Below are 55107 nucleotides of genomic sequence, written 5' to 3'. Positions count from 1 at the left end.
CCAGCCGGTCAGCCGGGCTTCTCACTCGGCTTGCTCGTGCGCCCCGCTCTCCTCCGGAGGAAGGCCCACTATCCCATCAAAATCCCCGCGGGCAGCTCGAACCACGTCAACTGATCCGTCACCGCCTGCACCCCAGGCACGTTCTCAGCCACGACCTTGGCGGCCTGTCGCTCGCGCTCATCGAGGATGGCGCCGGTCAGGCTCACCACGCCATTCTCGACATGCACCCGGATGAACCTGCCGCCCCAGCTCTGCTTGTCGAGTTCCGCCAGCACGGCCTTCCGGATCTCATCATCGGCAATGGTGGCGGGGGAGGCCGTCGGCAGGGTCCGCGCGAGCGCCCGCAACACGTCGGAGCGGGCCACGATCCCGACCACCTTGCCGTTCTCGAGCACCGGCAGCCGCTTGATCTGGTGGCGGCTCATCGCCGTGACGACCTCTTCGAGCAGCGCATCCCGGCGTGTCGTCACGGGATCCGTCGACATCACCTGCTCGACCCTGCGGCCATGGGTCCGCACGTATTCATCGGCCAGCTTGCCCGGACCGACGAGGAATTCGAGCCATGAGGACCGCCTGCGTTCGGTGCCGAGCTCCCCTCTGCGCAAAAGATCGCCTTCGCTGATCATCCCGGCCAGCATGCCGTCTCGCGTCGTGACGGGAAGGCCGCTGATCCGCTCCGCCAGCATGAGCTTTGCGGCTTCGGCGATGGTGGTGGACGGCTCGACGCTGATCACCGGTGTGGTCATGACAGCTTCAACAATCATGGGTTCCTCCTGATGATCGGGTCGCATTTCTCGGAAGGCGGGAACTCGCCGCGTTCTTGATGGGGAGCTCGACGTCGTGGCGCTTACGCCTGCGAGAGCCTTCCCTCCGATCGGGCCAGTCTACTCCCGCTCAGCCGATCCCGCAGCTTTCCCGTCGGATGTCAAAGCCACAGAACGGCAGGAGCAGCGGCGTGGACTGTCTGCTTCTTGGATGGCCCATCCAAGGACATCACTCCACCCACGCTGATCAAGATATTCGACCAAGCGGAGCACGGCGTTGGCCAAGCCGATACCAGCGCGACCGCGTCCTGGCCCATCCCTGATCCTCGGCTAGGACCCAGAGATCAGAGGTGACGATAGGACGGCCAGCGCCCGGCAGCAGCGGATGGTCGGACACAAGCCCGATGAGGCGCAAGGCAGGTGCGCTCGCGCACGTCCAGTGATCGAGAATAGGAGCACTGCTGAGGTCGGCGGCAGTAGGGCCGTGCCCATCCCGAAGAGCGCCAAGATCGGCTGCAAGCCGGTGAAGACGCTCGATCTCCTCGGTGACCTTCGCGCGATTCAGCTCGCGCTTGTTGGATATTACGAACATCGAAAACCCTTTGATTGGAGACATGCCAAGCCCACCGCCATGGTTAAGGATTAAGGGGAATTAAGGGGAATGGGGCGCGACGGGCTCGTCTCGTTGTGAAAGGTTGAATGCTCCAAAGAGCGTTTTGCCCAGAAGCTTGGGCTCAGTATGGGAACACTGATTGCTCGAAGATGGCCCGAGCCAGCTCTCGGGCTGCACTCCGCTCGGCCGGAGCCATGGCGAAGCGGCTACCTCCGCCTATCTGGTTCAGACATAGTATCTCTGGAGCAAGCGCAGGAATCCCAGGACGAATGAGAGGGAGCGGCTTCGTCAGCAACGGAACGAGCTCACGGAACACTAGCATGGCTGTGAACTCCCAATCGTCACTGAAGCATGGTGGCCACCCAATCGGCAGGACTGATATCTTAAACCTCCAGTCCAAGAAGGGGGGGCCCTTGCGGTTCATGGAGGCTTGGCCCCAGGTGTTCACAGCTTTTCTGTAATCCTTGGCGGCTGCACGCGCTCTCTTCGAGCTCGATTGCATTGGCAGCAGGACATGCGCATCCATCCAAGCAAGCATCGCCACCGTGTCACGGACTGGCTGGGCAGGCATGTCAACAATGATCGGTTGGCCGCTCGGCCGCGATTCGACATGGCGCCGGATGTGTGCGGCGACCGTTGTGGGATCTGCGCCGGGAATCGTTGCCGTATCAAAAGGGACGCCATCGACGCCATGAAGCACTGGTGGGTGCTTGGATGAAAGCACCTGAAGATGCAGCGGGCGCCGTCCCAGTTCGCACGCTCCGGCCGCGAACTGGATGCTGCATGTGGTCCGCCCTGCCCCTTGCGCCTGGCCTGCAAAGACGAATAAATCCATGACTTCCTCCTGGGTAGCAAGGAATCCGGGAGCACCGGATCCTGCGTTCGAGTCACGGCCCCGCTTCTACGGCTTGCTCAGGCGGCCGTCCGGGCGGTTGGTAGTGGTTTCCCCGGGTTCATCTTCCCATACCGCCGTTAGGATTCCCGCAGCGCTGTTGGTATTCCCGGACCTGGAATCAATAGGATCGAATCCATCCGTTCGTGCGCTGTGGAACTCTTTCAAGGGTATGCGCGACTGACTTTCGATCGTCGTCGCGTCTGAGCCATGGTGAGCAGACTTTGCTATCCGGCTGGCGCCGGTAGCTATGGCGTCGTACGTCTTGTAATATGTACCCTGCCTCCAATTCCTGCCTACATCGAAAGCCACGCCTCATGATGGCCAAGTAGGGAACGGAGAGCGACATCGCATTGATGAAATGTTGGCTCACGCGCGCATCAGAGAAGACCAAACGCTGCTGATTAGACAGCCTGGGGTGAAGTTTCGAATGAGGCCGATGGAAGGGTACGCAAGGTACAACCGGCCGAGCCAGGTAAAACCTAGATGCCGTCAATCGGTAATCCCGGGAGCCGGGTCCTACGTGTCGGTGTTCCGTCTCAGAACTACTCAGTGCAGCGGCAAGGAAACCTGGGAAGTAGTTGATCCCCCGGGCTTGTCTTCCTTCAAGCAAGGATCGGATCCCCGGGCAGTTGAGCAAGCACACAGGCTCCGAGATAGGATTCCATCGCTCTTGCAAGCGTGACCGGCAAACACGCTTTATATGGGGTTAACGGTCAGAGGCTTGGCAGGACTCACACCCTCACTGGAGAGAAGCTAAGGATGCAAAATTGATCGGCTGGGTTGACTGCTATAGGTGCAGCCCAACGGGCACGCGAACACCTCCGCCACATCGCGTGGAGACAACCTGGATACCCTTTTGCCTCAGATCACGCGGTAGAGCCCACTTCAACCAGTTTCTTGGCCTCGCCTGCTCGCCAGGAAACAGGACTCCCTAAGGTCAGGACCCATAATTGATCGAAAGCGTCAGATGGCTGCACCCTATACCGCCGTAGATGTTAAAGTGTCAGTCAAACCGGTAGCCGCCCGTGTCATGTGGCACGGGCGGCTTGGTCCTAGCGCGTTTCTATCTTTCGAGCGGAGACTAGAAGCATCATCGGCCGTTCGAGCTCTTCGGCCAGTTCAGGCAACTGCTCGATCTGTTCGCGCGTCGGTGCGAATTCCTCGACCCGGCGCAGCTCGAAGCCCGCATCGATCAGCGTGTTGAGCGTCGTGCCGAGGGTCCGGTGATACTTCAACACGCCCTTGGTGAACCAGTCCGTGCGGCGCTCGCCCTCAAGTGAATAGCCGTTGACCGGCCAGGTCTTGCGGCCGTCTTCGTCGATGATCCAATGCGGATGCGCCGCAGCCATGAAAATCGGATGCTCGGCCGTAAAGACCAGATCTCCGCCGGGAACCAGCGCCTTATTGATCATGCGCATGAGGCGCCGGAAGTCCTCGACATAGTGGAACGTCAGGGCGCTGTAGACGAGATCGAAAGCCGCCTCGGGCAGTTCCAGCGTCTCGAGATCCGCGATCCGATATTCAATGGCGGGGTCCGAGGTATCGGCCTTAGCGCGGGCAATCATATTCTGCGACAGATCAAGGCCAAGCACCGAGACTGCGCCTTGCGCGCGCATCCAGCGCGAGGCCCAGCCGAAGCCGCACCCTAAATCGACCACGCGCTTGCCAGCAAGCGCGGGCAGCATGGCCCGGATCGCTGGCCATTCGGGCGCACCGTCCAGCCCATACACCTGTCGCGGCAATTGGCTGTAGCCAGCGAAGAAATTGGGATTGTCGTAGATATTCTGTGCCATTGTTAACTCCATAGTGAAGGGAGGACGAGGCACGTTTCAAAGCCGAAGGACCTCGTCCGCGAGGGGCGAGGCCAGGGTTGGCGATCCGCGTGTTCAGTTTGCGTGGTCGACATCCCGGCACCCCGCCTTGGGGATGCCGGCCAACCGGGCGACAATATGGGTGTCCTTCTCGACCATGGCCGACATCTTGGCGAGACCTCGGGCAGTGTCAAGCCTGCGGCACGGCATGGTTGCTGCTTTGGCCATACAGCCCGCCCTTGGCGGGGCAGGGTTCCATCTTCCTTCGCACCGTGATTCAAGTGCGGCAGGAGGACCTGCCGATGTCTGACAAATTCTGGCTCACGGAGGCTCAGCTCACGCGCCTCAAGCCCTATTTCCCGCGCTCGCGTGGCGTCCCCCGTGTGGACGACCGCCGTGTGATTAGTGGGATCATTCATGTGATCCGGAACGGATTGCGATGGCGTGATGCTCCCGAGGTCTATGGTGCCCACAAGACACTGTATAACAGGCTCGTCCGCTGGTCGCGGATGGGCATTTTCGAACGCATCTTCGCGAGCTTGGCCGCTGAAGCCGGGCGGCCAGACCGGCTCATGATTGACTGCACCCATCTCAAGGCTCACCGCACTGCTGCAAGCCTGCTCAAAGGGGGGATTTACCTCGCCGCATCGGCCGCACGAAAGGCGGGTTGAACTCCAAGCTCCATGCGGTCTGCGATGAGACGGGTCGCCCCATCATCCTGCTGCTGTCCGAGGGTCAGATGAGCGACCATAAGGGTGCTCGGCTCATGTTGGAAGCATTGCCTTCTGGCTCGGCGCTGATTGCCGAGAGGCTACGACAGCAACTGGTTCCGGAAGGCTCTTGTCGAGAAGAACATTACGGCCTGCATTCCACCGACCAAGAACCGGAAAGTGCCGATTGCCTACGACAAGGCGCTGTATCGCCAGCGTCATAAGGTTGAGAACATGTTCGCCAAACTCAAGGACTGGCGCCGGATCGCGACCCGCTATGACCGCTGCGCCCCACCTTCTTCTCGGCCATCTGCATCGCAGCGGCCGTCGCCTTCTACCTCGATTAACGAGTCCTGAGCCTAGACAGAGCTTGTTTTCCCGGAAACATTTGGCAGCACAGGCAAGTCTTGGACCTATGACCCATTCGCTTCTGAGCGATAGGTCTACCGATATCCGCTGGGTTTTAGGGATTCGGGATGATTCTTTTTGGAAGGGTACAGCAACCCCTCGTTGTATGAATGTTGTATCCGCCGCAGCAGATGCTCCACCCCGATACAGCGACCATCCTCTAAGGGCTTGAGTTATAAACCAAAAGAGTGGAGCGGGCGATGGGAATCGAACCCACGACATTCAGCTTGGGAAGCTCAGGCAAGCCATTGATTTAGTTGCCTCACGTTCCTCGTCCATCAGGATGAAAGGAACGTCTCGTGAGGGACAATCGAACACTACAAAAGGAAACCGCCACCCTGGGGGTTGGAGCCCAGGGCAGCGGCAATAGCGTCAGGAAGCCCGCTAAAACTTCCGAGAAAGAATTTAGGACAAAGTCCCCTCCCCTAGCAAGCTTCATTCCGATCTGGAGTGATGACCGGCGCCACTTCCAAGGCTGGGAGGTGGTTCATGGCTGAGCATATCTCCTTATCCTCACCGGCAGAGGCAGCCCAGCGCGATTATGCGCAGCACCTCATCCTCATCGCCGAGTTCGCTGACCTGGCAGCTCGGGCGACCGCAGTAGGTGATACCTTCGGCGCATCCCGATACGCACGTCACGCGCACGAACACATGCGCGAGTCCTGGCGAGTTCTCGTTCGCTGGCGCGATCAGCTAGAGCAGCAGAATGGAGGCCGCTCGTGAGCGCGCTCGAACTAGATCATTTCGATGAAATCGACCTTGACCGCCTCAGCCCGTTGAATGCTGAGCCTCCGACCAAGGTCCGGTTTTCCTCTGCCTATCGGCTCCGGCAGAAGGAATTTGAGCCAATCAAGTACGTGGTGCCCGGCTATATCGCGGAGGGATGCACCTTGCTGGCGGGCCGCCCGAAGCTAGGCAAGTCTTGGCTTGTGCTCGAAATGGGCTTGGCCGTGGCCATGGGCGAGGCCTGCCTGGGCGGCGTTCTTTGCGAACAAGGTGACGTTTTATATCTGGCGCTCGAAGACAACGAGCGCCGGCTCCAAAAGCGTATGGACAAAGTTCTCGGGCCGCTTGCTGACTGGCCTGAGAACTTCCACTACGCCACCGAATGCCCGCGGGCAAACGAGGGCGGGCTCGATGCGATCCGAGATTGGATCAAGAATGTCCGACATCCTCGCCTCGTGATCGTGGACGTGCTGGCCATGTTCAAACCGGTACGCGGTGACAAGGAGAACATGTACGAGGCCGATTACCATGCTATCAAAGGCTTGCAGGCCTTGGCCTCGGAACACCGTGTGGCAATCGTCGTAGTGCATCACACCCGCAAGGGTGGCAGCGATGTGGACCCGTTCGAAAAGGTAAGCGGCACCCTAGGCCTCTCAGGTGCAGCCGACACGACCATTGTCCTCGACCGGGACAGCAATGGCGCCACTATCTACGGGCGCGGCCGCGATATCGAGGAGATCGAGAGCGCAGTCGAGTTCAATACGGGTGATTGCCGGTGGTTCATCCTTGGACAAGCATCGGAGGTGCGACGGACAGACGAGCGATCCGCCATCCTCGAGGTACTGCACGACGCCGATGAGCCGATGGGGCCGCGTGAAATCTCCATCGCTACGGGAGCCGACCGGAACAACATCGATCAGCTCCTCTACAAGATGGCCAAGGCCGGAGAGGTACTGAAGGCGAAGCGAGGCCGATACATCCATCCCAGCCGAGCCGATCTTATCGAGGTTCAGACCTCTACCCCCAATAAGAACGATAAGAAGATAAGGAATGGAGAGGGTGACGCGATTGAGGGTTGGGTCGATGAATAGCTCTCAATCTTACTTTCTTATCGATCTTATCGGGGGCTACGCTCGCGCGAGATCAGAAGCAGGCCAGATGAAGAACATAGTTAGTGAGGAGTAAGACCATGAACCCCAACAACGCCGTCACTATCACAGGCCTGACCCGCGTGGCCAAGCCCAAGGCCGGGAGGAATGGCTTCATTGTTCTGGCCTACTTCGATTGTGTGGCGAACGGCATTGGCATGAAAGGCTGCGCGTTCGTGCGCACACCCAAGAGCGGCTTGGTCGTGTGGCCTCCGAGGCTGGAGGCGACCGACACGCGCCGAGGTCTTACCATTGAGGATGACAGCCTGCGCCATGCCATGATGCAGCATGCTCGTGAGGCCTACCGTGCCCTTGGCGGCACCGATGCGGAGTGGGTGGGCAGCACGATACCAATGGGATTGAGAGAGGCTCAGGACCTCGAGAGAGGCCGGGCTGAGGACGATCAGGTCGATGAGGACGCAGGCCTCCAGCGGTACCTATCGCCCGCGTAAGGGATTCGAAGGTCACTGGAGGCCTTATACGGATAGTTTTACGAATGAGCGTTCATATACTCGATATAGGTGCTGATTGCCAAAGCAAGAGCTTGGAGAAAGACAGAGATAGCCGCGAATGTAGCGCCCAATGCATTCCATTTCGCCTGCTTCCGCGTGCTCTTAGTCACCGCAGCATCATTGTCCCATCCGCCTGGTTGCCCGCGTGCAAGGTATGCAGACCAAGCCCAGGCGCCTGCGGACAATGCGCCAGCAATCACGCTGACTGCCTGGAAGATGATGATTGCGAACTTGAGACCAGAGAATTCCACTTCTACCCCCATGATAAGGAGCAGCCCCTTTAATGAGAGCAAGGTCGTGATGCAATGACATTGATGGCCCGAGAGGCTTCGCCCGGGGCAGGGTCACAACTTTGGGCTTTTAGCCCGGGACCGACGCCCCTCCTTCCCGCGAGACACACCGGAAATTGAGCAAATCTAAAAGGGCATGCACGAAGTTGGCCGAAGTTGCCCGCAGTTCGTGGGGCTCAAACCCTTCTGAGATAAGGCATTCAGGCACATAATCTCTTCAGTTTCGGAGAGATTATGTTCCACTGGCGGCGTAAGAAGTCTGACGAGCAGGAAGCGAAAAGCTGGACGCTTGCTGCGCCCAGCGAGGAACTTCTAGCCCTCTTCGGTGCTCTGCCTGGCACGGCCTCCGGCATTACTGTCTCGGCTGAGAGCGCTCTTCGGGTTCCTGCCGTCGCCTGTGCGGTCCGCGTCATTGCCGAGGCCGTCGCGCAGCTCCCCCTCATCACCTACCAGCGCGGCGAGAACGGCACGAAGGAACGGGCCCTGGATCACCCGGCCTATGCCCTCCTGCACGACGATGCGAACGAATGGCAGAGCGCCTATGACCTGAAGCTCCAGCTTCAGACGGACGTCCTCCTGCACGGCAATGGCTATGGGTTCGTAAACCGGGTCGGCGGCACGGTCCGCGAGGTCATCCGCCTCAACCCGACTGCCATCACTGTCGAGACGGATGGAACAGTCCCTCGCTATGTGCTGATGGAAGGCAAAGCGAAGAGGATCTTCACGCACGATCAGATCATCCACATTCGCAGCCTCTCGACGGACGGCATTCTCGGCAAGAGCCCCGTGAAGCTGGCAGCCGAGGCCATCGGTATCGCCATCGCGCAAGAACGCCATGCCGCCCGCCTCCTCGGCAATGGCGGCCGGCCGAGTGGCGTCCTGAAGTTGGCTGGAAAGCTCTCCCGGGATGCCGTGTCTCGCATCCGGGCGGCATGGAATTCGGCGCATTCGGGAGACAGCGCAGGCGGCACGGCTGTCCTCGAGGAGGACATGAGCTTTGAGCCTCTGAGCTTCAACTCCGTCGACATGCAGTTCCTGGAGCTCAACAAGTTCCAGATTGAGCAGATCGCCCGCATCTTCCGCGTGCCTCCGCACCTCCTGATGGAGCTGGGGCGCGCCACCTGGTCGAACTCGGAAGAGATGGGCCGGGTTTTCCTCACCTACACGCTCATGCCCTGGCTGAAGCAGTGGGAAGGGGCTCTGCGCCGCGCCGTGTTCACGAAGGACGAACGGCAGAAGTTCTTCTCGGAGTTCCTGGTGGACGACTTCCAGCGCGCCGATCTCGCGGCCCGCGCAGCCGCCTACTCGCAACTCATCACGTCCCGGGTGATCAACCCGAACGAGGCCCGCGCCATGGAGAACCGCCCGCCCTATGACGGCGGCGACGAGTTCATCAACCCGAACGTTCAGGCCGCCTCTGACAATCCTCCCGAGGAGACCGAAGAATGAAGATCGAAAGCGGTTTTGGGCTTGAACTCGACACCAAGGCTGTCTCTGACGGCGGCCAATTCGAGGGCTATGCCAGCCTTTGGGGCAAGGTGGATCTCGGCCGCGACGTGGTGCGCAAGGGAGCCTTCACGAAGTCTCTCACGACGCGCCCGGCGAACAAGGTGAAAATGCTCCGGCAGCACTTCATGGATGAGCCGATTGGCGTGTGGCTTGCTCTCTCTGAGGACAGCAAAGGCCTGCATGTGAAGGGCCGCCTGATCCGCGAGACGTCGAAGGGCGCCGAGACCTATGCGCTGATGAAGGAAGGGGCCCTGGATGGCCTCTCCATCGGCTACCGCACCCTGAAAGACACCATCGATCGCCAAAAGGGCGTTCGGTACCTCGATGAAGTCGATCTGCGAGAGATCTCAATCGTGACCTTCCCCATGCTCCCCGATGCGACTGTCTCGGCGATCAAAGGCGAGCAAGAAACCGAGCGGGCCCGATCTATTGTTGCCGCTCTGAACCGCGCCACGGCGGCGCTCCGCTCACTGTGAGGAACACATGAAGCACTTTCCTACTCCTGCGCTCCTGAGCGCAGTCTCCCTCCGGGCGCTCGAAACCAAGAGCGCAACCATTGAACTGAAGGAAGAGGGCGATCCGGCCGACGTCGCGGCCGCCATTTCCGAGCTCCAGACGACCTTCGAGCAGAAGCTCTCCGGCCTCCAGAACGAGGTGAAGGCAGCCAAGGATCGCGCCGACGAGCTGGAGACAAAGCTCAATCGCCCGGGCGGTAGCACGACCAAGACGGACGACGATCAGGAGCGCAAGGCCTTCGAGTCCTTCCTCCGTCGCGGCATTGAACGCATGTCCCCGGACGAGGTGAAGACGCTCACCGTCGCCAATGATCCTTCGGCTGGCTACCTCGCTCCGGAGACCATCGGCACCGAGCTCTTCAAGGACATGGTGGAGTTCTCGCCCATCCGGAACTACGCCCGCGTGGTGCAGATCACGGGCCCCGAGATCCGCTATCCCCGCCGCGTGTCCGGAACGACGGCCCATTGGGTCGACGAGATCGAGGACCGCACGGCCTCTGAGCCTGTCTTCGACCAGATGAGCCTCACCCCTTGGGAGCTTGCGACCTTCACGGAAGTGTCGAATCAGCTCCTGGAGGACAATGCCTATAACCTCGAGGAAGAGCTCCGTCTCGATTACGCCGAGTCCTTCGGCAAGAAAGAGGGCGCCGCCTTTGTTGCCGGCACGGGTACCAAGCAGCCGCGCGGCATCCTCACGGCGACGGGCATTCCCGAGATCCTGACGGGTGCGGCTGGTGGCTTCGCGGCCACGAACCCGGCCGACGCCATCGTGAAGGCCTACTATGCCTTGCCGTCGGCTTATGCGCAGCGCGGCGCCTGGCTGATGAACCGCAACACCATGGGCATCATGAGCCAGTGGAAGGACGGACAGGGCCGCTACCTGCTGATGAACCCGGTCACGGAAGGCGCTCCGTCGGCCCTCCTGGGCCGTCCGATCATCGAGGCGGTGGACATGCCCGACGTCGCGGCCGGAGCCTTCCCGATCGTGTTCGGTGACTGGTCCGGCTACCGGATCGTGGACCGCATCGGCCTCTCCGTCCTGCGCGATCCCTACACCCGCGCCCGCAACGGCATCACGACGTTCCACGCCCGCAAGCGCGTGGGTGGTGACGTCACCCATCCCGACCGCTTCGTGAAAGTGAAGGTGGCGGCCTCCTAAGGCCGCTTCCCCTCACAGGAGGACAGCCCATGCGTGACAATCGCAGCAACATCAAAGTGGTCCCTGTAATCGAGCCGGGCTCCTATTCCGGGAAGGCAGAGGGCAAGGCCGTCGACACGGCTGGCTATGACTCGCTCACCTTCGCCATCTCCATGGCGGAGGGTAGCAGTTCCAGCGGCTTCGATGTCGCCATGGAACACAGCGACGACGGCAAGGAATGGGAACTCGTGCGCCCTGACAACATGCTGGGCGAGGTCGGGCTTGATGCCCCATTCGGCTACACCGGAGGCACCACGGGACAGCGTCGCTATGTGCGCCTGTCTCTCCTCCCGAAAGGAAAAAGCACGAAGGCTACAGGCATTGCCGTGATGGCTATCCTCGGCCATCGGCGCGGAGCTTAGGGCGGCCGTCTTCGAGGCCGATGCGATCCGGCCAACAGCGGAAAGTCATCTCCCCACCGCCCAACGATCTGTTCGAAAGGGGTCAAGGTGACGAGATCGCCACAGGGATCGGGGAAGCGATACCCGATCCCTCATACCCCTTCTGAGAGGACCTGATGACAGTACGAGCGCCCCGGATATGCAGTTGCGGAAGCAAAGTTTCTGCCGGCGCAATGTGCCAGTGCCAGGTGCAACGGAAACGAGAAAACCAGCGCCGAGTTGACGCAGCTCGGGGCAGTGCCCGCGAACGTGGCTACGACACAAAGTGGGCGCGCGAGAGCAAGGCTTTCCTCGCCTCTCTTGGCAATCCCGTCTGCGCCTGCGGCTGCGGCAAGGCTGCCGACATGGTCGATCACAAGGTAGCCCATAAAGGCGACAAGCGCCTGTTCTGGAGCCGATCTAATTGGCAGCCCATGAACCGCCGCTGCAACAGCCGAAAGGCCGTCCTGTCCGAGGGCGCATTCGGGCGAAGGATTCAGACATGAGGCTGACACTCATCACTCCTCCGGCTGCGGAGCCCGTCACCCTGGACGAGGTGAAGGATCATCTTCGCGTCACGAACAACCTTGAGGACGAACTCCTCACAAGCCTCATCGCGACAGCCAGACAGAAGCTGGACGGCCCGCGGGGCCTGCTGGGGCGGTGCCTGATCACTCAGCAGTGGAAGGCGACCTTAGACGGCTTCTCCCGAGAGATCGTGTTCCCCCTCGCCCCCGTGAGCGCAGTGAGTGCCATCATCTACAGGGACGCGACGGGGACCGAGCAGGCCCTCGCACCGGATGCCTACATGGTAGCGGGCCTGCAAGATGATGAACTTGGCTCCATCAGCCCCGTGCGCGGCCGTGCATGGCCATTGATCCCGTATTCACCCGGCAGTGTCTCCGTCACCTTCACGGCAGGCTATGGCGATGCCCCGGAGGACATTCCGGAGCCCATCCGCACCGCAATCAAGATGCTTGTCGGTCACCTCTACGAGAACCGGGAGGCCGTCACGGTCGCATCCGGCTCCATGATCGAGACGCCGATCGGCTGGCAGGATCTGATTGCCGATTACCGCATGAGGGCGTTCTGATGCGCGCAGGCCTCATGGATCGCAGGATCTCGATCGAGCACTTCACGACGCAGGACGACGGGTACGGCAATGAGATTCCGACCTGGGCCGAGATGGCGAACGTCTGGGCTGCCGTACAGCAGGAAAGCGGCCGGGAGTTCATCCAGGCAGCCGCCGTCACACCCGAGCGCCGCGTGGTCTTCCGCATTCGGTGGATGGGAGGGATCACCACGGCTCACCGCGTCATCTACGACGGTCGGCAGCACGATATTCACGAGGTACGCGAACTCGGCCGCCGTGAAGGGATCGAGCTTCACACCATTGCGACGGGTGCCTGATGCGCGGTCGCAAGCCAAACTTTCAGATGATCGAGGGAGGCCTCTCCAAGGTACCGCGCCCGCCGACCTGGCTGCCTGACGAGGCCAAGGAAGAGTGGAAGCGCATTCTCTGTCAACCGAACCGAAGAATTGACCCCTTGGGCGAATTGAAGGTTTGACCCCCTCTCATCGCTTTGTGTCTCCCTCAGTTTCGAGGGCTACTCCGGCCTTCTGCAGAAGGCCGGATCGGCGCTTTTCACGAAGCCGGTAGCTATCGCCGCGGATGGTGATCACCGTCGAATGATGAAGCAGGCGATCCAATATCGCTGTCGCCACGACGGCGTCCCCAAAAACTGATCCCCATTCGCCCACGGAGCGATTGGAGGTGATCAGGATCGAGCCCCGCTCGTAGCGGCGCGACACCAGCTGGAAGAACAGATGCGCCGCATTGGCCTCAAACGGCAGATAGCCAAGTTCGTCGATGATCAGCAGTTTCGGCCGCGCCAAGATCGTCAGCTGCTTGTCGAGCAAGCCATCGTCATGGGCCTTGGCCAGCATTGCCACCAGCGTCGCGGCCGTGACGAACTGCACGCTATAGGTCTGCCGGATCGCCTCGCGTCCGAGAGCGACCGCCAGATGAGTTTTGCCGGTGCCCGGCGGCCCTAAAAGCAAGACCGCATCCCCATGCGCAATCCAGCGGCAGGTGGCCAACTCCCGGACCTGTCGCGGATCCAGCGACGGCTGCGCGTCGAAGTCAAAGCCGTCGAGCTCGCGCACGAACGGGAACTGGGCGATCTTGCTCGCCATGGCGATCCGCCGCTCGTCGCGCCGTGCGATCTCGCACCGGACCAGGAACGCCAGGGCCTCGCGCAAGGTCATGTCCGACCGAGCCGCCTCGTCCAGCAGCGTGTCGAGCTCGAGCTGGTCGCGGATCGCCGTCAGCTTGAGCCGATCGAGCATCGCCACCAGCGCCTCGTGATCGATGGCCGTCATCACCAGCCTCCTCCCACCAGCGCCTCATACTCGGCCAGCGGCCGCAGCAGGGCGGGCGGCACAACGATGTCCGTCGGCGCCGACCGCACCGGCCCCGCGGCGCCGACCACGCCGGCCAGATGCGCACGCTCGACAATCCGTTGGCGGCGGCCCCGGCACAGGGCATGATCGGCGACGACCTCGCCCGCATGACGCACGATCACGCGTCCGCCCAGCACCACGACCTGGACGCTCTCCCCGATCAGCCGCCAGGGCACCGAGTAGCTGTTCGTGTCCAGGTCGATCGCGCAGTCAGCCTGAACCTTGCGCACCAGATCCCGCAGCTGCCCGAACGGCGCCCGCCCGCCGAGGGGACGAAGTGCCCCGGCCTCGTCCGCAAAGCGCTCTGCCGGAGCCACGCCGGTGGTGCCATGCACCCGCTGATCAGCGACCTCACGCGTCCATCGATCCAGATGCGCCTCGAGGGCGGCCCAGCTCTCGAACCGGCGGCCGGCAATGGCATTCTTCTTGACGTAGCCGACCCCGCGCTCGTCCTTTCCCTTCGTGCGCGCCCGGTAGGGCGCACACGCGCGGGGTGCAAATCCCCAGTAGCGGGCAAAGGCATGCAGCCGCCCGTTGAACCGCACCTCCCGGGTGGCCGCATCGTGATGCTCGACGAGCGCCTTGGGATTGTCGAACAGCACTTCCGCTGGAACCCCGCCGAAGCGCAAAAAGGCGCCTTCCATGCCCTCGAACCAGTCCGCCTGGCGCTCGCGCAGGGAGGGTCGAATATGCAGCCGGCGCGAGTAGCCAAGCGTTGCCACGAACAGGTGCACCCGCACCCGCTCACCGCCGATCCACACCCGCGTGTCGCCGAAGTCGATCTGCATCTGCTGGCCCGGGGCCGTCTCAAACCGCACGGTAGCCCGCATCTGCGCCTTCAACTCCCGGCGCCAGCGCTGCACCCGCAGTTCCACCGAGCGAAGCCCGATGACGATGCCGTGCTCGCTCGCCAGTTCCTGGCGCACCACGTCGGCGTTGCCGCTATGCCGGAAGAAGCGCTCCCGCAGCCACTCATCCAGCCCGTCGAAAACAGTCCGGCGCACGGGCTTGCGGAAAACAACAGCCCCGCCCTGGCGCAGATAGCGCCGCACCGTATTGCGCGCGCACCCAAATTCTTTCGCCAGCCGCTTGGCACCCCAGCCAAGCCCATGCAGCCGCAGCATCGCAGCCACCTCCTCAGCCTGAAGCATCTCGTCTCCCCGCATCGTGCGCGACAATGCAGGATCCACTGAAACCCCAATCGACATCTATTCCTCCTTTGCCAAGGAGGGGTCAGGTCTTCCTTTCGTCAGGGGGTCAGTTTCTCAATTCGGACGACATTCTCCCCAGCCTGATCAAGCGCAAGGTTCTCACGGATACCGACATGGGCACGGTTGAGGCCTATTGCCTTGCTGCCGGCACCGTCCGTCGCTCTCAGGCGACCATCACGAGCGAAGGTGACACCATCAACACGAATACAGGGACAAAGCGGCATCCCGCAATTCAAACCATGTTCCAGGCACTGACAGAGCAACGCCGCCTTGCTGCGGAGCTGGGCCTCACGCCCGCTTCACGCATGAAGGCAGGACAGCCACCCGAGGGAGAAGAGGGCTATGACGACCCTTATTCCGAACTGGGTATTTGACGACACCCCTATCCCCGACCCGCACGGCCGGGCCGCCCGCATGCTCCAGTTCGCGGATATTCTCCGGCATCCGAAAGCGGATGGACCCGACAAGCGCCCTCTCAGGTCCAAGTGGCAGCGCCGGATCATCGAGCGGATCTATGGCCCGTCCGACGAGAGCGGCAAGCGCCAGGTCAAGACCGTCTTCATTCTCCTGCCTCGAGGAGCCCGCAAAACTACACTCGCCTCCGTCCTCGCCCTTGGTCACACGATCGGGCCGGAACAGCGCCCGGGCGGTCAGGTGGTCTCGGCAGCCAGCGACAGAACACAGGCCCGCCTTGCCTTCGACGAGGCCTCAGACATCATCCGCTCCGATCCGCGGCTGCTGGATGCAACCCGGCTGCGGGACACCAAGAACCGGATCGAGCACAAGAAGAGCCGGAGCAACTACGTCGCGATCTCGGCAGACGGGGACGCGCAGCACGGCAAGACGCCCATCTTCGTCCTCGCGGACGAGCTCCACGTGTGGCGCGGCTTCAGCCTCTGGAATGCTCTGAAGACAGGTGCCTCCAAAACACCCGTCTCCCTGACGATCGTCATCACCACGGCAGGCGAGCGGCCGGAGGGGATCTGCTGGGACCTGTTCCAGTATGCCCTCAGGTGCCACAACGACCCGACGAAGGATCCCTCATTCCTGCCGATCCTGTTCCAGGCGGATGCCCGCGCGGATTGGGACGATGAAGAACTCTGGCGCCTAGTGAACCCCGGCCTGGACGAAGGCTTCCCCGATCTGGACGAGCTGCGGGCCGAGGCACGGCTTGCCCGGGAGCTCCCGAAGCTGCGGGAAGGATTCAAGCAGACACACCTGAACGTATGGGCGGACGGCAGCGCGGCTGGTTGGGTCGAGATGGCCGTCTATGACGAGGCCTCCGATCCCATCAATGAGGACGCTCTTGAGGGCAAAACCTGCTGGATCGCGGTCGACATGTCCAAGAGCTACGACCTGACGGCCATCGTAGCGGCATTTCCTCACGAGGACGGCGGCCATCAGGTTCTGACATTCCCCTTCCTTCCGGAGGCAGCCTTCAAGCGCCGGATGCAGGAAGAGCCGGATATCCCTTGGCAGCAATGGCGTGAGGAGGGATCGCTCACCGTGATCCCAGGCGACCTGATCGATGACGGTGTGATCGAGGCCAAGATCCGCGAGCTGTACGACACCTACGACGTGCAGGAGATCGCCTTCGATCCGAAGTTCGCGGCGAAGATCATGGCGAACCTGATTGCGGATGATCTGCCGGCCGTCGAGTTGCCCCAGCGGCCTCTCACAATGGGACCGTTCTACAACGAGATGCAGAAGGCCATCATTGCCCGCCGCTTCCGGCATGGCGGCCATCCTGTGCTGCGGTGGTGCGTGCAGAATGCCGTGCCGATCTACGGCGACACCGGGCTTCCCTACCTGTCGAAGAAGAAGAGCACCAAGGCGATCGACTGCATCGTGGCAGCGGCCATGGCGACAGGCCGAGCTGACGCGGGCGGTGGGGGACCATCCATCTACGAGGACGAGGACGAGCGGCCCCACGGTCTGCTCTTTGTGTGAGGCTTAGATTATGCGGATGAGTGCTGCCCAAAAAGACTGACAAATTCGCAAGAATGCAAGTGCTGATGGCACGGCGACAATGACGAAGCCTATGCCGTAGCAGAATCCAGCAAGAGTTCTCCAATCAGTCTGCGCCCTGTCCTCTGCATCGTAATAGAGACGCAGAATAGTCGTTTGGGATTCAGCCTTCGCGGCATCTAGCTGACGTGTATCATTATTGCCGAGTTCGATCGTTGCCTTCTGCGCTAAAAGGTAATCTCGCTCACGATAAAAACCTGTCGTTGCAATGATGAAGTCATCAACGTCTGCATACTTTTTTACGAGGCTCGGACACTTCCATTGGTACACCAACGAAGCAATGCCAATTATAAAAAATCCGAAGTAAAGCGCATACAGCCTTAACGAGTTTAGCTTGTCTAGGAAGCTAGCGTGCGGAGACTCAATAAGGTCAATTGAGCTCGGAACATAAAACGGTGAGCTTTTGATAAGCTCAAGAAGCGTCTCATTGAACAGGATCATATACCCGACAACTGGTATTATACCTGCCAACTGGACAATACGCGAGTTACCGATTGATCTTAGCTCGCTCCAATGTTCAAGCTTCATATGTCGCCCCCGACGAATTAGGAATCTGGTCAGGGAATGGCAGCGGGGGAGCAAAAAGTCTAGATCTCGTCCATTATGGATCGTGGCCAATGGTTAAACCTGAAATTTCCCAGATTTTTATGTGGGGCCGAAGGCTAAGCGCTAGCCGAGATGGGCTCACAGGGCTCCTGCCCTCGCGGACAGCACAATTGGGCTTCCCACCCCAAGTATAAGCCATCTAGGACGCGGCCGAATACCTGTCATCGGATGATGAGTTCTGGCCGACTTTCGTGGCAGCGGCAGAGCAGACCTATGGAGCAGAGCGGGCTGCTGAATTGCTTTCGTCGACTGTCTGAAGGAGCAATCCACAGGGACTCCTCGCGTGAGCCGTCACCAACCGATCCCCAAGGCGACGGCCTCGTCGTTGGGCCGAGCGCTGCCGAGCCGGTCGACCAACTCATCAATGGCAATCAGGGCCATCTGCTTCGCATTTTCGAGTGCCTTCGCGCTCTCTCCCGTTGGGAAGGGCCGCTCAAGTTCCTCTGCGTAATCTCGACACGTCCGCACAGCCTCATGCGCCGCTTCGGTCATCTCCGGAGTGGCCCTCACATAGGCCATGGCATTCCGCACATATGCCTCTGAGTTCCGCCAGAGCAGTTTGGCGTTGACGGTGTTCGCGTTTTGCACGGCTGTGCGAAGCGGATCGATGTGGGATGCCAAGGCTTCTGGTAGACTAGACAAGACAGTGCCTCTCAAATGGGCAGGGAGTGTAATAGGGCTGCGTCAGTTATAAGCGCTATGCGTTATCTTTGCCAGAGCGCACCTCCGTCGCTCCTGCCGTTGTCATACCTAAGATATCGATGAGGCCGGGGTCAGCTCGCAAAGCTGCCCGGCCTTTTTCATGTGCACTCAATTGCGCTCAATGCAGCCCAAAGACCCGAGCAAGTTCATGGGACGAAGGGCTGCGCCCGTCTACTCCAGCTCCGGATCATACTCGAGATTTTGCGCTTCCAAATCGAGGTGGGCTTGTTTGTATGCGCCCACGACAACACCTTGGGTCTGTTTGAGAAACTCATCAATGACGTCGCAGCATTGGTCGCTTTTCGGAAGTTCCACGTATGGCGCTCCAGGGTACCGGAACCAGTATCCTTCGTGCTCAGGCGACATCAGCTCGACGAGCGTTTGAAGTAATTTGTCAGATATAGGAAATCCGGGTTTTACCTTCGCCTGATCGTATGCAGCACTAAGGTCATGGCTGATCTGCCTTAGCGCTTTGTTGTCGGCCCCATGCGCCGCGAGGAATGACTTCAGGGCTAGCTCCAGCGCGTGGCAGAGCAGAAAGTATCTCGGCCTGAGCATCTGGTCCGGATATTCGCGCCCGAGCACCCGTGCGGCTTGAGCGTAAGATCGCGCCTCGCTACGATACTTCCAAGCACGAATGCCTGGAGGCATGGGGACCACGTTTGGTTTCATCACCCACCCCTCTGCTCCAGTCTCTTGCACGCGCCCGGGATCATCAGGTGCCAGTGCCGCTCCACATCCCGCTCAATGAGTTCCCGGCGCGCCTTCCCGCTCAAAGCTGGGTACCAGCCCGAGCGCCCGATCGTCTCGCGCATCATGGCGCGGGCCTTGGCCTCGATCTCCTTATCGTGCAGCGCTGTCACCATCTGCCCTTTCAGAATCACGATTTGGGCGGATGGTAGCTTGCTAGGCCCTCGATCGGAATCCCTCAAGCCGATGGCGGCCCGGAATTAGCCTACAAGGCTGCCAAGCCTTGTTCGTGTGGGCTAGGCTGCGAAATGCTTGATGAAGCAAATGTTGGTCGGCTTTATCAGACGTTCGAAGCCATATCGAAGGGCAACTGACTGGAGGATCTCGTTATGAACCTGCTCCAAGAATATGCCCTTGAACCCACGCTGGGGTAGCTCGCGCTCGAGAAAGGCCATCAGGGATCGAAAGGCGCCCTTACTGTACATAGTCCCTTTCGGCTTTGATAGATCCTTGCTTACTCTGTAGGGATTCTTTCCTTTGCTGATTTTATCGTCGATGATGGCGTCGATAACTGGACCGTCCAAGCCAAGCCGGATCAGCGGGAAGTAGTCCTTATAATCGTGAGCCGTTCGCACGTAGATCGACATGAACAGGTCCGACCGGGCGAAGCCCTCGATGTCGAACAGGACGTCCGCACCAAAGAACACCTCCCCTGGCTTCAGGTAGTCCAAGAACTCGGGAAGCGGCATCAGCTTCAGGTAGGTCGGAAGCTCGTCGTACTCGTCATATGACGAGGCCAATTCCCTATTATAGCCCATGTATTTCGGTGCGCGGTCGGAGTTCTCGACGAACCCATCATCGTCATCGGCCAGCAAATCAGTCATCCCGCCTGCTCCATCAGGTGTGCGGCGCCCCCGGGGTGGAGTGTTGAGCGAGACGGTTAACAATCTCTAAATGTCACCACTTGCAGGCTTCACGGAGCGGCTTGATAGCGTCCTCAACTCCTGCGATCGGGAAATCCAACTCAATAGCCGACTCATTATAGGGCACCGCTCGGACGTAGAGCGACTTCCCGCCGAAGAGATCTTTGATGAAAGGTATTGCTGATGACCTCTCCCACAGGCCTAGAGCGCTATGGTCATTCGACTCGCGCATGGGCAAAGTTTTTGGGGTATTCGTGTCGACCCTAGTGCTTACCCTGCCGGCGCTACCTAGGCTGGACATAAAATGATCGCCGAATGCGAAGTATATGTGAGTTGCTCTTTCCCGGCAGATAATCACCAGCGTTCCGTACTTTTCCTGTCCATACTTCCCGCGGATAGCGGCAACGGATGCGACCGACAGGGCCACCTCTCGGGAATCATCCAATCGGGACTTTTCTTCTACGACCTGCCATTTGCTGGCGTTCGTTACTTTGGCAGTCTTGCGGTGAACAAGGTCGTAGCACTCAAGCCGGACCTTATCTTCTGACAGAGCAGCACAGGTTCTCGGATCCTGAGCATAGGCCGACAGTGGCATGAGGCCGAGCAGCCCAATAAGAAAATACCGATGCATCACCAGCCCCCAGCAGGTCACAGCCAATTTGAGGATGTTCTTCCCCGTTCTCAACGAGAATCACAACAGAGAGGTAGATTGGGGTATGGAATCACTACCCTCAAACCTTTATGGCGCTGGCGTTTATCGGTGAGTTTTCGGGTAATTTAGGCCCAGTGAACCAGGATGTTAGTCAGGATCAGAAAGGTTCAATTCGCGCTTATAAAAATGCTTTCGCTGGATCCACCGGAAGCCTTCATGCTTGGTGATAGCTGCGATCTCGATAGGGCCGCCGACAGTCTTCGGCTGGCGAAAAACCGAAAAACGCATGAACCCGATCGTGGTCTCTACTAGGTATCGAGCCAGATCGATGGCGTCGTGGATCGGCATCGAAGGCAGCGCCATATGGTTGTATAATTCGCCGGCGACTTTCTGAACATCTGCCGTCCGTTCGTCTGGAACTCCGAGATTTTTAACGACCTGGCCGAAATCCACCGGGAAGCCGAGAATGAGGCGGTTCAGCGCTTCATAGTCTCCGTCCCAATTAACACCCCATCCTTGCTCATCACGTACACAGAAGAGATCGTGAAACTGCCCTTCGCGGATTACAAGATCCCACAGTTCAGGCAAAGGCCGGCCACTGCCGTAGCCTGCAATTCGAAGCTGCATGCTGACCTCAGGCGTACTCTTTTCTTGCAAAATTTCTGCAACTCTCGAAGCAACCTCGTGCATGGAATAGTGCTCCCGATTGAGCGTCCATTCCTTGAAGTTCGTATCACTTCCTGAAAGCCTCTTCCTAAGATCTTTCAAGATTGTAGTGATTGACTCTGAACCAATTCCGCCAGCGCCAGTAACCATCGCTCCAATCGGAAGTCCTTTTACGAGGTTCACGATCTTCTCTGCATGGTGATAAATCTGGCCCGTACCGAAGGTCGCTGCACTGTCTGATGCAAGCACAATGCCATCATTGATTTTGACGGATACAATAACGGTCATGCTGAGCCCCCCTCCTCGTAATGCTGGCTTCAGAATGACCGAAAATCATCCTGTGGCATCCTAAGACTTTAGTCTTTTTCTAGATATGTTTCGCGCTTCAGCCGGTCGGCAATTATTAGCCGGTTCATCTCTGGGAGGAGACGGGATTTGGGGGTGGTCTCGCATCACCTCGTCAATAACCCCGCGCATGTCGCGAGGCCGATGAAGGGACCCAAACGAAGAGACAATCATGCTAGCTATCGTTCGGGTTCTGCTGAGGCTATCGGTGGCAGCGCGAGTGTTACCTGTGGAAAATTCAATAACTTTCAGTTTACATAGCGGAAAGTAATTGTTTTTCCGATTGGTTGCCTTAAACCTATTGAATATCCAATAGGAGATTGAGGCATGGTCCTTCCCAAGTACAAGGCTCGCACGGCTCTCGCGACTGAGATCGCGATGGTCAACCGACAGCGTTTCAATGAGGCTGTTGCAGAAGGGTTCTATCCCTGTGCTCCGGCGACTGTTCGCGGGTCGACCAGGCTCTTTGACGTGAACGACATCGTGACGCTTCGGATCTATGGGCGACTGCTGGATGAAGGAATGGTCCCGCGGGCTGCTGGGGCTACCGCTTGCGGCCTCCGCACCCTGCTTGCGCAGTATCCTGAGGCTGAGCGGGTGGTCCACGTCACCACGTCAATGGGTAGTCCTGTTTGGATGCCGTCTGATCAGTTTGACAAAAACGCTGAAATGATGAGCGGCATGGACATCGTGTCGGTCCGTGAGTGGTTCCTGAAGTTCACCCGGGCGCGTGTTATCCATGAGCTTGAGCAGGAGGCCTACACCGTTGGGCCCCGAGACGACGATGAGTGATGAAGGGACGAACCATGAGCAATGATCGTCTCCTCCGGGGTGCCAAGCTGATTGGAAAATCCCTTGGCGTCTCTGAGCATACCGCTCGGCGATGGGCCGCTAAGGGCATCATTCCAGCCCGCAAGATCAATGGGCGCACGTCGCCCCTCACAGCGCGGAAGTCCGATATCGATCGCTTGAAGCACAATTTTGGGGAGGACCAGAATAGGAAAACGAATGTCATTTGACATTCATCCGCCTCTGCCTACAAAGAATGTCAGATGACATTGGTGGTCCGCATGAACCGTGTTGAAGAAGCTTGGCTGAAGCTCTGGCCCAGAGACGAGTTTCTCACTCAACGTGATTTGATCCGGGCGACTGGAGTGCCTGCGGTCACCCTACAGAATTGGGCCAATCGCAAGGTATTTTTTGCGACTGTCGAGGCGCCAGGAAAGGCGCGGAAGCGAGGATACAGCGGGTTCGACGTGTTCCTCGTGGGCCTCGGATCAAAGCTAGTAGAATTTGGCCTTCCGCCTCATCAAGCATTCTCGCTCGCCTTGGCTTTTTTGTCAGGCTTGGTGGATAGCCACCACGAGGCCTTGCTTGCCACAGAGGAGCATTTGAGGGCTGATCTGAAATTCTGGCCTGAAAATATAGAAGAGATGATTACTATATTCCGGAAGGTTAATGGAGAACAAAGCGAAGCTCTGCTTATTGAGAGACATGAGTTATCGAATTTCGCGTGGCATCAAGGTCCAGTGTTAGTTGTAGATACTAACAAGATTATCATCGATGTCGCTCAGAAGCTTTATCCTGAAGATGGTGGGCTTTGATATGCCAAGTCGCAAACCATTCACCGAGGCTGAAGCACGGAAGCTAGGGGGGCTCTTTCCCTGTGAGGAGGAGATCGCGCGCCGGCTTAGCCAAGATCCAAAGGAGTGGCGCGCAAAGTCCAAAGTGCTGGAGCGCGATGGCCTACCCCCGATCGACCCGATGATGGGTGGAAGGTTCTGGCCCGCTGTATGCGCCTATTTCAACCGCCGCTATGGTCTGTCTACCATTGAGGCCTCCCAACCAGATGGAGAGGAAAACCTCAATGCAATTTGAATTGGAAGCACCTGGGCTCAAACCGAGGCCTAGGAAGAACGGAACTGTGAAACTCTATTGGGTCGCCCGGGCGGATCTTGTGAAGGCTGGCTACGAGCCCAAGACGATCCCCCTCCCCTATGATCTAAGCGATAGAGATCACCATCCACTGATTAGTTCGGCATGCCTTCGGTATCAGGCAGAGATGCTTGAGTGGTCCGCTAGCCGTAAACGGGATCTGAATCGCTTTGATGGAACGCTGCTGAGCCTGTCTCGCAAGTACCAGACACATCCAGCAAGCCCGTTTCTAAGGATGAAGCACAACACTCGCCATAAGGATGTCTATACCCTCAGGATCATCGAGAAGGCATTTGGCAAGCGAACCCTTTCTGCCCTCAAGATCGAGGACTTCTACCGGTGGTACGATGAGGCCAAGAAGCCTAAAGCGCCAGGCGGGCCGGAGCGGGTCCGCAAGGCGTATGGGCTAATCAAGAAGCTTCGAGAACTATTCGCCTTCGGGGTCATGGTGGAGATCCACGAGTGTAAGCGCCTTTGTGAGATCCTAGCCCCGGCACGGTTCACCCAACCCGGTAGGCGCCGTATCGCTATGGACCTAGAGCACGTCGAGGCCTTCGTTCCAAAGGCAATCGAAATGGGCCGGATCTCTCTGGCTCTCGGCACTGCTTTCCAATTCGATACAGCGCTTCGTCAAAAGGACGTAATTGGTGAGTGGGAGCCAATTCCCGAAGGTCAAGAGCCTACCGGGATCGTCCTAAATGGGCGGCGCTGGGTGAATGGCCTTACCTGGAGTGACATTCCGGCCGATTTGGTGCTCCGGAAAGTGACCACGAAAACGGGTCAAATCTCTGCGCATGATCTTAAATTTTGCCCTCTTGTACTCCGCTGTTTGGAGTTGATCCCGCCTGAGAAGCGGGTGGGACCGATCATCATTGATGAGACAGCTGGGCGCCCCTATGCGGAGTCCGCCTATGGCCGAGAGTGGCGCATCGTGGCCAGAGCGGCAGGCATCCCGGACTACGTGTGGAACATGGACGCCAGGGCCGGAGCAATCACGGAAGCAGAAGATGCAGGGGCAGACCTGGACCATATCCGGTCGACGGCAGCCCATGCGCAGGTTTCGACAACGGTTCGCTATTCGCGGGGCGCGGTCGGGAAATCGCGGAAAGTAGCCGAGCTTCGAATCGGCCTCCGCACCGCGAAGAACAGGGCCTGAACAGCCTATGAGGAACGCGACGAGGAACGTGGGGAACACGAGTTCAGTGGCAGGACGTCGAAAAGCCTTATCCATCAAGAAGATGGATGGAGCGGGCGATGGGAATCGAACCCACGACATTCAGCTTGGGAAGCTGACGTTCTACCTCTGAACTACGCCCGCCTGAAGCTTTGTTTACAATGCTTCTGGGGTGGTTCGTCAAGTCCAAACGGTACTCTGTGTCAGGACCATGCCGCCGTGGTGGTTGAAAATTCTCATCCCTTCCGTGCAGGGCGCTCCTTTTCGGGCCGACTTGACCGAGAGGCACCGTCTCGCAGTCGCTTCGGGGCGAGGGGCCGCTCGCCCCGACGGAAAGGATCGTGTCCCAGCCGGGCCCTCGTTGCGGTCCGGTCTACCGGAAGTGCTTCGACAGCTTCAGCCCTTGCGCCTGATAATTGGAGCCTGCCCCCGACCCGTAGAGCACCTGAGGGCGTTCGGCCATGCGCTCGTAGACGAGCCGCCCGACGATCTGGCCGTCCTCCAGGATGAAGGGCACATCGCGGGAGCGGACCTCGAGGACCGCGCGGGCCCCCTCTCCTCCTGCGCCGGCATGGCCGAAGCCCGGATCGAAGAAGCCCGCATAGTGAACGCGGAACTCGCCGACGAGGGGGTCGAAAGGCACCATCTCGGCGGCATAATCCGGCGGCACGTGCACCGCCTCCTTCGAAGCCAGGATATAGAACTGACCCGGATCGAGGATCAGCGTCCGGGAGGCATCCGCATAGAGCGGCTCCCAGAAATCGGCGATCCGGCAGGAAGCCGGCTTGTCCACGTCCACGAGGCCCGTATGGCGCTTGGCGCGATAGCCGATGAGCCTGTCCGAGCCGAAGCCGGCCAGATCGACGCTCACGGCGACGCCGTCCTGGATCGACGGCTCGGTGGAGGTGACGATCCGTTCTCGCCGGTGAAGGGCATGAAGATCCGCGTCGCTCAAGCGGACCTCGCCCTTGCGCAGGCGCAATTGCGACAGGCGGGTGCCGGTCCTGACCAGGACCGGGAAGGTGCGGGGCGAGATCTCCGCATAGAGCGGACCCGCATAGCCCGTGCCGATCGTGTCGAATTCCTGGCTGCGGTCGGTGATCACCCGGGTGAACACGTCGATGCGGCCCGTCGAGCTCTTGGGGTTCGCGGCCGCCGACAGACCGTCGGGCAGGGAAAGGCTTTCCTGCAGTTCGGCGATATAGACGCTGCCCGTCTCCAGGATGGCGCCTGCGGAGAGATCGATCTCGTGGAAGCTCAGCTGCGCCAGGCGGTCCCGGACCGTATGGTTGCGGCCCGGCAGGAAGCTGGCGCGGACCCGGTAGGCCCGACGGCCCAGCCTCAGATCGAGGCTCGCAGGCTGGACCTGATCGGACGCGAAGGGCGTCTCCGGTTTGATCACGCCCGCTTCCGCGAGGCGCCTGATGGCATCAGCCGATTGGATTCCGTCCTTCAACGCGACCATGACCTTATCTTCCAAGGGCTCGGAGCCCCTCTTCGAGTGTTCTTAGCTTAGCTGTCGGAGCCGTGTAACGGAATTCCCGATCCGTTTCACCATTGTCGTCGGGAAAAGGCCGCAAGGCCAGCCCTGCCGGGTCGACCGAGCGCGTGAAGGTTAATCCGGCAACGGCGCGGGACCGAACCCGCGCCGGACGCGTTCGGGAGGAGGCCCCCTTCAGCATCGATTGACGGAGCCTGAAGGCGGCCTTACGACGAGGGCCCGACATTCCATCACTGGCCAAGGGACCACTCATGTACAAGGCCGTCACCCGCGGCATCAGCGTGACCGTGACACCCCGCTACATGCCGGAAGAATCCTCGCCCGACGAGAACCGCTACTTCTTCGCCTACACGGTGGAGATCATCAACCTGGGCCTGGAACGCGTGCAGCTGCGCGCCCGTTACTGGCGCATCACCGACGAGCAGGGCCGCGTGCAGGAAGTGCGCGGGGTCGGGGTGGTCGGCGAGGAGCCGGTGCTCGGCCCGGGCGAGAGCTACAGCTATACCAGCGGTTGCCCGCTGACGACTCCGAGCGGCACCATGCAGGGCAGCTACGCGATGGAAACCGCAACCGGCGAGACCTTCGACGCCGCCATTCCCGCCTTTTCACTCGACATGCCGCGCGGCAAGCGCGTGCTGCACTGAGGTTTTCATGTCTCCCAACGGTCAGCGGGTCACGCCGCTTGAAATGCTCGCGAAGCTTGTCGCTTTCGATACCGAAAGCGCGAAGTCGAACCTTGCGCTCATCGACTTCGTGGAGGCCTATCTCAGGAGCTGGAACGTGCCGTTCGTGCGCGTCCCGAACGAGACCGGCGACAAGGCCGCGCTCTATGCCACCATCGGGCCGCAGGACACGGGCGGCGTCGTATTGTCGGGCCATACGGACGTGGTGCCCGTCGCCGGGCAGCCCTGGACGTCGGATCCGTTCACGCTGCGCATCGAGAACGGGCGCGCCTATGGGCGCGGCGCCGTGGACATGAAGGCCTTCGACGCGCTGGCGCTCGCATTGATCCCGGAATTTCAGGCGGCCGACCTCAAGACGCCGATCCACATCATGCTCTCCTACGACGAGGAGACGACATGCCTGGGCGTCGTCGACACCATCCGCCGCTTCGGCCAGGATCTGCCCCTGCCGAAGGCCGTGATCGTCGGCGAACCGACGATGCTGGAGGTCGTCGATGCGCATAAGAGCGTGGTGACCTTCACGACGACGGTGCACGGATTGGAGGCCCATTCGTCCAAGCCCTATCTCGGCGCCAGCGCCGTGATGACGGCGGCCGAATTGATCGCGGAGCTCAATCGGATCGGCGACGAGATGATGGAGCGTGGAGACATCAGCGGACGCTTCGATCCGCCCTACACCACCGTGCATGTGGGCGTCGTCTCGGGCGGCACGGCGCGCAATATCATCTCGAAATCGTGCACGTTCCACTGGGAGTTCCGCGGGCTGCCGAGCCAGGATCCCCACGAGATCCCCGACAGGCTCGAGGCATTCGCGCAGAACGTTGCGCTCAAGCGGCTCAATCGCTTCGGCGATTTCGGGCACATCGAAACGAAACTCCATGCTCACGTGCCCGGCCTTGCGCCGGAACCGGGATCGTTCGCGGAGACTCTCGCCCTGAGGCTTGCCGGCAAGAACCGTACGCAGACGGTTCCGTTCGGAACGGAGGCGGGCCATTTTCAGGCGGCAGGGATCCCGACCGTCATCTGCGGCCCCGGCTCCATCGACCAGGCGCATCAGGCGGACGAGTACATCACGCTGGATCAACTGGAGGCGGGCGCGGCCTTCATGCGCCGTCTGGCGGCGACCTGCGCAGCATCCTGAGGCCAATTGCAGTCATCGACCATCATCCCGGGATCCATGGTCGCTGATGATGCCGAGCGAGGCGAGCGGGTGCCGCCTATGCTCTTTCCCGAACCGTCAGCCGCGCTGGATCCCCGCTTGCGCGGGGATGCCGGGTGGCGTTCGGCGCGTCGACCGGTGCCTCACGCTTCCGTCTTGGCGATCTCGGCCTCCACGTCGGCGGGGTCGAGATCATAGAAACGCGAGCAGAATTCGCAGGTGATGCCGATGCGTCCGTCGTCGCCGACCATGTCGCGGCGATCCTCCGGAGAGAAGCGGCGCATCATGCCCATGATGCGCTCATGCGAGCAGGTGCATTCCTCGTGCACGCGCTGGCCCTCGAAGACGCGCACGCCACGCTCGTGGAACAGGCGGTAGAGCAGCCGTTCGCTCGACACGGCAGGATCGATGAGCTCGTGGTCCTCGACCGTTGCCAGCAGCGACTTGGCCTCGACCCAGGCATCGTCCTCCGAGGGCATGCCCAGCTCGTGGGACGGGTGGCCTTCCGGAACGTCGCCGGGATCGAGATCCGCCTGGCGCAGACGCTCGGACGAGGACGGCAGGAACTGGATCATCAGGCCGCCCGCGCGGTAGGTTTGGCGTCCGTTCTCGAACTGCTCGGCCACCGCGAGGCGCACCTGCGTCGGGATCTGCTCCGATTGACGGAAATATTGGTGCGCGGCCTCCTCGAAGCCCTGCCCCTCGAGAGCGACGACACCCTGATAGCGGCTGCGCTCCGATCCCTGGTCGATGGTCATGGCGAGATAGCCGGAGCCGAGGAGTTCGCCGGTCCCCGGCGTCGCGGTCCCGAGAGCCTCCAGCTTCTCCTTGTCGAAGCGGGCCGTGGCGCGCAGCCTGTCGGGCGCGTTGAAGTCAACCACGACCATGTCGATGATGCCGTCGGTCTTCGTCTGAAGCTGGAAGCGCCCTTCGAGCTTCAGCGATGAGCCGAGCATGACGGTGAGCGCGGCCGCCTCGCCGATGACGCGGGCGACCACGTCGGGATAACCGTGACGGGCCAGAATGGTGTCGATGGAAGGACCGAGACGGACCACGCGCCCGCGCACGTCGAGAGGCTCGACCGCGAAGGGCAGGACGACGTCATCGTGTCCCTCGAACGAAGCTGAACTCATGCGCTTTCTGCTCCAAGGCACCATGCCAGGATGCCCTTTTGTGCATGAAGCCGGTTCTCGGCCTCATCGAAAACCACGGATTGCGGGCCGTCCATGACCTCATCCGTCACTTCCTCGCCGCGATGTGCCGGGAGACAATGCATGAACACGGCGTTCTGGGCGGCCACGCCCATCAGCCTGCTGTTCACCTGATACGGCTTGAGCAGGTTATGGCGGCGGAACTCGTCGTCGTCGCCCATGGAGACCCAGCAATCGGTCACGATGGCATCTGCCCCCTCGGCCGCCTCGAATGCGTCGGTCGTCACGCTGATCCGCGCTCCCTCCTGTTTTGCCCAGGACAAAAGCTCCGGGCGTGGAGCAAGTTCCGGCGGAGACGCGATCTTCAACGCAAAATTCAGGCGCGCGGCGGCATGGACCCACGAGGCGAGCACGTTGTTGGCGTCGCCGACCCAGGCGACCGTGCGGCCCTCGATCGGACCGTTATGCTCCTCGAATGTCATGACGTCCGCCATGATCTGGCATGGGTGCGTCGTCTTGGTCAGCCCATTGATCACCGGGATCGAAGCGTACTGCGCGAGCTCCGTCACCATGGCGTGGTCGAGGGTGCGGATCATGATCGCGTCCACGTAGCGCGAGAGAACCCGCGCCGTGTCCGCGATGCTCTCGCCGCGGCCAAGCTGCATCTCCTTGCCCGTGAGCATCAGCGTTTCGCCGCCAAGCTCCCGCATGCCCACGTCGAAGGACACGCGGGTGCGGGTCGAGGGCTTGTCGAACACCATGGCGAGCGTCTTGCCCTCGAGCGGGCGGTCGCTGGAACGCTCACCCCGGCGGCGCTTCGCCTTGATGCCGGAGCCGATCGCCAGGATGTGGCGGATCTGGGCGCCCGAAAAGTCGCTGAGATCGAGAAAGTGACGGGGTTTCATTGAGCTGCTCCCGGCCGAGCCTGGGTCTTCAGCTCAGCTTCCATCGCCGCGCAGGCGGCATCCAGACGATCGAAGGCTTCCGAAATATCCGCATCGGAAATGATGAGCGGCGGCAGAAGCCGGACCACGTTGTCGCCGGCGCCGATCAGAATGATCTTCTGCTTCCGGGCAGCGGCGACGAAATCGGTATTGGGCACGACAGTCCGCAGGCCCATCATGAGCCCGGAGCCGCGCACCTCGGCAATAACGGCAGGATGGCGATCCTTCAGCTCGGCCATCCTCTGCTTCAGAAGAAGGCCCTTGCGCTCCACCTCCTTCAGGAAGCCGGGCGCCAGGATCACGTCGAGCACCGCATTGCCGACCGCCATGGCGAGCGGATTGCCCCCGAACGTGGTGCCGTGCGTGCCCACGGTCATGCCCTTGGCGGCCTCGCGCGTGGCGAGGCAGGCGCCGAGCGGGAAGCCGCCGCCGATCCCCTTGGCCACGGACATGATGTCGGGCGTCACGCCCGTCCATTCATAGGCGAAGAGCTTGCCCGTGCGGCCGACGCCGGTCTGAATCTCGTCGAAGATCAGGAGCAGGCCGTCCCGGTCGCAGAGCGCCCGCAATTCCTTCAGATAGGCCGCGTCGACCGAGCGGATACCGCCCTCGCCCTGGATCGGTTCGATCAGGAGCGCGGCCGTTTCGGGTCCGATTGCGGCCTTGAGCGCATCGAGATCGTCGAGGGGAACCTGGTCGAAACCTTCGACTTTCGGGCCGAAGCCTTCCAGGTATTTGGCCTGGCCGCCGGCCGCGATGGTCGCAAGGGTCCGGCCGTGGAACGCGCCCTCGAACGTGACAATGCGGAAGCGTTCCGGATGGCCGTTGGCATGATGATACTTGCGGGCCATCTTCACGGCCGCCTCATTGGCCTCGGCGCCGGAATTCGAAAAGAAGACCACGTCGGCGAAGGTGTTCTCCACCAGCCGCGCGGCCAGGCGCTCACCTTCCGGAATCTGGAACAGGTTGGAGGTATGCCAGAGCTTGGAGGCCTGCAGAGTCAGCGCCTCGACAAGGTGCGGATGGGCGTGCCCCAGGGCGTTCACGGCGATGCCCGCCCCGAAATCGAGATATCGCTGCCCGTCTCGGCCGTAGAGCCAAGCCCCCTCCCCTTTCTCGAAGGACAGTTCGGCGCGCGCATAGGTCGGCAGCAATGGCGATGTCACGGGATCTCTCCGCCTCTGGTGGAGACCCAAGGTCGCCCCTGAAGGTCGGCCTTGGGCCTTTAAAAAGAAAGCGCCGCCCAAGCGGGGCGGCACAGCGGAGATTCTAACGAGGTGCGAGACCCTGTCAATTCAAGAGAAATGAACTGACCCATCACGGGCAAATTTTCCGGCTGAATATCGGGCGGCGCGCTGAATCCACCGCTTGAAGTAACTCCGTGTTCCGTTTCCGGGCGTCCCATGCCTGGGGGAACCGGCGAAATGCGATGGTCCGCATCATGCGCCGGGAGAGTTCCTTGGGGAAAACGGCGGGGGGTGGACCGGGACTCTTGCGCCCGAGTCCGCCCATCCTGTACCCTCGGGTCAGTCGAGTACAGCATTCGTGCGGCGGCTTTCACCCTCAGGAGCGACCCTGCCAACGCGGTCGGACATCAATTTTCTGTCCGCGAGATGCAGGGGATTCCGGGTTCAAAGAAGCAGCCACGAGGAGGCAGGTTTTAAAAATGACAGATGCGGGCGCAACTTGGACGGATGAGCGGGTCGAGCTTCTCAAGAAGCTCTGGACCGACGGCTTGAGCGCGAGCCAGATCGCCGCCGAACTCGGCAACGTGACCCGCAACGCGGTCATCGGCAAGGTTCATCGCCTCGGTCTCTCCGGCCGCGCCAAGGACGTGAAGCCCGTCTCGGCCGCGCCTCGCGCCCGGAAGGTGACCCGCGCTCCCAGCGCACCGGCCCCGATTGCGCCTCCGGCCCACAGCAATGTGGTTCTGGCGCCCATCTCGCTCCAGCCTGCCCCGCAGGCCCCGATGGAGATGATCGAAGAGGACGACGTGGCGATCCCGATGTCCGAGCGCGTCACCATCATGGATCTGCGCGAGTCCATGTGCCGTTGGCCCATGGGTGATCCGACGAAGCCGGAATTCCGCTTCTGCGGCGCCCGTTCCATCACGGGCCTGCCCTATTGCACCCACCACGCCCGCATCGCCTATCAGCCCGTGGCCGATCGCAAGCGTGAGCGTAAGCTCGCCCGCGCCTAGCGCATCGTGCGAGAATGCGGAGCCGGTTTTTCACAAGAACGATGCGCCCTTTCTGAGAAGGGGGCATCGGATAAGAATCGAGTTTCAAGAAAAAAGGCCGCGCTGATCTTCTCAGCGCGGCCTTTTTTCCGTTTCTCTCGTGACGGATCAGCCTGACGCGTTCGCGGCCTGATCGGCGCGGGCAAAGGTCTCGTCGAAGGAATAGCCCGCTCCGCGCACGGTCCGGATCGGATCCGGCATCCTCGGAAGGTTGATGGCCTTGCGCAGACGGCCCACATGCACGTCCACCGTCCGCTCGTCGATATAGACGTCGTGTCCCCAGACCGCATTGAGCAGGTGCTCGCGGGAAAAGACGCGCCCCGGACTCTGCATGAGGAATTCGAGCAGCCGGAATTCGGTGGGACCCAGATGAAGATCCTTGCCGGAACGGCGCACGCGATGGGTTTCGCGGTCGAGTTCCATGTCGCCGGCCCGCAGGAGCGTCGCGATATGGGCCGGCTTCGTGCGGCGCAGAAGTGCCCGCACGCGTGCGAGCAGTTCCGGGACCGAGAAAGGCTTGACGATATAATCATCCGCACCCGTGGACAGCCCTCGGATACGGTCGCCTTCCTCGCCACGCGCCGTCAGCATGATGACCGGCAGGCGCTCGGTCTCGGGGCGGACGCGGATGCGGCGGCAGAGCTCGATCCCGGACAATCCCGGAAGCATCCAGTCGAGCAGCACGATATCCGGCACCTGCTCGCGAAGCCGGATCTCGGCCTCGTCCCCCCGCGATACGCTGTCGACCTCGTAGCCTTCGGCCTCGAGATTGTAGCGCAGGAGCAAAGTCAACGGCTCCTCATCCTCCACAATCAGAACGCGAGGCCCCATCGTCAGGCTCCCGCCTCGGTGCTCGCATCGATCGACCGGTCGTTCTTGGGACGTTCGATGGCCAGGGTCTCGCCCGTTACGAGATAATGAACCGTCTCGGCGATGTTGGTGGTGTGATCGCCGATCCGCTCGATATTCTTGGCACAGAACAGGAGATGCGTGCAGAAGGAGATGTTGCGGGGGTCTTCCATCATGTAGGTCAGAAGCTCGCGGAAGAGCGAGGTATAGAGCGCATCGATGGCGCCATCGCGCTTCCAGACGTCGAGGGCCCGCGCCGTGTCCTGCTGTGCATACGCGTCGAGTACGTCCTTGAGCTGACCCAGCACCAGATCGCTCATGTGCTGGAGGCCGAGAACGATCTTCTGCGGCTGGAAGTCGCCACCGATGGCAAGCGCACGCTTGGCGATGTTCTTGGCCAGATCGCCGATGCGCTCCACATCCCCGGAAACCCGGATCGCCGAGATGGTCTCGCGCAGATCGACCGCCAGCGGCTGACGGCGGGCAATGGTGAGGATGGCGCTCTCCTCGATCTCGCGCTGAAGCAGATCGAGGCGCTTGTCCGAGGCGATGACGGTCTGAGCCAGAGCCGTGTCGTGACGCACGAGCGCGCTGATCGAATCCACGAGCATTTTCTCGGCGATGCCGCCCATCTCGGTGATGCGGCGCCGCAGAGCCTGCAGGTCGTTGTCGTAGGAGCTGACGATATGCTCCGCCATGAGATGCCTCCTTGAGGCGCTTCGGTCAGCCGAAGCGGCCCGTGATGTAATCCTGAGTCTGTTTCTTCGACGGGTTCATGAACATCTTGGTCGTCGGACCGAACTCCACGAGTTCGCCCAGATACATGAAGGCCGTGAACTGGGAGATCCGCGCCGCCTGCTGCATGTTGTGGGTGACGATGACGATGGTGAATTCCGAGCGGAGCTGCTCGATCAGCTCCTCGATCTTGCCGGTGGAAATCGGGTCCAGCGCGGAGGTCGGCTCATCGAGCAGGATCACTTCGGGGCGCTGCGCGATGGCGCGCGCGATGCAAAGACGCTGCTGCTGGCCGCCGGAGAGTCCCATGCCGGACTGGCGCAGCTTGTCCTTCACCTCGTCCCAGAGGGCTGCCTTGCGCAGGGCTCCCTCCACGCGGCCATCGAGCTCGCTCTTCGGCAGCTTCTCGTAAAGGCGGATCCCGAAGGCGATGTTGTCGTAGATCGACATGGGGAACGGGGTCGGCTTCTGGAACACCATGCCGACACGGGCCCGCAGCTCGTTGACGTCGATGGACGGAGACAGGACATTCTGCCCGTCGAGCAGGATCTGACCTTCCGCGCGCTGCTCGGGATAGAGGCTGTAGATGCGGTTGAAGGTCCGCAGCAACGTGGACTTTCCGCATCCCGAAGGGCCTATGAGCGCCGTCACCTGCCGGTCGTAGAAGTCGAGCGAGATGTCTTTCAGGCTGCGAAAATCGCCATAGTAGAAATCGAGATTCCTGACGGCGATGCGGACCGAAGCATTGGCATCGGCTGCAGCCGCATTCCCGATGGCGCTGCTCGCGTTGACGGCAATCGTGCTCATCGGACTTTATCCTTCTTGAAGAGCAGGCGCGCCACGATGGAGAGCGCCAGGATGGACAGGGTGATGATGAGGGCGCCGGCCCAGGCGAGCTCGCGCCAGTTCTGATACGGCGCCAGCGCGAACTGGTAGATCGTCACGGGCAGGTTGGAGACGCCGCCCATCAGGCTCGGGCTGAACCAGAAGGTGTTGTTGAGCGCCGTGAACAGCAGCGGCGCGGTCTCGCCCGCGATGCGTGCCGTGGCCAGGATCACGCCGGTGACCATGCCGGCCCGCGCGGCCTTCCAGCTGATCTTGACGATCACCGTCGACATGGGTGCGCCCAGCGCTGCTCCTGCCTCGCGAAGAGAGCCCGGCACGAGCCGCAGCATGTCCTCGGTCGAGCGCACGATTACGGGAACCGCGATGATCGCGAGCGCCACGCCTCCGGCCCATCCGGAATAGCCCCCCATGGGCTGCACCATCAGCATGTAGACGAAAAGGCCGATGAGGATGCTGGGAGCCGCCAGCAGGATGTCGTTGACGAAGCGGATCACAGTGGCGAGCTTCGAGTCCTTGCCGTATTCGGCAAGATAGGTTCCCGCGAGCACGCCGATGGGCGTTGCAACGACGATGCCGAGGAGCGTCAGGATCAGGCTGCCGACGATGGCATTGGCAATGCCGCCCCCCTCCGTACCGGGTCCCGGCGTGGTTTCCGTGAAGACCGCTGGAGAAAGCCCCCCGATGCCTTCCACCAGCAGCATCAGCAAGATCCACCCGAGCACGAAAGCTCCCAGAAGCGTGAAGAGCGTGCAGATGATCTTCAGCGCGCGGTCGGCAAAGTAACGGCCGCGCCGAACGCGTCCCCAGGGAGCAGGAGAGGCCGTCTCGGCATTCTTGAAGAGAGCGGTATCCATCGGACGTCCCCTTAGCGCGTCTTCACACGTGCGATCAGAAGACGCGCGAGTGCCAGAACGATGAACGTGACCACGAACAGAATGCATCCCAGCGCGAGCAGGGCGTTCATCTGCATCCCGGCCGCCTCGTTGAACTCATTGGCGATGCGGGACGCGATGGTCGAGCTTGGATCGAAAAGCGACAGCGACAGGCGATTTGCGTTGCCGATCACGAAAGTGACCGCCATCGTCTCGCCGAGAGCGCGGCCGAGGCCCAGCATGACCGCGCCGATGATGCTGACGCCCGCCTGGGGAAGCAGAACGTAGCGCACCACTTCCCACGTCGTGCAGCCGATTCCGTAGGCGCTTTCGCGCAGCACGGTCGGGATCTGATCGAGGATGTCGCGCGTGATCGAGGCGATGAAGGGAATGATCATGATCGCGAGGATGATTCCCGCCGTCAGCATGCCGACGCCGGACGGAACGCGGGCATACAGGACAGTGCCTAGGATCGGCATGCCCTCGACGATGGAGTTCAAGGGAATCTGGACATATTTCGCAAAGAGCGGAGCGAAGACGAAGAGGCCCCACATGCCGTAGATGATGCTGGGCACGGCGGCCAGGAGCTCGATCACGGTCGATACCGGGCGGCGAAGCCAGGGTGGGCACAGCTGAGTGAGGAAGACCGCGATGCCGATGGAAACCGGCACGCCGATGGCGAGGGCGATGAGGGCCGACGTGAGAGTGCCGGAGATGGCGACCCAGGCCCCGTACTGGTCCTGGCCGACATTCCAGGCGCTCGATGTGATGAACCCGAAGCCGAACTCCCGGAAGGCGGGCCACCCGCCATAGATCATCGTGCCGATGATTCCGGCGAGAACGGCAAGAACGACCAGGGCGGAGCCGTAGCTGGCCCAGCGGAAGCCCTGGTCGAAGGTCGATGAGGAGCGGCGGACGGTCGGCATGCTCGATACGGCAATCTTACCAGACACAACAGCCATCCGCCTTACTCCTCTCGGCAGCCAAAGGCAGCCGTTAACTTTACTTCTTATAGACCGGCTGACCCGAGGCGGCCTTGATGTCGTTCGCCCAGGACGTGCGGATCTGCTCGACGACGTTGTCGGGAAGCGGCACGTAGTCAAGGTCGGAAGCGAGCTTGCCGCCGTTCTTGTAGGCCCAGTCGAAGAACTTCAGAACCTCGGCGGTCTGCTCGGGCTTCTCCGCGGTCTTGTGGACCAGGATGAAGGTGGGGTTCGTGATCGGCCAAGCGTCGTCGCCGGCCTGGTTGGTCAGCGAGATGCCGAAGCCGGGAGCCGACGACCAGTTGGCGCTCGCAGCGGCGGCCTGAAAGGACTTGATCTCCGGCTGGGGATACTTGCCCGCCTGGTTCTGCAGAAGGGTGTAGGGAATGTTGTTCTGCTTGGCGTAGGCGAATTCCACGTAACCGATGGAGTTCGGAACCTGCTTCACGGTCGCGGCCACGCCTTCATTGCCCTTGCCGCCCTGGCCGACGGGCCAGTTGATGGTGGTGCCGGCGCCGAGCTCCGACTTCCAACCCTCGGACACTTGGGAGAGGTAGGTGCTGAACACGCTGGTCGTGCCGGAGGAGTCGGAACGGTAGACCGGGGTGATGTTGGCGCTGGGAAGATTCACGCCCGCGTTCAGCTCGGCGATCTTGGGATCGTTCCACTTGGCGATCTTGCCCTGGAAAATGTCGGCCAGAACCTGTCCCGTCAGCTTGATCTGACCGGCCTGAATGCCCTGGATGTTCACCACCGGAACGACGGCGCCCATCACGGTCGGGAACTGAACGAGATCGTTCTTCTCGAGATCGGCCCCCTTCATCGGGGCGTCCGTGGCGCCGAAATCGACGGTCTTCGCCTGGATCTGCTTGATTCCGCCGCCGGATCCGATCGATTGATAGTTCATGCCGTTGCCGGTCTCTTTCTTGTAGGCTTCAGCCCATTTCGAATAGACCGGGAAGGGGAAAGTCGCGCCTGCGCCGGTGATGTCGGCAGCGGACGCCGCAGTCGAAAGGCTCGCGAAGGCTAGGCCGGCTGCCATGGCGAAGGACATGATCTTCACGGTAAATCTCCTGTTCATACAAGCGCGGCAGGCAGTTCGAGGACCGCTTCCGGGCCGCGCGAATGGACAGCTAGGCCCGACGCATGTCGGCTCTACGACGGTTGGATGACAAATAAATGACACCCCGAAAGGATCCCCGGCGAAGGCCCGGAATCTAACCTCAACCGAAGGTTGGGGCCTCAGGAAGCTTGACCGTGAAACAGGCGCCCTGCCCCGGCTCGCTGGCAATGTCGAGCTCGCCGCGATGGCGGTGGACGATATGCTTGACGATGGCCAATCCCAAGCCCGTGCCGCCCTTGTCCCTGCTCTGGGCCGCGTCGACCCGGTAGAACCGTTCCGTCAGGCGCGGCAGATGCTCCGGAGGGATCCCGGGCCCGTAATCCCGCACCGACAGGATCGCGCAACGGTCCTGACGGCCCGCATCGGCCTGGGCGCTCTCGATGGCAATGTCGACGGCGCCGCCGCTTTCGCCGTATTTCACGGCGTTCTCGATCAGGTTCTCGATCACGCGCAAAAGCTCGTCCCGATCGCCGAAGACGTGAACCGGCTGCGCCGGCAGGGTCGTTCGGATCACCACGCCCTTCGCCTTCGCGGCCGGGGAAAACGTCTCGACCATCGGGGCGACGAGGGATCCGAGATCGACGGTTTGCGTCGGCGAGACATGGGCCCGCATCTCGATGCGCGAGAGGGACAGGAGATCGTCGATCAGCCGTTTCATGCGCTGGGCCTGGACACGCATGATTTCGAGGAAGCGCTCTCTCGCCTTGGCATCCTCCCGGGCCGGCCCCTGGAGGGTTTCGATAAAGCCCAGGAGGGACGCCAGGGGGGTCCTGAGCTCATGGCTGGCATTGGCCACGAAATCCGTCCGCATGACCTCGAGCAGCCTCGCCGAGGTGAGATCGCGGAAAAACAGGACGACGCCAGGCCGAACCCCGACATCCGTGGCCTCCGGCCGCAAGGGCCCGATATGGACCTCGAAGGCCCGTTCCGTCGGAACCCGTTCGGAATATTCGACCCGTAACGGAGCGCCCGTCTCGAGGACCTCCTCGATTCCGTCGAGCACATCGGGGCTGCGGAGGGCAAACGACAACGGATGACCGACCTTCAGACCCGGCAGCAGCCCGTAGGCTGCCTTGTTGGCCTCGAGGACCACGGCACGCCTGTCGATCAGGATCACCGGGTCCGGGATGTGGGCCAGCACGGCCTCGGCCATGGTGCTGTGGGCGGGAGACCGTGGACGCGGCTGCAGCGCTTGTCCCAATGGCTTGCGGGGCAACCCGCCCGCGGCAGCGCTGAGCATGAGGGCCCCGAGAACCCCGGCGACGAACCAGCCGTCGCCGTAGCCACGCCAGAGCGCGACCGCACTCAGGACCAGGCTCGTCAGGGCGGCGCCTCGGAAGGCCGCCACGCGCAAAGCTGCCGCGTGGGGCGGGCCGCCGTCCGGCCTGATCTCACTGGTGTCCGTCATGATGTTGCAGGGCCCCGGCTGGATGTCGCGTCAGGTTCTACAGCATCGGGCCGGAAAGTGGACTTGCATTTTTGGGATCGATCCGATGCTCCCTTCTGAGATGAGCGCATCGTTTGATGCGAGGACGCGCGCTCCGAAGAGTCATTTCCCGAGAGTCACCTCCCGGCCGATCCCTCCTCGGCAAGCTCCTCGTCGGGCTTGAACGCCCCTCGCGACGACCGGAGGCGGTTGCGGACTTCGTAGGCGCCCAGGAGGGCCAGGGCCACGACGAAGGGAACGAGATAATAGCACAGGCGATAGAGCAGGAGCGCACCCAGCACCGGCTCGCGGGGATAGCTCGAGAGCGCCAGGAGGATCGTGGCCTCGAAGACGCCGAGGCCGCCGGGCGCATGGCTCGCCACGCCCAGCATGACGGCGAAAATATAGACCGCGAGGAAAGTCTCGAAGCCGAGGCCGTGTCCTCCGGGCAGAAGGATGAAGAGCACCCCGGCCCCGGCGCAGACGTCGCAGGCGCCGATCAGGATCTGGGCCAGGGACAGGCGCAGGCCCGGAAGCTCGAGCTTCCACCCCTGGATCCGGACGATCCGGCGTTTGAACGATACCCAGACCAGATAGCCCGCGACGAACACGGCTGCGGCGAGGCCGATCAGCTGATTGACCCAGATATGGGTATAGACGAGGCTCGCCAGCTCGTCCGCCTGCCGGATCATGCTCGTGGCCAGGACCAGGGCCATGCCGAGCCAGAAGGTCACGCCGGTGATCACCGTCAGGCTTGCCACCCGTCCCGGACTGACCCCCTTGGGAGAATAGAGCCAGTAGCGGACCGTGCCCGCCGTGAGCAGGGGAAAACCCAGGGTGAAGCTCACCGCATAGGACGTGAAGGAGGCCATCGCGGTGGTGCGATACGGGATCTTGAGCTTGAGTTGCCTCAGCGCGATGGCGTCATAGCAGGTCAGAAGGCTGTAGCTGATGGTGGTGAAAAGGATCGCCAGGCCGATCTGGCGCAGGCTCGCCGCCGTGAAGGCGGCCTTCAGTTCGTTCACGTCGATTTCAGAGACGATATGCCAAAGAACGACAAGGGATGCCCCGAACAGGATGACGCTGGCGGCCATGCCGATCCAGGCGAAGCGACGCGAGCGGCGCTCCTTGGGATGCAAGGCGTCGGCAGATGCGATGTCCGGCGGGGCAACCGGATTGGGGCTCATATCGTTCATGAAAGGGTTCAACCAGCCTCGGCGTCGGATGCCGCTTCAGGGTTCAAGGGCTGTCCTGCATCTATGCGCTCCGGCTGCGGAGCGCCAGATACGGGCGGCTTCTTAGTCCTTTCTCCCCTCAGGGGCTACTCTTTCGCCATTAAAATCACAAATTGAGCACGATTTAGGTTGTCAGCATCAAAAAGGCCTTCAACAATGAAGTTCCCTTTGGCAGGAGAACAGGCGGCAAGTCGCGCCCCCAGGGAGACCCGAGTGGATTTCAATGCAACGGAGAATCAGTTTGCCGTTCTGGCGGAATCCTTGCCCCAGCTCGTCTGGTCGGCCCGTGCCGATGGGTCACACGATTATTTTAACCGCCGCTGGCATGAATTCACGGGTCTGACCCCCGAGCAGTCCGAGGGAGATGGCTGGCTCAACGCGGTGCACCCCAAGGACATGCCCGAGGTTCGGGTGCAATGGCTGCGATCGATCGAGACCGGGGCGCCCTATGAATGGGAATACCGGATCCGTAACGCCGCGGGCCGTTACGAATGGGTCCTCAGCCGCGCCGTTCCGATCCAGGCCCTTTCCGGCGATACGATGCGCTGGTTCGGCACCAGCACCAATATCGATGCCCAGAAGAGGGCGGAGGAAGCCGTCCGTAGGCTGGAGACCCGCTATCGCTTGGCCCTCGAGGCGGCCGATCTCGGCACATGGCAGATCGATCTGGAGAAGAAGCAGGTTCTCTGGGACGAGGGCACCTGCGCTCTCTATCGGATCCTGCATGACGGATCGCTCAACCTTCCCTTGGGCCAGGTCATCGACATGATTCACCCCGATGATCGGGATGAGGTGCAGGCCCGTATCGCGAAGGCCTGCGACCCGCAATCGGACGGACATTACGAGAGCGAGTACCGGGCGATCCTGCCCGACGGGAAACTCCGCTGGTTCCGCTCGGTCGGGCAGGCCTTCTTCGCGGTCGACGGGGACAAACCCCATGCCGTGATTCTCTCCGGCGTGGTCAGCGACATCACCGAACGGCACGCTTTCGAGGAGGCCCAGCAGCTCCTCACGCGTGAGTTGAACCATCGCGTCAAGAACCTGTTCGCCATCGCCAACGGCATGGTCTCGATGACTGCGCGCACGGCCAAAGATCCGAAGGAGATGGCGACCGCGCTCCGCGGCCGCCTGAGCGCGCTCTCGCGGGCTCACGAGCTCGTACAGCCTGCCTCCTCCATCGCACAAGGATCGGGGGCGGACGTCGATCTCGCCCGATTGTGCGAAGCCGTGCTCGAGCCTTATCGTCAATCCGGCTCCGACCGGGTCGATATTCAAGGACCGGGCGTTCGTGTGGGCTCCAACACCACGACGAGTCTTGCGCTGGTGCTGCATGAACTGGCCACGAATGCCGCCAAATACGGCTGCCTTTCGAACCCGGACGGCCATTTGTCGATCCGATGGACCATTCACAACGAAATGGTCGATCTCTACTGGACCGAGGGCGGCGGCCCCGCGGTCGAGAGCAAGCCGGATTTCGAAGGTTTCGGCACGCAGCTCTCCCAGAGAAGCATCGCGGGTCAGCTCGGCGGCACGCTGGAGCAGGAATGGCTGCGCGAAGGCCTGCGCGTCCACATGACCCTTCCTCTCAATCGCCTGACGGGCTAGAGCATCGTGCGAAAAAGTGGACCCGGTTTTTCGCTCAAACGATGCGCTGATCTATAGTGGGAGCATCGAACGCAAAAGTGGGCGCCGGCTTTGCGTGAAAAGATGCTCGACACCAGAAACTTGATGCATCGGATATGGGTTCGATGTCACGTCCGATGCCGGATCGCGATCAAGCCCTGCACCCTCCGGAAACGCACATGACCCCTCACCGCTCTGTCCTCGTCCTGGGCGGCGCACGCTCGGGCAAGAGCCAGCTCGCCCAGCAATGGGCCGAGGCGGCCTCGACCGCCCGCGTTCTCGTCGCGACGGCGCAAGCCTTCGACGACGAAATGCGGGAGCGCATCGCGCATCATCGATCAGAGCGCGATTCGTCCTGGCAGGTGGAGGAGGCACCGCTCGACCTCGTTTCGGCCATTCGCGCGACGGCCGCGCCCGATCGTGTCGTGCTCGTCGACTGCCTGACCCTGTGGCTCTCCAACATCATGCTGGACGGACGCAATGCCGGGCATGAGATCGACGCACTGGTCGATGAACTGAAAGCGCTGAAAGGTCCACTTCTCCTCGTCTCGAACGAGGTCGGCCAGGGAATTGTCCCCGCGACCGCTCTCGGCCGCGCCTTTCGCGACGAGCAGGGCCGGCTCAATCAGCGGGTCGCGGCGGCATGCGATGCCGCCATTCTCGTCGCCGCCGGGTGCCCGGTCCTCCTCAAGCCGGCCCCTCCTTTGAACCTGCGCCTCGCCTGAGCCGGCCCTTTCAACGCACCTTCGCCTGGACCTCCGCCGCCAATGCGTCGATGAGCGCAGGCGTCGAAGGTCCGCCACAGAGCGCGAACTTGCCCGGCACCACCAAGCGGCGCTTGGGCGGCAAGGCATTCATGAGGGCCGGGTGAGAGAAGATTGCCGTTCCGTTATCCACGGCGCTCCCGGCATCCTCGTCGACGACGAGATAATCGGGTGGAGACGTCACGATGGATTCGAGACGGGCCACACCGCCATAGGGCGCTCCCAAGACCTCCTGATGAAGCCGGAACCCCATGTGCCGCAAGAGCTCGTTCATGGGGGAATCCGCCGGGGAAACCCACCCGCCCCGGTCATAGACAAGGATGCTGGGCTTGCCCTTGACGATGCCCTTCGTACGGGAAAGCGCGGCTTCGATCTCGACGATCAGGTCCTCGCCGCGCTCGGGATGCCCCAATGCGCGCGCCATCGTGCGGATCTGCTCCTGCCCCTCCTTCAGGCTCGTCCACGGCCCGAGAGGCAGAACCTTCAGCCCCTGGGCCTTGAGGAGCGCGGCCTGGTTGTGTCGACCGTAGGTCCCTGACAGCACGAGATCCGGACGGCTGAACAGGATCGTCTCCGCCTGCCCGTCATTGAGGGGAATGCCCCTGGCCTGTTCGACCATGACCGAGACCTTAGGATCCATGACGAGATGGCTCAGAGAAGCGATCTGTCCCCGATCCGCGAAGGCCAGCAGCATCTCGTCCGTGCAGAGATTGAGAGAGACCACATGCCGGGGTCGCTGCTGCGCCTCTGCCGCGCCCCCCAAAGCAAAGGCGATGCAGATAGGCCACATCCATCTGGAAAACCGATCGAGGCGCAGTTGCGGCATGACGGACAAGCTCGTAAGGAAGGATCCGACGTTGGTGCCTCACATCGTGAGGTGAAACGGGAACACGGTGCGGACCTTGTCCTAATCCGTGGCTGCCCCCGCAACTGTGAGCGGTAAGCGGCAATCCTTCATGCCACCGAACCCTCGGGCGCGACAAGCTCAAGAGGAATTGGGAAGGCGGATTGCTCGCGATGACCCGCAAGCCAGGAGACCGGCCGGCGTCGAGAACGCAACCCGTATTGCTTGCCGGCGGGGCGAGCAGGAGGTCTTCATGGTCGTGCCTTTGCGCCGCTTCTTCGCGGCATCCGTTTCGTTATGTGTCATTTCGCTGGACGCCGCCCGGGCGCAGACGTTCGCCGATCCCATTCCTGAGCCCGACTTCGTGGTCACGGCCACGCGCTCACCCCTCGCCATCTCGCGGGCCGGCAGCGCGATTTCGGTGATCCCCGGCGAGGACATCGAAAAAGAATCTCCGAAGAATCCTGCCGATGTCCTGCGCCGTGTGCCGGGCGTCACCGTCGTCGAGACCGGCGGCCCCGGCGGGACGACGACGGTTCGCATTCGCGGCGCCGATGCCGGGCAGACGCTTGTCCTGATCGACGGTATCCGCGTGAACGATCCCTCCTCCGATGCCGGCGAGTTCGACTTCTCCAATCTTTCCGCCGTCGATATCGAGCGGATCGAAGTCCTGCGCGGCCCGCAATCCGCGATCTACGGCTCCGATGCGATTGGCGGCGTGATCAACATCATTACGCGCAAGGGCAAGGGCGCGCCGCGTTTCAGCGTCGGCGTGGAGGGCGGCAGCTATGGCACCAAAGCCGGACGGGCCGCGGTTTCAGGCAGCGAAGGCCCCATCTCCTACGCGTTCTCGACGACAGGCTTCGACACGCTGGGCTTCTCGCGCTACGGCTACCGGATCGGCCGTATCGAAGACGCGCTCACCTCCCCTCTCGAGGCCGACGGCGCCCGGCGCCTGGGCGCGGCGGGACGTGTCGCGGTCGCTCTTTCGCCGAACGCGGAATTCGAGATCGGAGGCTATACGAGCCACAACAAGGCCGATCTCGACAACGATGCCGGCTTCGATGCGTTGCCCGATGGCCCCTCCTCGACGCAGCAGCGTCTCTACGAAGGTCACGCGCGTCTGACGCAGAATGCGTTCGACGGCATTCTCAAGAACAGCCTTCTCGTTTCCGGCAGCCGCACGGATCGCGATTACCGTCTGATCGGCTCATATGCCTTGCCGAGCCTCTATTGGGATGAATACGGATACCAGGGCGGCCGCCTGTCGGCGGAATACCAGGGCGATCTGAAGCTCGGAGCGCTCGGCCTGCTGACGCTGGGCGCCAAGGTCGAGGAAGAGACACTGGTTTCCACGACGCGCAATGTTCTCCCGTTCGAGACGCCGACATACAACAATGTCGATGCATCACAGACGACGCGCTCGCTCTATGCGCTCCACCAGTTCAGTCTCATCGAGAATCTTCATCTCTCGCTGGGCGGTCGCGTCGACGCTGTAGAGGGAGGAGACACCTTCGGAACATGGCGCGCAACGGCGGCATACGACATTCCGGACTCCGGCACCAAGTTGCGGGCCAGCGTCGGCACGGGCGCGAAGGCGCCAACCCTGTACCAGCAGTTCGATCCGTTCTCCGGCACGGCCGATCTGGAATCGGAGCGCTCCATCGGCTTCGATATGGGCGTCGATCAACGCCTCGCGGACGACCGTGTGCTGATTTCGGCAACGTTCTTCGCCAACCGCTTCCGAAACCTCATCGCCTACGGGATGGCGGAAAGCTGCCGCCCGGAGCAGATCTATGGCTGCTTCATCAATGTGAACCGGGCCCGCACCAGCGGCGTGGAACTCTCGGCCGATGTGGAGGTCGTTCCCGCCTGGCTTCGCATGAAGGCGAACTATACCTATCTCGAGGCCTTCGATGAGGACACGGACCTGCGCCTTGCGCGCCGTCCGCAGCACCAGGGCCGTCTCGGCCTGATCATCACGCCCATGCCCGGGCTCTCGATCGAACCCTCCGTCGTGCTTGTGGAAAGTCGCTTCTCCTCTCCCGGAGAGAGGTACGAACTCGCGCCCTATGCGCGTTTCGATGTCTATGCCGATTACAGGATCAGCGACACCTTCAGCGTCTATGCCCGCGCGGAAAATCTCACCGATGCGCGCTATCAGGAGGTCTACGATTACGGCACGGCCGGTCGCTCCTTCTACGCCGGCTTGCGGGCAACGTGGTAAGCGCCGCGAATGGCGGATAACAAAGGCCCGGCGCTCTGACATTTTGATCTTGAGCGTCTTTCCACGCAAAACCGGTTCCCACTTTTGCGTTCGACGCTCGAAGCGCCGGGCCTTTGCGCTGCGGGAATTGTGGCAATTGCGTGCAATTTTGCAGCCGCCGGGCTCCGACCATGACCCATTTCGAGCGTCAGGGCTCCTACGAACGAGCTTGCGACTGACCTTGCGACAACCTGTCCCGACATTCGTGTGGAACCGGACGGTGAAGCCTGAAAACCCCTTTGTTTAGAGAGCTTACTCCTCAAAACGAGAGGTGACGGTTTGTCGCGATCCGGAACATTTGCCTAGCGAAAGGTCAAGCTGACCTATTCTGGACATATCCCCCTATCACATACTCGCCCTCGTCAATGAAGAAGGGCTGCACACCCGTTTTGCGGAGAAGCAGTCAATCCTGTGGGGGCTTTTTCGAATGCAGGTTGCTCTGACAGCGCTTCACCGCGCATGCCAGTCATCGGTGTTTCGTCACAAAGACAGTGCTTTTATCGGGCTACAGGCGCGCGATGCGCTCCGGAGCCTTTCTACCTTTTGTACCCGCTATGCTCTGCTCATCGTCGTCGTGAGTGCGGGCCTAGGTCCCTGCGCGGCCGCAGGGACGGGAGCCTCACAGGCTCTCGCAGCACCTTCGCAGGACCAGGATGCGGGCCCCTTCGACGTGGCGCCTCGGCCGGCCGCGCAGATCGCCACGGCCGACCCACTCGAAACCGTCACTCCGGTCGATCCTGCAGAGACGCTCACCTATGCCCGATTGCAGGAGCTTTTCATCACTTCGATGCCACTCACCAATCCGCCCGCTGCGGAAGGCGATGTGGGGAATGACGTTGACCCGACCCCTGTAGAGTACGTGGATTTCGAGGAGATGCGCGTTCCGCGCTGGATCGTCGACACGATCCTCCGCGCATCGGAAATCACCGGCGCCGATCCCGTTTACATGATGGCGCTCGCCGACAAGGAATCGAGCTTTCTTCCTGGCAACAAAGCCTCGACCTCGTCCGCTGTCGGCCTTTTCCAGTTCATCACGAGCACGTGGCTCGAAGCCGTGCAATCGTTCGGCGCAAAATACGGACTGATCATGGAAGCCTCGTCGATCGGGAGGCAGGACGGGAAGCTCACGATATCCGACGAAGCCAAGCGCGAATACGTTCTTGGCCTGCGCCGCAATCCCTACATCTCGGCCCTCATGGCCGCCGAGATGATGAAGCGCGACAAGACGAAGATCGAGGCGAAACTCGGCCGAAAGCTCAGCCGCTCGGAATTCTATCTCTCGCACTTCTTCGGGGTGGACAGCGCGAGCAAGTTCATCGCCCTCGTGGACGACACGCCGAAGAAGAGCGCGAAGAGCGCGTTCCCCAAAGCGGCCCAATCCAACAAGTCGCTCTTTTATGCCAAGGACGGCAAGAAGACCCGGCAGCTCAGCGTGTCCGAGGTCTACGGCAAGATCGATACGATGATCGACAAGCGCCTGAACCGCTATGAGGATGTTTCTTCCCGCGTCACCGCGGAAGTCGAGTTCTGATCCGGCCCTGCGCTGTCCTCTGCCTGATCGCTCGCGGCAACCTCCGTCCGGGCCACCACCGTGGGGGCAGCGGAGTTGGTGGAAGCGACCACGAAGCCGCCCATCACCGGCGCACGCTGAACCCGGACGATGCGCAGGATGATGAAGACCACGAGTCCCAGCGAGGCGGCCGCCGCATAAATGAAAAGGCCATCAGGCCCCAGCAGCTCCATGGCGACGGCACCGAACAGGGGGCCGACGGTCACGCCCGCCGCCCATGCGAAGAGAAGCGTGCCGACCGTGGAGACGATGCGGCCGGGCTCGACGATGTCGCAGGCATGGGCCACGCAGACGGAATAGATGCAGAGCGCCAGGCCGCCCCAGGCGGCGAAGCTCCACAGGATCATGTCCTGCGCCCCGTGCGCGCTCGCGAAGAGGATGAGCATCGAGATCAGGCTCGTGCCCGCCGCCAGCCCTGCGATGATATAACGCCGGTCTGCCCGGTCGGAGAGCCAGCCGAGCGGCCATTGCAGCACGAGACTTCCGGCCTGGAGTGCGAACAGAAGCGCCGCGGCCCGCTCCTGGCTCAGACCGATACTCACGCCGAAAACCGGCGTGATGGCGATCACCGGCCCGTTGACGAGGCCCACCACGAAGGAGCCCACGACGGCCGAGGGCGCGAGGGCGAAAAGATACCGGACGTCGATCTTCACGCCGACCGGCGCCGGCGGCTCCTTCGTGCTCGTGGCGGCAATCGGAAGCAGGGACAGCGATATCACGGCACTCACGGCCATGAACAATCCATCGGTCCCGATATCCCCGAAGCCGATGCCGAGCGGCGACAGCATCAGGGCGATCTTGGTGGCGATCATATAAAACGAGAGAATTCGCCCGCGATGGCTCGATGAAGCACGCGCGCTGATCCAACCGTCCGTCACGGTGAAGATGCAGGCCAGCGTCACGCCCGTCAGCGCACGTAAAATCACCCAGGCCGGCGTGGAATGGGCCTGCGTCATCGCCAGCACCAGCACGGCGACCAGGGCGGCTAGGCTCGCGAAAGCCCGGATGTAGCCGACATGGCGGATGAAGGCCGGAGCCAGGAGGCAGCCGGTCGAGAAGCCGAGGCCGTACCCCGCCGCCACGATGCCGATCGCGGAGACCGAAAGGCCTTCGGCCTGCATGCGCAACGGCATGACAGCTTGGAGCAAGCCATTACCGGCCTGCAGCAACGTGGTGGCGACCGTAATGGTCCAGATCAGAGCGAGGGAAGAATTCACGATCACGCAGGGCAAGGCAGCGGCGGGCACCGCGCCAACACCGCGTCAACAAAGAGAGAGCAGACACCCTGCAAGATCAAGCCCCGATCCGCCCGGATGACTCAAACTTCCGTCTACATCGCTACAACCGATGCCATGGGCTTACAGGTGCATCGCGTTTTTGGAAAAGCTCGCGAACAGATAATACCCGTTGAACCGGACCCCGGTCATGGCGGCCTGCCTGTCGAAGCCAAGCGGAAGCTCGCCCATGTCGAGGCGCCCACCGAACTGCCATTGCGGCCCGGTGACGAAGGCGGGCACCGAACGCTCTTCCGGAACCGCACAGACAAGGCCGTCCTGCTGCGTACTGCGGAACAGGTTGTAAGCGTACATGCCCTCCTCCATGGTCATCCTCGTTGCCATCACGAATCGCACTTTGCAGACAAACCGTGACGGGAGTGTGATATTGCGGCGCAGCAACAAAGGAAGGCACCGGATCCTGAAGCGGAACCGGGCAGCGCCTTTCACGAATCCAGGTGCCCGTCCCTGGCAGGGAGCCTTGAATGCCCATGCATATCATCGTAATCGGCAGGGAAGGGCAAGTCGCCCGTGCCATGGCGGAGCGCGCCTCCTCGCATCGGGCCGAGACCCTTCTGCTCGGACGGCCCGAGCTGGACCTCGCCGAACCATCGGCAATCGAGGACATTCTGCGGCGGGCAGGCGGCGACCTGATCGTGAATGCAGCGGCCTACACGGCTGTCGATCAGGCTGAAGCGGAACCGGGAGCGGCAGAGGCGGTCAACGCCATCGGCGCCGGCGCCCTCGCAGGCGCGGCCCGGTCGATGGGCATGCCGTTCATCCAGCTTTCGACGGATTATGTCTTCGACGGCACCCTTTCCCGCCCTTACAGGGAGGACGATGCCGTCCATCCCCTGGGGGCATATGGCCGCTCCAAGCTCCTCGGAGAGAAGGCTGTCGCCGCTGCGACCGACGATCACGTGATCCTGCGGACGGCCTGGATCTACAGCCCGTTCGGCAGGAATTTCGTCAGGACCATGCTTCGACTGGCGGCGGATCGGGACGAGATCGGCGTGGTCGCCGACCAGATCGGCTCTCCGACGAGCGCCCTCGATCTCGCCGACGGCATCTATGGAGTGGCCAGAAATCTTCTTGAGAATCCTCGGGAGAGCAAGCTGCGCGGCGTCTTCAACATGGCCGGAAGCGGCTTTGCGAGCTGGGCCGAATTCGCCACGGAGATCTTTGCCGTGTCGGCTCGCCTGGGCGGTCCGTTCGCCAGGGTCCGCCCCCTGTCGACAGCCGACTATCCCACGCCGGCGAAGCGGCCCGGCAACTCCCGTTTGGACTGCGCGACGCTCGAAGCGATTCACGGAATTCGCCTTCCCGTCTGGCGCGCCTCCCTGGAGCCCTGCCTCCTGCGGCTGATCGGCGAGGTCCCGGGCCGCTCATCACCGTGAGACGAAAGGCGGGATCATTCCTCTAAAAAAACATTTGTTCTTTTAAAAGAACGAACATAGCATCGGCTCATGGACACACGTCGTGACTCCGATTATCGGCTTGAGACCCGCCTCGTTCACGAAGGTCAGGAGCGGACCCCCTTCGGCGAGACATCCGAGGCGCTGTTCATCACGCAGGGCTTCATCTATGAAACCGCTGAGAGCGCCGAGCGCCGTTTCCTGAACGAGGAGCCGGGCTACAGCTACAGCCGCTACTCCAATCCAACCGTCGACATGTTCGAGCAGCGCATGGCCTCTCTGGAGGGAGCCGAAACCGCCCGCGCGACGGCAAGCGGCATGGCGGCGGTCACCGCCGCGATGGTGAGCCAGGTTCAGGCCGGAGACCACGTGGTGGCGGCACGGGGCCTCTTCGGCTCGTGCCGCTGGGTGGTCGAGGACTTCCTCCCCCGGTTCGGGGTCGCCTGCACCCTGGTCGACGGCCCCGACGTCGAGGCTTGGCGCAAGGCCGTCCGCCCGGACACGAAGGCCTTTCTCCTGGAAACGCCCTCCAATCCCAGCCTGCAGATCATCGACATCGCGGCCGTGGCCCGGATCGCCCATGAGGCGGGAGCGACGCTGACCGTCGACAACGTCTTCGCCACGCCGCTCTACCAGAAGCCCCTGGCGCTCGGTGCGGATTGCGTCGTCTATTCCGCCACCAAGCACATCGACGGCCAGGGCCGCTGCCTGGGGGGCGTCATTCTGGGCTCCACGGCGTTCATCGAGAGCAAGGTCCAGCAGTTTCTGCGCATGACCGGCCCGTCGATCTCACCGTTCAATGCATGGGTTCTTCTCAAGGGCCTGGAAACGCTGTCCTTAAGGGTGGAGCGTCAGACGGCCAACGCGGCCTTCCTGGCCGACGCCTTGCACGATCATTCCAAGCTGCAGGGCCTCACCTATCCGGGCCGCGCTGATCATCCCCAGGCCGAGTTGATCCGCCGCCAGATGAGCGGGGCCTCGACCATGATCGCGCTGGACGTGAGAGACGGGAAGGACGGCGCCTTCCGCTTCATGAACGGACTGCAGCTCATCCGTATTTCGAACAACCTCGGCGACGCAAAAAGCCTTGTCACTCACCCGGCCACCACGACCCACCAGCGGTTCGCGCCGGAACTGCGCGCCGAGATGGGGATCTCGGACGGCCTCGTGCGGCTCTCGGTGGGATTGGAGCATCGCGACGATCTGCTCTCGGATCTGCGGAACGCCCTCGACAACGTCTGACCGGTACAGTGCTTGTGCCTGTCGTCACGGTCGTAACGCCCCTGTGCGCGCTGCTCCTGCATCTTGGCCTTCGCCCATCGGGCGATCTCCACGCCTGAGACCGGCGTTCGCGAGCCCGAGAAGGATCACCTTTCGGAACATGGCCAGGCTCATCACGTTGGCCTCTCACCCGATCAGCAAGGAGGCTGCCATGAAGTGTCAGTTCTGCCACCAGGACGTCGACGATCCCTGCCACGATCCGCAACAGATGCAGCAGCGCGCGATGAACCACGTGGAGCGTTGCGAGCGCGCCCTGCAGAGCCGGCGGGGCATGAATACAGGCGCGCACCGTGATGTTCAGGACAAAGGATGAGCCATGACCCGAAGCGACGACCAATGCGATCGACGCGCAGCCTGAGGAGACGCCATGGCAGGAAAAGCCCGCATGAGACCGTCCTGGAAAAAGCAAAAGCGCCGCAAGGGTAAACCTTCAGGGGCGCGGGACGATCGGGTCGCGCAGCGCAGCTCACGCCCGTGAAATTCCTTGGCGAAGGCGGCCTGCTCCCGCAGGCCGCCTTCTTGTTGAATGCAAGGCCGTTTCCAGCCGAAATCAACGGCCAGGATATGAAATACCCTTACTTGAAACGGTTCGAACTTTCCATGTGATTTTACACACAGTCCGATTGATGGGATTGTGATCAGAACAACAACAACATGCAATTCAGCAGGGAACTTGTCAGGAGGACTATCATGACTGCATCGTCACTCAGCTTCAGGCTTGCCGTTCTTTTTGTCGTCGCCGGAATGGCCATGGGCATCGGAATGGCGGCGTCCCAAGACCACTCGATCATGCCGGCTCACGCGCATCTGAACCTCCTCGGTTGGGTGTCCTTGTTCTTGTTCGGAATTTATTATGAGCGCCGCCCGGCCTTGAATGCGAGCCGAACGGCAATGGTCCAGGTCGTGCTTTGGTCCGTCGGCACGGTTGTCCTCACGGTCGCCGTCGCCGCCATCCATCTCGGCTACACCGCCGCCGATCCGATTGCGGCGATCGCATCGCTCGTTATTCTGGCTGCGATGTTGATATTCGCCTATTTCGTCTTCCGCCCCGCTCCCGTTGTCGAGGCCGGTCCCACCATGCGGATGACTGCCGCCGAATAGCAGCCGCCCAAGGGCAATCATGAAAAAGGCCCCGCACGATGGCGGGGCCTGTTCTACGATGACTGCTCTGAAATCAAACGGCGATGCGCAATCCATATAAAATTCGAATTGGTGATATTGGAAAGTTCGATCCTGCGGCGAACGGATCATGCATTCCACGCAAGATCATGAAAGGAGCCGGGTCTCGTCTCATGTGAGGACCGCCTCCCATCGGCATCGGTTAAATCACGAAGAAATCGGCCGCCGTCAGGGCCATCTTGTTTTCAATGACGGCAAACCTGACCGCAGCCCCCTCGCCCGATCCGTCGGCGTCGTAGGAGAGCGCGCCGGTCTTGTTGTTATAGACAATGTAGTCGTTTGAATCCTTGGCCTTCTCACCGATCGTGACGACGCTCGACGACAAGGATCCGGTTTTGGTCAGTTTCCTGAAGATCGCGTTGTCGAGGCGGATCGAGTCGTCCTTCACGTTGAAGTCCGTGATGTAGTCGACATCCTTGCCGATGGCGGTATCGAACACGAATGCGTCCTCGTGGCTGCCGCCGGTCAGCACATCGCTTCCGGCCTTGCCCCACAGCACGTCACGGCCCGCGTTGCCCTTCAAAAGCTCGTTGCCCGAAGCGCCCTTCACGTAGTTGTTGCCGTTCGACCCTTCGATGGTCTTGGTCGTCGCAGGACGGCCCGGAGTCGGTGCGTCCGGGTTTGGCTTCGGCGTTGGCTCAGGAGCCGGCCCGGGCGTGGAGGGGGTGGACGGCGTCGTGACCTTGCCGTCGTGGTTGAACGAGAGCGCATAGAACGATGTCTGGCCGTAGCCTGAGCCGTTCGACTCGTTGGCGCCCAGATAGGCGCCTGCCTTGAAGTAGAAGCTGTCCGACTGCCACACCGCGTTGATGGTGGAGTGCGAGTGATAGACCTTTCCGTCGGCGTGAATGTCGACGTCGAGCACGCTGCCCTTTGCATGGATCGTGTACGAGAATTTCTCGTTCAGCGACACGTTCGGCGTGGTGCCGTCGTCGGCCTTGAACGTGAAGTCATGTTCCTTGCTGTCGGCACCCGACTGATCATTGGCGAAATACAACGTGTTGTCGTGCCAGTAGAGGCGGACGAGTTCGTCATCCTGACCGTGGATCTGGCCGATCACGACCTTCCTGCCCTCGCCATCGCGCATCGGTGCGGCATCGACCTCGAGAGTGGCGCTCATGAAGCCGCCGGTCTTGAGACTCCACTCCGCTTTCGCCGTGCCGTTCATCTCGCGCAGTTCGGAGCGTGCATAGGATGAACCGCTGGTCGTTGCGCCATCGACCGGAGCATAGAAGACCATCGCGCCGTCGGAACCCGTATGGAAATACTTGCCGTTCTGATAACCGCTCAGGTCGGAAACCTCCAATGCCTCGCCGGAGGTCTTTCCTGACGAGTCGACCGGTAGAGTGATCTTCCAATCGGACAGGCTGAAATTGCCGCTGGGCGCGACATCGGGATTCAAAGACATGAGTATTGCCCCACGCATTCCCTGAACTCCACTCCGGGAGCTTCTATTGAATTACGTATATTTTACTGTATCGAAAGCAAATTCTCTAAAATGTACAAACAATACAATGGTGAATGAAAATTCCATTACGTTATGTACAATTCTACTTTCCGCAATGGACGTTACTACTCAATAAAACACCGAAATCCTTTTCCATACAGAATGGGGCGAAATCGTGACCTTAATGAATTATTGTTAAGGTGCCGCCACTCCTGTCCGAGCCGTTGGTTCCATAACGGTCGACGAGCGCCAGTCGAAGGCGGAGGCCAGCAGGCCCAATGCCAAGACCGTGCCAGAACGATGCCATCCCGGATCCTCCGCCTCACGGCTCCCCGACCTGATCGTCGCCGGGCTGCTTCGGGGCCAGGGGCGTGAACAGGCAGCGGTCGGGCTTGAGGTCGATGAGCGGCGTGCCGTCGAGGCAATCGAGCCCACGCACCAGCAATGTCGCTCCCTCGATCCCCACCAGTTCGACGACCGAGGTTCCGATCGGGTTGGGCCTGACCGGGGATCGCAGCGAGAACACGCCACGCGTCGTGCCGTCGTTGCGGGGGCTCTGAAGGACGATGTCGCGCCGCGACCGGTCGAGCCAATAGAGCACCTCCAGACGCTTGTAGGCGTCGATCCCGGACAGTCCTGCCGCCCACGGCTCGAAGAGTTCGATCCGGCAGACCGGACCATCGAGGCGGCCTTGACGCGGGCATTCGAGCCGCAAGGTCCATGGCGTGCGGATCCGCCCGATGAACATCAGCTCGGCATCGGTGGATGTCGGCAGCTCGACTGCCACCTCCGATGCCCTGATCTCATTTTCCCTGACCATGGTC

At 61.5% G+C, this 55107-nt stretch carries 57 protein-coding genes, 1 tRNA gene, 1 pseudogene and 1 riboswitch; of the genes and pseudogenes, 27 read left to right on the top strand and 32 right to left on the bottom strand.

From position 1 onward, the window contains the following. Positions 1-68: 68 nt before the first annotated feature. From RE429_RS24245 to RE429_RS24230, 4 genes are all read right to left on the bottom strand, one after another. The gene (locus tag RE429_RS24245) at positions 69-764 is read right to left on the bottom strand and encodes a CBS domain-containing protein (protein WP_414474329.1); all 696 of its coding nucleotides are present in this window, start codon (positions 762-764) and stop codon (positions 69-71) included. Positions 765-1011: 247 nt separating this feature from the next. Beyond that, positions 1012-1356, bottom strand: coding sequence for a DUF6634 family protein (locus RE429_RS24240; RefSeq protein WP_414475904.1), 345 nt, complete (start codon positions 1354-1356; stop codon positions 1012-1014). Between the two features lie 1968 nt (positions 1357-3324). Beyond that, the gene (locus tag RE429_RS24235) at positions 3325-4065 is read right to left on the bottom strand and encodes a class I SAM-dependent methyltransferase (protein WP_414474328.1); all 741 of its coding nucleotides are present in this window, start codon (positions 4063-4065) and stop codon (positions 3325-3327) included. Positions 4066-4158: 93 nt separating this feature from the next. Then, positions 4159-4311 (bottom strand): hypothetical protein, encoded by a 153-nt coding sequence (locus tag RE429_RS24230; RefSeq protein ID WP_414474327.1) that lies wholly within the window; start codon positions 4309-4311, stop codon positions 4159-4161. A 74-nt stretch (positions 4312-4385) separates the two neighbouring features. On the opposite strand from RE429_RS24230, the pseudogene RE429_RS24225 reads away from it, so the two are divergent. From RE429_RS24225 to RE429_RS24210, 4 genes and pseudogenes are all read left to right on the top strand, one after another. Further along, a pseudogene (locus RE429_RS24225) lies at positions 4386-5140 on the top strand (IS5 family transposase). A gap of 550 nt (positions 5141-5690) precedes the next feature. Further along, on the top strand, positions 5691-5924 hold the full coding sequence (locus RE429_RS24220; protein ID WP_414474326.1) for a hypothetical protein: 234 nt from the start codon (positions 5691-5693) through the stop codon (positions 5922-5924). After that, the gene (locus tag RE429_RS24215) at positions 5921-7018 is read left to right on the top strand and encodes an AAA family ATPase (RefSeq protein WP_414474325.1); all 1098 of its coding nucleotides are present in this window, start codon (positions 5921-5923) and stop codon (positions 7016-7018) included. Before RE429_RS24220 ends, RE429_RS24215 begins: the two co-directional genes overlap by 4 nt. A gap of 98 nt (positions 7019-7116) precedes the next feature. Continuing rightward, positions 7117-7527, top strand: a complete 411-nt coding sequence (locus tag RE429_RS24210) for a hypothetical protein (RefSeq protein ID WP_414474324.1) — start codon at positions 7117-7119, stop codon at positions 7525-7527. A gap of 38 nt (positions 7528-7565) precedes the next feature. On the opposite strand, the gene RE429_RS24205 is transcribed toward RE429_RS24210, so the two are convergent. Then, positions 7566-7850, bottom strand: a complete 285-nt coding sequence (locus RE429_RS24205) for a hypothetical protein (protein WP_414474323.1) — start codon at positions 7848-7850, stop codon at positions 7566-7568. 261 nt (positions 7851-8111) lie between these two features. Between RE429_RS24205 and RE429_RS24200 the strand changes: the two genes are divergently transcribed. The 6 genes from RE429_RS24200 (at position 8112) to RE429_RS24175 (ending at position 12889) form a co-directional block, all read left to right on the top strand. After that, positions 8112-9326, top strand: coding sequence for a phage portal protein (locus tag RE429_RS24200; RefSeq protein WP_414474322.1), 1215 nt, complete (start codon positions 8112-8114; stop codon positions 9324-9326). After that, the gene (locus tag RE429_RS24195) at positions 9323-9862 is read left to right on the top strand and encodes an HK97 family phage prohead protease (RefSeq protein WP_414474321.1); all 540 of its coding nucleotides are present in this window, start codon (positions 9323-9325) and stop codon (positions 9860-9862) included. Before RE429_RS24200 ends, RE429_RS24195 begins: the two co-directional genes overlap by 4 nt. Positions 9863-9869: 7 nt before the next feature. Beyond that, positions 9870-11060, top strand: coding sequence for a phage major capsid protein (locus tag RE429_RS24190; protein ID WP_414474320.1), 1191 nt, complete (start codon positions 9870-9872; stop codon positions 11058-11060). Between the two features lie 29 nt (positions 11061-11089). Beyond that, a complete protein-coding gene (locus RE429_RS24185) occupies positions 11090-11461 on the top strand; it encodes a hypothetical protein (protein ID WP_414474319.1) in 372 nt (123 codons plus the stop codon). 520 nt (positions 11462-11981) lie between these two features. Continuing rightward, positions 11982-12572, top strand: coding sequence for a head-tail connector protein (locus RE429_RS24180; RefSeq protein WP_414474318.1), 591 nt, complete (start codon positions 11982-11984; stop codon positions 12570-12572). Then, on the top strand, positions 12572-12889 hold the full coding sequence (locus RE429_RS24175) for a phage head closure protein (RefSeq protein ID WP_414474317.1): 318 nt from the start codon (positions 12572-12574) through the stop codon (positions 12887-12889). Before RE429_RS24180 ends, RE429_RS24175 begins: the two co-directional genes overlap by 1 nt. 165 nt (positions 12890-13054) lie before the next feature. Here the strand turns inward: RE429_RS24175 and istB are convergent, their stop codons facing one another. Beyond that, positions 13055-13861 carry an IS21-like element helper ATPase IstB gene (gene istB / locus RE429_RS24170; RefSeq protein ID WP_414474316.1) on the bottom strand — a complete coding sequence of 269 codons (807 nt, stop codon included), beginning with the start codon at positions 13859-13861 and terminating at the stop codon, positions 13055-13057. Beyond that, positions 13861-15150 carry an IS21 family transposase gene (gene istA / locus RE429_RS24165; protein WP_414471375.1) on the bottom strand — a complete coding sequence of 430 codons (1290 nt, stop codon included), beginning with the start codon at positions 15148-15150 and terminating at the stop codon, positions 13861-13863. Before istA ends, istB begins: the two co-directional genes overlap by 1 nt. A 116-nt stretch (positions 15151-15266) precedes the next feature. Here istA and RE429_RS24160 point away from each other — a divergent pair, with 116 nt between their 5' ends. Together RE429_RS24160 and RE429_RS24155 are read left to right on the top strand one after the other, a co-directional pair. Next, complete coding sequence (locus RE429_RS24160; protein WP_414474315.1) at positions 15267-15527, top strand: P27 family phage terminase small subunit; 261 nt, start codon at positions 15267-15269, stop codon at positions 15525-15527. Continuing rightward, positions 15496-17103 carry a terminase large subunit gene (locus RE429_RS24155; protein ID WP_414474314.1) on the top strand — a complete coding sequence of 536 codons (1608 nt, stop codon included), beginning with the start codon at positions 15496-15498 and terminating at the stop codon, positions 17101-17103. The genes RE429_RS24160 and RE429_RS24155 overlap by 32 nt, the downstream gene beginning before the upstream one ends. Positions 17104-17106: 3 nt before the next feature. Here RE429_RS24155 and RE429_RS24150 read toward each other — a convergent pair whose 3' ends face one another. The 7 genes from RE429_RS24150 to RE429_RS24120 form a co-directional block, all read right to left on the bottom strand. Further along, entirely contained in the window at positions 17107-17709 is a 603-nt protein-coding gene (locus RE429_RS24150) for a hypothetical protein (RefSeq protein WP_414474313.1), read from the bottom strand. 369 nt (positions 17710-18078) lie between these two features. After that, the gene (locus tag RE429_RS24145; protein ID WP_414474312.1) at positions 18079-18306 is read right to left on the bottom strand and encodes a hypothetical protein; all 228 of its coding nucleotides are present in this window, start codon (positions 18304-18306) and stop codon (positions 18079-18081) included. Positions 18307-18660: 354 nt separating this feature from the next. Next, positions 18661-19161, bottom strand: coding sequence for a hypothetical protein (locus RE429_RS24140; RefSeq protein ID WP_414474311.1), 501 nt, complete (start codon positions 19159-19161; stop codon positions 18661-18663). After that, positions 19161-19355 carry a hypothetical protein gene (locus RE429_RS24135; RefSeq protein ID WP_414474310.1) on the bottom strand — a complete coding sequence of 65 codons (195 nt, stop codon included), beginning with the start codon at positions 19353-19355 and terminating at the stop codon, positions 19161-19163. The genes RE429_RS24140 and RE429_RS24135 overlap by 1 nt, the downstream gene beginning before the upstream one ends. 120 nt (positions 19356-19475) lie before the next feature. Next, the gene (locus RE429_RS24130) at positions 19476-20063 is read right to left on the bottom strand and encodes a hypothetical protein (protein WP_414474309.1); all 588 of its coding nucleotides are present in this window, start codon (positions 20061-20063) and stop codon (positions 19476-19478) included. Positions 20064-20136: 73 nt separating this feature from the next. Continuing rightward, positions 20137-20754: a type VI secretion system-associated protein TagO gene (locus RE429_RS24125; protein ID WP_414475903.1), complete on the bottom strand. Its 618-nt coding sequence runs from the start codon at positions 20752-20754 to the stop codon at positions 20137-20139. 147 nt (positions 20755-20901) lie between these two features. Continuing rightward, positions 20902-21708 (bottom strand): hypothetical protein, encoded by an 807-nt coding sequence (locus RE429_RS24120; RefSeq protein ID WP_414474308.1) that lies wholly within the window; start codon positions 21706-21708, stop codon positions 20902-20904. Positions 21709-22092: 384 nt separating this feature from the next. On the opposite strand from RE429_RS24120, the gene RE429_RS24115 reads away from it, so the two are divergent. The 4 genes from RE429_RS24115 to RE429_RS24100 all read left to right on the top strand — a co-directional run bounded on the left by RE429_RS24115 (position 22093) and on the right by RE429_RS24100 (position 24856). Beyond that, a complete protein-coding gene (locus tag RE429_RS24115; RefSeq protein WP_414474307.1) occupies positions 22093-22557 on the top strand; it encodes a hypothetical protein in 465 nt (154 codons plus the stop codon). A gap of 260 nt (positions 22558-22817) precedes the next feature. Then, positions 22818-23369, top strand: coding sequence for a hypothetical protein (locus RE429_RS24110; RefSeq protein WP_414474306.1), 552 nt, complete (start codon positions 22818-22820; stop codon positions 23367-23369). A 1-nt stretch (position 23370) separates the two neighbouring features. Then, positions 23371-23643 (top strand): hypothetical protein, encoded by a 273-nt coding sequence (locus RE429_RS24105; protein WP_414475902.1) that lies wholly within the window; start codon positions 23371-23373, stop codon positions 23641-23643. Further along, positions 23633-24856, top strand: coding sequence for an integrase (locus tag RE429_RS24100; protein WP_414474305.1), 1224 nt, complete (start codon positions 23633-23635; stop codon positions 24854-24856). The genes RE429_RS24105 and RE429_RS24100 overlap by 11 nt, the downstream gene beginning before the upstream one ends. Positions 24857-24943: 87 nt before the next feature. Here the strand turns inward: RE429_RS24100 and RE429_RS24095 are convergent. Then, positions 24944-25018, bottom strand: a tRNA-Gly gene (locus tag RE429_RS24095). 229 nt (positions 25019-25247) lie between these two features. Next, positions 25248-26339 carry a 2'-deoxycytidine 5'-triphosphate deaminase gene (locus RE429_RS24090; RefSeq protein WP_414474304.1) on the bottom strand — a complete coding sequence of 364 codons (1092 nt, stop codon included), beginning with the start codon at positions 26337-26339 and terminating at the stop codon, positions 25248-25250. Positions 26340-26626: 287 nt separating this feature from the next. On the opposite strand from RE429_RS24090, the gene apaG reads away from it, so the two are divergent. Further along, positions 26627-27019: a Co2+/Mg2+ efflux protein ApaG gene (apaG, locus tag RE429_RS24085; protein WP_414474303.1), complete on the top strand. Its 393-nt coding sequence runs from the start codon at positions 26627-26629 to the stop codon at positions 27017-27019. 7 nt (positions 27020-27026) lie between these two features. Then, positions 27027-28199, top strand: a complete 1173-nt coding sequence (gene argE, locus RE429_RS24080) for an acetylornithine deacetylase (RefSeq protein WP_414474302.1) — start codon at positions 27027-27029, stop codon at positions 28197-28199. 161 nt (positions 28200-28360) lie between these two features. Here argE and RE429_RS24075 read toward each other — a convergent pair whose 3' ends face one another. Genes RE429_RS24075 through RE429_RS24065 form a run of 3 tightly spaced genes read right to left on the bottom strand, consistent with a single transcriptional unit; the run spans position 28361 to position 31478 of the window. Continuing rightward, positions 28361-29350 (bottom strand): Hsp33 family molecular chaperone, encoded by a 990-nt coding sequence (locus RE429_RS24075; protein ID WP_414474301.1) that lies wholly within the window; start codon positions 29348-29350, stop codon positions 28361-28363. Then, complete coding sequence (argF, locus tag RE429_RS24070) at positions 29347-30273, bottom strand: ornithine carbamoyltransferase (RefSeq protein WP_414474300.1); 927 nt, start codon at positions 30271-30273, stop codon at positions 29347-29349. The genes RE429_RS24075 and argF overlap by 4 nt, the downstream gene beginning before the upstream one ends. Continuing rightward, complete coding sequence (locus RE429_RS24065; RefSeq protein ID WP_414474299.1) at positions 30270-31478, bottom strand: aspartate aminotransferase family protein; 1209 nt, start codon at positions 31476-31478, stop codon at positions 30270-30272. Before RE429_RS24065 ends, argF begins: the two co-directional genes overlap by 4 nt. Positions 31479-31978: 500 nt before the next feature. On the opposite strand from RE429_RS24065, the gene RE429_RS24060 reads away from it, so the two are divergent. Further along, the gene (locus RE429_RS24060; RefSeq protein WP_414474298.1) at positions 31979-32512 is read left to right on the top strand and encodes a GcrA family cell cycle regulator; all 534 of its coding nucleotides are present in this window, start codon (positions 31979-31981) and stop codon (positions 32510-32512) included. 147 nt (positions 32513-32659) lie between these two features. On the opposite strand, the gene phoB is transcribed toward RE429_RS24060, so the two are convergent. The 8 genes from phoB to RE429_RS24020 form a co-directional block, all read right to left on the bottom strand. Next, a complete protein-coding gene (phoB, locus tag RE429_RS24055) occupies positions 32660-33382 on the bottom strand; it encodes a phosphate regulon transcriptional regulator PhoB (RefSeq protein WP_414475857.1) in 723 nt (240 codons plus the stop codon). Positions 33383-33384: 2 nt separating this feature from the next. Next, positions 33385-34098: a phosphate signaling complex protein PhoU gene (gene phoU, locus RE429_RS24050; RefSeq protein ID WP_414475856.1), complete on the bottom strand. Its 714-nt coding sequence runs from the start codon at positions 34096-34098 to the stop codon at positions 33385-33387. Between the two features lie 25 nt (positions 34099-34123). After that, the gene (gene pstB / locus RE429_RS24045) at positions 34124-34942 is read right to left on the bottom strand and encodes a phosphate ABC transporter ATP-binding protein PstB (protein WP_414475855.1); all 819 of its coding nucleotides are present in this window, start codon (positions 34940-34942) and stop codon (positions 34124-34126) included. Next, entirely contained in the window at positions 34939-35835 is an 897-nt protein-coding gene (gene pstA, locus RE429_RS24040; protein ID WP_414475854.1) for a phosphate ABC transporter permease PstA, read from the bottom strand. The genes pstB and pstA overlap by 4 nt, the downstream gene beginning before the upstream one ends. An 11-nt stretch (positions 35836-35846) precedes the next feature. Continuing rightward, complete coding sequence (gene pstC, locus RE429_RS24035; RefSeq protein ID WP_414475853.1) at positions 35847-36815, bottom strand: phosphate ABC transporter permease subunit PstC; 969 nt, start codon at positions 36813-36815, stop codon at positions 35847-35849. Positions 36816-36855: 40 nt separating this feature from the next. Next, positions 36856-37890, bottom strand: coding sequence for a phosphate ABC transporter substrate-binding protein PstS (pstS, locus tag RE429_RS24030; protein WP_414475901.1), 1035 nt, complete (start codon positions 37888-37890; stop codon positions 36856-36858). A gap of 169 nt (positions 37891-38059) precedes the next feature. Then, positions 38060-39367: an ATP-binding protein gene (locus RE429_RS24025; protein WP_414475852.1), complete on the bottom strand. Its 1308-nt coding sequence runs from the start codon at positions 39365-39367 to the stop codon at positions 38060-38062. A 155-nt stretch (positions 39368-39522) separates the two neighbouring features. Continuing rightward, the gene (locus tag RE429_RS24020; protein ID WP_414475851.1) at positions 39523-40581 is read right to left on the bottom strand and encodes a lysylphosphatidylglycerol synthase domain-containing protein; all 1059 of its coding nucleotides are present in this window, start codon (positions 40579-40581) and stop codon (positions 39523-39525) included. A gap of 252 nt (positions 40582-40833) precedes the next feature. Here RE429_RS24020 and RE429_RS24015 point away from each other — a divergent pair, with 252 nt between their 5' ends. Continuing rightward, on the top strand, positions 40834-42225 hold the full coding sequence (locus tag RE429_RS24015; protein WP_414475850.1) for a sensor histidine kinase: 1392 nt from the start codon (positions 40834-40836) through the stop codon (positions 42223-42225). Between the two features lie 197 nt (positions 42226-42422). Then, on the top strand, positions 42423-42968 hold the full coding sequence (gene cobU, locus RE429_RS24010) for a bifunctional adenosylcobinamide kinase/adenosylcobinamide-phosphate guanylyltransferase (protein WP_414475849.1): 546 nt from the start codon (positions 42423-42425) through the stop codon (positions 42966-42968). A 10-nt stretch (positions 42969-42978) separates the two neighbouring features. Here cobU and RE429_RS24005 read toward each other — a convergent pair whose 3' ends face one another. Next, positions 42979-43833, bottom strand: coding sequence for an ABC transporter substrate-binding protein (locus tag RE429_RS24005; protein ID WP_414475848.1), 855 nt, complete (start codon positions 43831-43833; stop codon positions 42979-42981). 15 nt (positions 43834-43848) lie between these two features. Further along, positions 43849-44068, top strand: a riboswitch (cobalamin riboswitch). A gap of 36 nt (positions 44069-44104) precedes the next feature. On the opposite strand from RE429_RS24005, the gene RE429_RS24000 reads away from it, so the two are divergent. Next, on the top strand, positions 44105-46078 hold the full coding sequence (locus RE429_RS24000; RefSeq protein WP_414475847.1) for a TonB-dependent receptor plug domain-containing protein: 1974 nt from the start codon (positions 44105-44107) through the stop codon (positions 46076-46078). A 709-nt stretch (positions 46079-46787) separates the two neighbouring features. Continuing rightward, the gene (locus RE429_RS23995) at positions 46788-47648 is read left to right on the top strand and encodes a transglycosylase SLT domain-containing protein (protein WP_414475846.1); all 861 of its coding nucleotides are present in this window, start codon (positions 46788-46790) and stop codon (positions 47646-47648) included. Here RE429_RS23995 and RE429_RS23990 read toward each other — a convergent pair. Beyond that, a complete protein-coding gene (locus tag RE429_RS23990) occupies positions 47603-48904 on the bottom strand; it encodes an MFS transporter (protein WP_414475845.1) in 1302 nt (433 codons plus the stop codon). The two genes, RE429_RS23995 and RE429_RS23990, sit on opposite strands and share 46 nt — an antisense overlap. Before the next feature lie 141 nt (positions 48905-49045). After that, the gene (locus tag RE429_RS23985) at positions 49046-49276 is read right to left on the bottom strand and encodes a hypothetical protein (RefSeq protein WP_414475844.1); all 231 of its coding nucleotides are present in this window, start codon (positions 49274-49276) and stop codon (positions 49046-49048) included. Between the two features lie 176 nt (positions 49277-49452). Here RE429_RS23985 and rfbD point away from each other — a divergent pair, with 176 nt between their 5' ends. The 4 genes from rfbD to RE429_RS23965 all read left to right on the top strand — a co-directional run bounded on the left by rfbD (position 49453) and on the right by RE429_RS23965 (position 52758). Then, on the top strand, positions 49453-50358 hold the full coding sequence (gene rfbD / locus RE429_RS23980) for a dTDP-4-dehydrorhamnose reductase (protein WP_414475843.1): 906 nt from the start codon (positions 49453-49455) through the stop codon (positions 50356-50358). Positions 50359-50427: 69 nt separating this feature from the next. Further along, positions 50428-51618, top strand: a complete 1191-nt coding sequence (locus RE429_RS23975) for an O-succinylhomoserine sulfhydrylase (RefSeq protein ID WP_414475841.1) — start codon at positions 50428-50430, stop codon at positions 51616-51618. Positions 51619-51808: 190 nt separating this feature from the next. Continuing rightward, positions 51809-51970 (top strand): hypothetical protein, encoded by a 162-nt coding sequence (locus RE429_RS23970; protein WP_414475840.1) that lies wholly within the window; start codon positions 51809-51811, stop codon positions 51968-51970. Between the two features lie 377 nt (positions 51971-52347). After that, a complete protein-coding gene (locus tag RE429_RS23965) occupies positions 52348-52758 on the top strand; it encodes a hypothetical protein (protein WP_414475839.1) in 411 nt (136 codons plus the stop codon). A 220-nt stretch (positions 52759-52978) separates the two neighbouring features. On the opposite strand, the gene RE429_RS23960 is transcribed toward RE429_RS23965, so the two are convergent. Both RE429_RS23960 and tsaA read right to left on the bottom strand, forming a co-directional pair. Then, positions 52979-54244 (bottom strand): polysaccharide lyase family 7 protein, encoded by a 1266-nt coding sequence (locus RE429_RS23960; protein WP_414475838.1) that lies wholly within the window; start codon positions 54242-54244, stop codon positions 52979-52981. A gap of 361 nt (positions 54245-54605) precedes the next feature. Further along, entirely contained in the window at positions 54606-55103 is a 498-nt protein-coding gene (tsaA, locus tag RE429_RS23955) for a tRNA (N6-threonylcarbamoyladenosine(37)-N6)-methyltransferase TrmO (protein ID WP_414475837.1), read from the bottom strand. Between the last annotated feature and the right edge of the window lie 4 nt (positions 55104-55107).

Origin of the sequence: Microvirga sp. M2 (assembly GCF_047497095.1) — a bacterium.
GTDB lineage: Bacteria > Pseudomonadota > Alphaproteobacteria > Rhizobiales > Beijerinckiaceae > Microvirga.
Note: the sequence above shows the minus strand (reverse complement) of the source record. Positions and strands in the feature narration are given on the sequence as shown.

Bases quoted from the DNA above. Each gene is read 5' to 3' on its own strand.
- RE429_RS24245 (WP_414474329.1), bottom strand. From the start codon at position 764: ATGATTGTTGAAGCTGTCATGACCACACCGGTGATCAGCGTCGAGCCG.
- RE429_RS24240 (WP_414475904.1), bottom strand. From the start codon at position 1,356: ATGTTCGTAATATCCAACAAGCGCGAGCTGAATCGCGCGAAGGTCACC.
- RE429_RS24235 (WP_414474328.1), bottom strand. From the start codon at position 4,065: ATGGCACAGAATATCTACGACAATCCCAATTTCTTCGCTGGCTACAGC.
- RE429_RS24230 (WP_414474327.1), bottom strand. From the start codon at position 4,311: ATGGCCAAAGCAGCAACCATGCCGTGCCGCAGGCTTGACACTGCCCGA.
- RE429_RS24220 (WP_414474326.1), top strand. From the start codon at position 5,691: ATGGCTGAGCATATCTCCTTATCCTCACCGGCAGAGGCAGCCCAGCGC.
- RE429_RS24210 (WP_414474324.1), top strand. From the start codon at position 7,117: ATGAACCCCAACAACGCCGTCACTATCACAGGCCTGACCCGCGTGGCC.
- RE429_RS24205 (WP_414474323.1), bottom strand. From the start codon at position 7,850: ATGGGGGTAGAAGTGGAATTCTCTGGTCTCAAGTTCGCAATCATCATC.
- RE429_RS24200 (WP_414474322.1), top strand. From the start codon at position 8,112: ATGTTCCACTGGCGGCGTAAGAAGTCTGACGAGCAGGAAGCGAAAAGC.
- RE429_RS24195 (WP_414474321.1), top strand. From the start codon at position 9,323: ATGAAGATCGAAAGCGGTTTTGGGCTTGAACTCGACACCAAGGCTGTC.
- RE429_RS24190 (WP_414474320.1), top strand. From the start codon at position 9,870: ATGAAGCACTTTCCTACTCCTGCGCTCCTGAGCGCAGTCTCCCTCCGG.
- RE429_RS24185 (WP_414474319.1), top strand. From the start codon at position 11,090: ATGCGTGACAATCGCAGCAACATCAAAGTGGTCCCTGTAATCGAGCCG.
- RE429_RS24180 (WP_414474318.1), top strand. From the start codon at position 11,982: ATGAGGCTGACACTCATCACTCCTCCGGCTGCGGAGCCCGTCACCCTG.
- RE429_RS24175 (WP_414474317.1), top strand. From the start codon at position 12,572: ATGCGCGCAGGCCTCATGGATCGCAGGATCTCGATCGAGCACTTCACG.
- istB (WP_414474316.1), bottom strand. From the start codon at position 13,861: ATGACGGCCATCGATCACGAGGCGCTGGTGGCGATGCTCGATCGGCTC.
- istA (WP_414471375.1), bottom strand. From the start codon at position 15,150: ATGTCGATTGGGGTTTCAGTGGATCCTGCATTGTCGCGCACGATGCGG.
- RE429_RS24160 (WP_414474315.1), top strand. From the start codon at position 15,267: ATGGGCACGGTTGAGGCCTATTGCCTTGCTGCCGGCACCGTCCGTCGC.
- RE429_RS24155 (WP_414474314.1), top strand. From the start codon at position 15,496: ATGACGACCCTTATTCCGAACTGGGTATTTGACGACACCCCTATCCCC.
- RE429_RS24150 (WP_414474313.1), bottom strand. From the start codon at position 17,709: ATGAAGCTTGAACATTGGAGCGAGCTAAGATCAATCGGTAACTCGCGT.
- RE429_RS24145 (WP_414474312.1), bottom strand. From the start codon at position 18,306: ATGGCCTATGTGAGGGCCACTCCGGAGATGACCGAAGCGGCGCATGAG.
- RE429_RS24140 (WP_414474311.1), bottom strand. From the start codon at position 19,161: ATGAAACCAAACGTGGTCCCCATGCCTCCAGGCATTCGTGCTTGGAAG.
- RE429_RS24135 (WP_414474310.1), bottom strand. From the start codon at position 19,355: ATGGTGACAGCGCTGCACGATAAGGAGATCGAGGCCAAGGCCCGCGCC.
- RE429_RS24130 (WP_414474309.1), bottom strand. From the start codon at position 20,063: ATGACTGATTTGCTGGCCGATGACGATGATGGGTTCGTCGAGAACTCC.
- RE429_RS24120 (WP_414474308.1), bottom strand. From the start codon at position 21,708: ATGACCGTTATTGTATCCGTCAAAATCAATGATGGCATTGTGCTTGCA.
- RE429_RS24115 (WP_414474307.1), top strand. From the start codon at position 22,093: ATGGTCCTTCCCAAGTACAAGGCTCGCACGGCTCTCGCGACTGAGATC.
- RE429_RS24110 (WP_414474306.1), top strand. From the start codon at position 22,818: ATGACATTGGTGGTCCGCATGAACCGTGTTGAAGAAGCTTGGCTGAAG.
- RE429_RS24105 (WP_414475902.1), top strand. From the start codon at position 23,371: ATGCCAAGTCGCAAACCATTCACCGAGGCTGAAGCACGGAAGCTAGGG.
- RE429_RS24100 (WP_414474305.1), top strand. From the start codon at position 23,633: ATGCAATTTGAATTGGAAGCACCTGGGCTCAAACCGAGGCCTAGGAAG.
- RE429_RS24090 (WP_414474304.1), bottom strand. From the start codon at position 26,339: ATGGTCGCGTTGAAGGACGGAATCCAATCGGCTGATGCCATCAGGCGC.
- apaG (WP_414474303.1), top strand. From the start codon at position 26,627: ATGTACAAGGCCGTCACCCGCGGCATCAGCGTGACCGTGACACCCCGC.
- argE (WP_414474302.1), top strand. From the start codon at position 27,027: ATGTCTCCCAACGGTCAGCGGGTCACGCCGCTTGAAATGCTCGCGAAG.
- RE429_RS24075 (WP_414474301.1), bottom strand. From the start codon at position 29,350: ATGAGTTCAGCTTCGTTCGAGGGACACGATGACGTCGTCCTGCCCTTC.
- argF (WP_414474300.1), bottom strand. From the start codon at position 30,273: ATGAAACCCCGTCACTTTCTCGATCTCAGCGACTTTTCGGGCGCCCAG.
- RE429_RS24060 (WP_414474298.1), top strand. From the start codon at position 31,979: ATGACAGATGCGGGCGCAACTTGGACGGATGAGCGGGTCGAGCTTCTC.
- phoB (WP_414475857.1), bottom strand. From the start codon at position 33,382: ATGGGGCCTCGCGTTCTGATTGTGGAGGATGAGGAGCCGTTGACTTTG.
- phoU (WP_414475856.1), bottom strand. From the start codon at position 34,098: ATGGCGGAGCATATCGTCAGCTCCTACGACAACGACCTGCAGGCTCTG.
- pstB (WP_414475855.1), bottom strand. From the start codon at position 34,942: ATGAGCACGATTGCCGTCAACGCGAGCAGCGCCATCGGGAATGCGGCT.
- pstA (WP_414475854.1), bottom strand. From the start codon at position 35,835: ATGGATACCGCTCTCTTCAAGAATGCCGAGACGGCCTCTCCTGCTCCC.
- pstC (WP_414475853.1), bottom strand. From the start codon at position 36,815: ATGGCTGTTGTGTCTGGTAAGATTGCCGTATCGAGCATGCCGACCGTC.
- pstS (WP_414475901.1), bottom strand. From the start codon at position 37,890: ATGTCCTTCGCCATGGCAGCCGGCCTAGCCTTCGCGAGCCTTTCGACT.
- RE429_RS24025 (WP_414475852.1), bottom strand. From the start codon at position 39,367: ATGACGGACACCAGTGAGATCAGGCCGGACGGCGGCCCGCCCCACGCG.
- RE429_RS24020 (WP_414475851.1), bottom strand. From the start codon at position 40,581: ATGAACGATATGAGCCCCAATCCGGTTGCCCCGCCGGACATCGCATCT.
- cobU (WP_414475849.1), top strand. From the start codon at position 42,423: ATGACCCCTCACCGCTCTGTCCTCGTCCTGGGCGGCGCACGCTCGGGC.
- RE429_RS24005 (WP_414475848.1), bottom strand. From the start codon at position 43,833: ATGCCGCAACTGCGCCTCGATCGGTTTTCCAGATGGATGTGGCCTATC.
- RE429_RS24000 (WP_414475847.1), top strand. From the start codon at position 44,105: ATGGTCGTGCCTTTGCGCCGCTTCTTCGCGGCATCCGTTTCGTTATGT.
- RE429_RS23985 (WP_414475844.1), bottom strand. From the start codon at position 49,276: ATGTACGCTTACAACCTGTTCCGCAGTACGCAGCAGGACGGCCTTGTC.
- rfbD (WP_414475843.1), top strand. From the start codon at position 49,453: ATGCATATCATCGTAATCGGCAGGGAAGGGCAAGTCGCCCGTGCCATG.
- RE429_RS23975 (WP_414475841.1), top strand. From the start codon at position 50,428: ATGGACACACGTCGTGACTCCGATTATCGGCTTGAGACCCGCCTCGTT.
- RE429_RS23970 (WP_414475840.1), top strand. From the start codon at position 51,809: ATGAAGTGTCAGTTCTGCCACCAGGACGTCGACGATCCCTGCCACGAT.
- RE429_RS23965 (WP_414475839.1), top strand. From the start codon at position 52,348: ATGACTGCATCGTCACTCAGCTTCAGGCTTGCCGTTCTTTTTGTCGTC.
- RE429_RS23960 (WP_414475838.1), bottom strand. From the start codon at position 54,244: ATGTCTTTGAATCCCGATGTCGCGCCCAGCGGCAATTTCAGCCTGTCC.
- tsaA (WP_414475837.1), bottom strand. From the start codon at position 55,103: ATGGTCAGGGAAAATGAGATCAGGGCATCGGAGGTGGCAGTCGAGCTG.